Here is a 57378-nt window from a genome sequence, read left to right as displayed (position 1 = left end):
ACCCTCGTTGACGCCGACCGCCTCGCTGACCTGATGGCCTTCGGCGATCAGGCTGATCCGCAAAAAACGGCGGATGGCCGCCTCGTCGTCGATGACCAGTATGTGAGCCATTCAACCTCCAGCTCGCTGATGAAAAAGGGCGGCGACCATCAGGCCGCCGGAGCATTGAGGGCCAACGGCAGGGAGATGCGCATGCAGGTACCGTTGCCGTTGGGGCCGGAAAAGGCCCAGATGCGGCCCCCATGGACCTCTATCATAGCGCGGGAAATGGCGAGGCCAAGCCCGGTACCGCGGCTGCCGCAATCACCGACCGGCTGGGTGTAGAAGAGGTTGAAGATCTTGTCGCGGTCCGACTCGGCGATGCCGACCCCGATATCGATGATGTCGATGATGAGGTCGGGGTCCGCCAGCATCACCTTGAACTCGATGGGGGTGCCGGCCGGCGAGTAGCGGGAGGCGTTGTCGAGGATGTTGACCAGCACCTGCTCGATCAGGGCGCCATGCACATAGAGCCGGGGGATCTGTTGATCGAAGTGCACCAGCAGCTTGTGCTGGCGCCAGGAGGAGTCGAGCCGGCGGCGGGCATTCTCCACCAGATCCGCCAGATCGACCCAGTCCCGTTTCAGCTGGAAGTCGGGTGAGCCGATGCGGGTCATGTCCAGCAGGTTCTGCACATAGCTGTGCAGGCGGCGCGCCTCCTCCTGCACCGAGTGCAACAGCTCGCTGCGGTCTTCGCTGCTGATCCGGTCACCATATTCCAGCAGGGTGCTGCCGGCCCCCATGATGGTGGCGAGCGGCGTCTTCAGATCATGGGAGACAGAAGAGAGCAGGGCGGCGCGCATCCGGTCGGTCTCCGCCTGCAGCTGGCTGTCGGCCAGCCGCTCGTTGAGGTCGATCCGTGCCAGGGCGGCGCGGATATCGGTGAGCAGCGCCTGCAGCTGATGCTCGGCCGAGGAGGCGAGCGGATTGGCCAGCAGTATGCCCAGCACCAGCTCATCGCTGAGGTGATGGTACTGGGCCTCGGCGGCGTTGAGGGTGGCGGTGTGGGCGCCGGCGCTCTGCTTCTGGGCCAGACACCAGTCGATGGCCGCCTTGTCGGTCTGTCCCGGCTTGTGCTCGGTCGAGCCGGCCCAGTACTGGTAGTGCCGATCGAGGGCAAACACCGGCTGGCCCAGTGCCAGCGAGATGGCCTGGCTCCCTTGCCTGAGCACCTCGACCGGACTGCTGGCGGTGGCCAACCCCTGACTCAGGGAGAGCAGGGCATTGCCCAGCTGCTGGGTCTCGCGCAGGCCGACCAGCTGCTGGCGCTGACGGGAGGCGAGCCGCCCGGCCGTGATGCCGACGATGAGCAGCACGAACAGGGTGAGCAGGTCGCTGTGGCTGGCGACGCTGAGGGAGAAGTAGGGGACGGTGAACAGCAGATTGTGGCCGACGAAGCCCAGCACGGCGGCCAGGATGGCGGGCACCAGGCTGGTGGTGAGCGCGGTGGCCAGCACCCCCAGCACGAACAGCATGGGCAGGGAGGCGGGCGGCAGCCAGTGGGAGAGCCCCCAGACGGCGGCCGAGGTGGTCCCCATGATGACCACCGCCAGCAGGCTCTGGCGAATGTCCTTGGGGTGAAGCGGCTGCCAGTTCAGGCCTGGTTTGCGCTTCTCTGTGTCCACCAGGGTGATCTCGAGCCCCTGTGCCTGCCTGAGCAGATGCTGCACCAGCGAGCGGCGCCACGGCGCCTTGTGGGGTTTGCCCAGCAGCAGTTGCGACACCTGCTGCTGCTCGGCCGTCTCCAGCAGGGCGTCGGCCACCGCCGGGCTGGAGAGGGTCAGCACCTTGGCACCCAGTTGGGAGGCGAGCGCCAGCGCCTGCTCCTGTTCGGCGGAACGCTGCCCCTTGCTGTCGACGTGCACCACCAGCCAGGGCAGCTGGCGGCGCTGGGCGAAGCGGTGGCCGTAGCGCACCAGGGCGGCGCCGTGCTCGTCGCCGAGGCAGACCATCAGCTTGCCTCTTAGCGGCAGCGTGGTCTTGCCGGCGGCCTGCCACTGCAGTTGCAGATCCCCCTCCACGTGGCTGGCGGCGGTCTGCATCGCCAGCTCCCGCAGGGCGGTCAGGTTGTTAAGGGAGAAGAAGGACTGCAGGGCGGCCTTGGCCTGGTGGGGCACATAGACCTTCCCCTCCTTGAGGCGGCCGAGCAGCTCCTTGGGGGGGAGGTCGATCAGCACCAGGCTGTCGGCCTCCAGCAGTACCTGGTCGGGCAGGGTCTCCTTGACCCTGACCCCGGTCAGCTGCCACACCAGATCGTTGAGGCTCTCCAGGTGCTGCACGTTGAGGGTGGTGTAGACGTCGATGCCGGCACCGAGCAGCTCCTCCACATCCTGCCAGCGCTTCTCGTGGCGGCTGCCGGGGGCGTTGCTGTGGGCCAGCTCGTCCACCACGGCGATGGCGGGTTTGCGGGTCAGCAGGCCGTCCAGATCCATCTCCTCCAGTCGCTGCTGGCGGTGCAGGTGCAGCTTGCGCGGCTGGATGGCGAGCTTGTCGAGCAGGGCCAGGGTCTCCTGGCGGCCGTGGGTCTCCACCACCCCGATCAGGATGTCGACCCCCTCCTTGGCCTGTTCCCTCACCGCCTGCAGCATGGCGTAGGTCTTGCCCACACCGGGGGCCGCGCCGAGAAACACCTTCAGCTTGCCCCTGTGCTCCTGTTCCAGGCTTGCCAGCAGGGCGTCCGCCCTCACTTCATCACGCATCCCCGCGCTCCCGTTGCATCGGCCGAACCGCGACCGTGACCACATTACTCATGCTTGTCCCCGTTGTCGAAAGGGAGCCTTCCCGAACGGCAAGGAGCGCCCTCAGGCGCCCTTTTGATGATCGAGTTGCAGGTTCAACTGGAGAATGTTGACCACCTGCGGGCCAAGGATACCAGCTTGTGCCGCCGACTTGACCTGCTCCGTCAGCCGAACGGGATCCAGCCCCCGTTGCCCGGCGACCCTATCCACCTGAGCCAGCACCGCATCGAGCGGCAGATGGGGATCGAGGCCGGAGGCGGAGCGGGTCAGCAGGGCGGGGACCCTGGCTTCCGGCTGCTCTTTGGCCGTCGTAGCGGCAAATTCGGCCCGCAGCGGCGAGCTCATTCCCAGGTTGCTGGCGCCGCCACCTATGGTGGCGAAGTCGCTGGCGGAGGGGCGGGAGTGGAAGTAGTCGGCCCGCTCGAATTTCTGGGCCAGCAGGGCGCTGCCGACTACCTGCTGCTTGTCGTTGGTGAGCAGGCTGCCGTTGGCCTGCCAGGGGAAAATAAGTTGGGCCAGCCCGGTGACGGCCAGCGGATAAGCCACTCCCAGCAGCAGGGTCAGGGTCAGCAGGGTTCTGATTGCTATCATGATTTTCTTGCTCCAAATGTGTTGGGTGGATGCGGGTCTGCCCCGCATCCGGTGATGCCGTTACACCAGCCCCAGGCCGGTGATGACCAGGTCGATCAACTTGATACCGATGAAGGGCACGATCAGACCACCTACACCGTAGAGCAGCAGGTTGCGGCGCAGCAGGCTGGCTGCCGTGCCCTGCAGGCTGACCCCGCGCAGGGCCAGCGGCACCAGCGCGACGATGATCAGGGCGTTGAAGATGATGGCCGACAGGATGGCGCTTTCCGGGCTGCCCAGCTGCATCAGGTTCAGCGCCCCCAACTGCGGATAGGCGGCGATGAACAGGGCCGGCAGGATGGCGAAGTACTTGGCCACGTCGTTGGCGATGGAGAAGGTGGTCAGGGCGCCACGGGTCACCAGCAACTGCTTGCCCACCAGCACCACGTCCAGCAGCTTGGTGGGGTTGGAGTCGAGATCCACCAGATTGCCCGCCTCCTTGGCGGCCTGGGTGCCCTCGTTCATGGCCAGCCCCACGTCGGCCTGGGCCAGTGCCGGTGCGTCGTTGGCGCCGTCCCCGCACATGGCCACCAGCCGGCCGTCGGCCTGCTCCTGGCGGATGTAGGCCAGCTTCTTCTCCGGTGTCGCCTCGGCGATGAAGTCGTCTACCCCGGCCTCGGCGGCGATGGCGGCGGCGGTCAGCGGGTTGTCGCCGGTGATCATCACGGTGCGGATCCCCATGTGGCGCAGGATCTGGAAGCGGGCCTTGATGCCCGGCTTGATGATGTCCTTGAGGAACACCACTCCCAGCAGCTTCTCGTGGGTGCAAACCAGCAGCGGGGTGCCGCCCTGGCGAGCTATGCTGTCGACCGACTTGAGGATGGGCTCGGGCACCGCCTTGCGATCGAGGGAGAGGTAGCGCAGCACGGCGTCCACCGCCCCCTTGCGATATTGATGACCGTTGCGATCCAGCCCGCTCAGCCGGGTCTCGGCGCTGAAGGGGATCAGGATGTCGCTCTCCAGCTGGCTCGGTCTGGTGTGGCTCTTGCCAGCCAGGGTCAGGATGGACTTGCCCTCCGGCGTGTTGTCACCGAGCGAGGCCAGCATGGCGGCCTGGGCCAGCAGGGCCGGATCGATACCGGGGGCCGGGATCAGTTCATCCGCCATCCGGTTGCCGAAGGTGATGGTGCCGGTCTTGTCCAGCAGCAGGGTGCGTACGTCGCCGGCGGCCTCCACCGCCCGGCCGGACTTGGCGATCACGTTGAGCTTCACCAGCCGGTCCATGCCGGCGATGCCGATGGCGGAGAGCAGACCGCCGATGGTGGTCGGGATCAGGGTGATGAACAGGGCCAGCAGGTAGAGCCGGGGCACCTGGGTGCCGTTGTAGTCGAGGAACCAGGGCAGGGTGGCCACCACCAGCAGGAAGATCAGGGTCAGCCCCACCAGCAGGGCATCCAGCGCCATCTCGTTGGGGGTCTTCTGGCGCTTGGCCCCTTCCACCAGCGCAATCATGCGATCCAGGGTGCTTTCGCCCGGATTGTTGCTGATGCGCACCCAGATCTCGTCGGAGACGACGGTGGTGTTGCCGGTCACGCCGCTGCGATCGGTGCCCGACTCGCGGATGACGGGGGCAGATTCACCCGTGATGGCGGCCTCGTTGACCGAAGCGATGCCGGCGACCACTTCGCCGTCGGCGGGGATCATCTCGCCGCTGCGCACCAGCACCAGATCGCCCTTGCGCAGGTTGGTGGCTGGCACCCACTCCCCCTTGTCATCCTGCGGATGGGTGACCCGGCGCGCCTTGAGCTGGCTCATGCCCGCCTTCAGGCTGTCGGCCCGCGCCTTGCCGCGCCCCTCGGCCAGGGTCTCGGCGAAGTTGGCAAACCAGAGGGTGAGCCAGAGCCAGGCGGTCAGCTGCCAGGCCAGTGAAGGGGCGACGCCGGAGACAGGCTGTCCCAGCAGGGATTCCACGCTGGCCATCACGGCCGCCAGCCAGAGGGTGAACAGGATGGGGCTGCCGAGCAGCGCCCTGGGGTTGAAGCGATAGAGGGCTTCCACCATGGCCTGCATGATCTGTGATTTCTGTTTCTTGCCCTTCACCTTGAGGGTGTCGGTGCTCATTGAAGCGGACTTGCTCATTGGAAAGCTCCCAGCATCGAATAGTTGACCACGGCGATCAGTGGGGTGTGCAGCATCAGAAGGCACCTCCCAGCAGGCTCAGGTGTTCCGCCACCGGACCCAGCGCCAGCACCGGCAGGAAGGAGAGGCCCCCCATCAGCAGTACGGTGACGATCAGCAGGGTGATGAAGAGCGGGCCGCTGACGGGGAAGTCCCCCTCGCTTCGCTCCTGGCGCGGGGCGCGGGCCAGTTGGCCGGCGATGGCCAGCACCGGAATGATGTAGCCGAAGCGGCCGAGCAGCATGGCCAGCCCGATGGCGATGCACTGCCAGCTGTCGGCGGCGGCCAGGCCGGCGAAGGCGGAGCCGTTGTTGCCGGCGGCCGAGGCGTAGGCATAGATCAGCCGGGACAGGCCGTGGGGGCCGTCGTGACCGATGACGGTGGCGTAGTCCGGCAGCAGCAGGGTAATGCCGCCGATCACCAATACCCCGACCGGCATCACCAGCATGCTGGCGACCACCCATTTCATCTCGGTGATGCCGAGCCGTTTGCCCAGATAGGTCGGGGTACGCCCCACCATCAGGCCGCACAGAAACACGGTCAGCAGCACGAACAGCATCATGCCGTAGATGCCAGAGCCGACCCCGCCGAAGATGACCTCGCCGAGCAGCATGTTGATCATGCCGACCATGCCGCCGAGGGGAGTGAAGCTGTCGTGCATGGCGTTGACCGCACCGTTGGAGGCGCTGGTGGTCGCCACTTCCCAGATGCTGGAGAGCAGGGGGCCGAAGCGGCTCTCCTTGCCTTCCCAGTTGCCGGCCATGCTGCTGGCGTCAGTGGTGAGCTGGGCGAGGGCAGGGTCTGGTTTCAGCTCCTGGGTGATGGAGACGAAGAGCCCGATCACCATCATCAGGGTCATGGCGACGAGGATGGCTCGGCTGTGGGCCAGGTCCTTCACGTAGCGACCCAGGGTGCAGACCATGGCGGCGGCCAGCGTCAGCAGGGCGATCATCTCCAGCCAGTTGGAGAGGGCGGTCGGGTTCTCGAACGGATGGGCCGAGTTGACGCCGAAGAAGCCGCCGCCGTTGGAACCGAGCTGCTTGATGGCGATCTGGGAGGCCGCCGGGCCGAGCGGCAACAGCTGCTCCTGGCCTTCCAGCGCGTGGAACGGCAGGTAGGCCGACAGGCTCTGGGGTACCCCCTGCCAGACCAGCAGCAGCGCCAGGATCAATGCCATCGGCAGCAGCACGTAGAGGCAGAAGCGCACCAGATCCTGCCAGAAGTTGCCGAGGTGGGTCGTCTGCTGGCGGGCGATGCCGCGGAACATGGCGATGGCGACGGCGGCACCGGTGGCGGCCGAGACGAAGTTCTGGGTGGTGAGCCCCACCATCTGGCTGAAGTAGGAGAGGCTGGCCTCGCCGGAGTAGGCCTGCCAGTTGGTGTTGGTCATGAAGCTGACCGCGGTGTTGAAGGCGAGTTGCCAGTTCAGCCCGGGCAGCTGTTGCGGGTTGAGGGGCAGCAGCCCCTGCGCCAGCAGGATCAGGAACAGTAGGCCGAAGCCGGCGCCGTTGAAGGCCAGCAGGCTGAGGGCGTAGGACTTCCAGTCCTGCTCGCGCCCGTCCGTGCCGCAGCAGGCCAGGGTGGCGCGCTCGACGGGAGCCAGCCAGCGACTCTTGCCCTCAAATACCCGATACAGGTAGTTGCCAAGCAGAGGCGCCGGCAGCAGCACCAGCAGCACGAACGCGACGGGATAGATGATCTCTTGCCACATATCCGGTTCCTCACTCATGGGTGCGCGCGAGGGCGCGCAGCAGATAGCCCGCGAGGGCGAGGACCAGCAGCAGATATAGCCAATTCATATCGACTCCATTGGTGTAATTGACGACCAAATGGTAGGAATAACCGGCGTAAAGGCGCCATAAAGCCGGATTTGGCAGGCGTAAAATCGGCGTAAAAAAGCAGGTGTGGGCGCTGTTTGGGGGAGGGGAAAGATCGAAAAACCCGGCCTGAGCCGGGTTTGGTAGCAATTGACTGAGACTGGTCTGATAGTGACAGGCCAGCTTCAAACATGCTTATCGCATCGTCACAAACTCTTCCGCACTGGTCGGATGGATGGCGACGCAGTTGTCGAAGTCCGCCTTGGTGGCGCCCATCTTCATGGCGACGCCGAAGCCTTGCAGGATCTCGTCCATGGCAAAGCCGATGCCGTGCAGGCCGACCACCTTCTGTTCCGGGCCGACACAGACCAGCTTCATCCGGGTAGGCTGGCGATGCTGGGTCAGCGCCGAGTACATGGCGGTGAACTGGCTGCGGTAGACCTTGACCTGATCTTCACCGTACTCGGCGACGGCTTCCGGCTCGGTCAGCCCTATGGTGCCGATGGGCGGGTGGCTGAACACCACTGTCGGCACCAGATCGTAGTTGAGGTGCTCGTTCGGCTTGTTGTTGAACAGCCGCTCGGAGAGGCGGCGGCCCGCCGCGACGGCCACCGGGGTGAGCTGGATCCGGCCGGTGTTGTCACCGACGGCATAAAGGTTGGCGACGGCGGTATTCTGGAACTTGTCGGTCGGGATAAAGCCCTTCTCGTCGAGCGTGATACCGGTGGCGGCCAGGTTGAGGTTGTCGGTGGCCGGGACACGGCCGATGGCCCAGATCAGGCAGTCGACGGTGAGGTGGCGACCATCTTCCAGCTGCAGAGTCAGGCTCTCGTCGGCGTTCTTGACCACGGCTTTCGGAATGGCGTGGGTGTGCAGCTTGGGCCCTTCCTGCGCCATGATCTCCACCAGGGTCTCGTGGATCATGGGATCGAAGTTGCGCAGCGGTGCGTGCTTGCGCACCACCAGGTGAGTCTCGGAGCCGAGCGCCTGCATCACGCCGGCGATCTCCACCGCGATATAACCGGCACCCACCACCGCAACCCGCTTGGGCTGTTCTTGCAACTCGAAGAAACCGTCGGAGTCGATGCCCAGCTCGGCACCCGGAATGGCCGGCACTTCGGGGCGACCGCCGGTGGCGATCAGTATGTGATCGGCGCTGTACTGCTCGCCGTTCACCTCGATGGTGTTGCTGCTGACGAAGCGGGCGAAGCCCTTGATGACGGTGATCTGGTTCTTGCCCAGCACGTTCTGGTAGGACTGATGAATGCGGCCGATATAGGCCTGGCGGGACTCGACCAGCTTGGCCCAGCTGAAGTGGTTGAGAGTGGTGTCGAAGCCGTAGTCGGCGCCATATTTCAGGGCATCGGCGATCTGGCCGGCATACCACATGGCCTTCTTCGGCACGCAGCCGACGTTGACGCAGGTTCCACCCAACTCTTTGGCTTCAATCAGGGCAACTTTCTTACCGTACATGGCAGCCCGGTTGGCCGAGGCGATGCCGCCGCTGCCGCCGCCGATGGCGATATAGTCAAAATGCTGTGCCATTGCGAGGTTCTCCGCTCATTAAGAATGCAATCACAGCATGATGGGGATAAAGCGGCTGGCTCACAAGAGCCAGCACTCAGTTATGTTGGATCGGCAGGCGAATATGGAACTGGGCGCCTTGCTCCGGTTCGCTGATGCAGTTGATGCGACCACGCAGCAGCTGCACCACCAGGTTGTAGATGATGTGGGTGCCGAGCCCGCTGCCGCCCTGACCCCGCTTGGAGGTGACAAAGGGATCGAAGATGCGCGGCAAGATTTCGGGCGGGATGCCGCGGCCGTTGTCGCTGTAGTCGATCAGCAGCTCTTCACCCTGTTGCTCTACCTTGATGGTGATCTTCTTGGGTTTGTCCCAGTTGTCGAAACCGTGGTTGATGGAGTTGAGGATCAGGTTCGAATAGATCTGGGTGAAGCTGCCGGGGAAGGAGAAGATCGACAGCTTGGGATCGCACTGGATATCCACTTCGCACTGGGCCTTCTTCAGCTTGTGACCGAGGGAGACCACCACCTGATGCAGGTTGTCGGCGAGGCTGAAGTTGTAGCGTGCCTCGGACGACTGGTCCACCGCCACCTGCTTGAAGCTGGCGATGAGCTCGGAGGCGCGGCGCAGGTTGCCCTGCAGCAGCTGCATGGATTCATCCAGATTGACGGTGAATTCGGTGAGATAGGAGCGCGACAGCTGCTTGGATTCGATGTGCTGCTTGAAGTCGGCCACCCGCTCCTGTAGGTAGGAGGAGGCGGTGACGCTGATGCCGATGGGGGTGTTGATCTCGTGGGCCACGCCGGCCACCAGGGAACCGAGGGAAGCCATCTTCTCCGACTCCACCAGGGTCTGCTGGGCCTGTTTCAGATCGTCGTAGGCCTTGCCCAGCTGGTCGTTGGCATCGCTCAGGCTGCGGGTACGTTCCACCACCTTGCCCTCCAGCTGTTCGTTGAGCTGAATGATCTCCCGCTCCACCTTCTTGAGGCGGGTGATGTCGTAGCCGAAGCCGATCAGGTATTTGAGGTTGGGCCCCTCGTAGAAGGGGGCGAAGGTCCACTGCAGCACCAGCTCGTGGCCCTGCTGGTCATGCATCATGACCTCTTTGTCTTCGATGGCGCCGTGATCGGCCAGGGTGGCCGCCAGCTGGTCGCGCTGCTCCTTGCTGACGAACAGATCCAGCCAGTTGTGCTGTAGTATCTCCTGCTGGTGGTAGCCGGTCAGCAGGATGGCCGCCGGGTTGATGCTGGCGATGTTGAGGTCCGGCTCCATGCAGCAGATGACCATGTTGGCGGAGTTGATCAGGGTGGCGGAGAAGTCCCGCTCCTGCTGCAGCTGTTCGGCGGCCTGATGGCGCGCCGCAAATTCGTCGAGCAGCCGGGTGCGCATCTGGTTGAGGGTGGCGACCAGGGTGTCGAGCTCGTCGGGTTTCTTGCGGGGCAGTGTGCGCCCCTCCAGAGTCAGCTCGTTGGTGAGCCGGTCCAGATTCAACTTCTGGGCGTAGTGGGCGATGCGGTTGAGGTGACGCACCACCAGGTAATAAATGATAATCAGGATGCAAAACGAGACCACCAGGGTCTTGATGGTCTGGCTGACCATGATGAGCACGGATTTTTCGATGAGGCGCTGGTAGATCTGCTCCAGCGAAGCGGCGACGAACAGCTTGCCCACCACCTCGCCCTGATAGGTGAGGTTGAACTCGCGGGAGATGTCGTAACTTTCCCGTTCCACCCCCTGGGTCAGCAGCGGCACTTCCGAGTTGCCGAGCATCTCCTTCACCATCACGAACTGCATGTTGGGCAGGTTCATGATGCCCTCGATCTGCACCTTCACCTGCTCTTCATCCAGGTTCCACAGGCTGGCGGCGATGGGCTGCAGGAAGGAGGCCTCGATCTGGCCGATGCTGTCCTCGATGACGGCCACGTCCTTGCGGTAATCCCAGGCAAGCTGCAACACCGTAATGATCATCGCCAATACGGTACTGCACACCAGAATGTAGGAGAGCAGGCGGTATGAGAGTCCGTTACGGCCGACGGCCCTAGCGGTCTTGGAGAAGAGTCCTGACATGGCGTCCTTGCGGTCTGGATATATTGCCATTTAGTTTAACTGCTTCATGCACTTATGTCGTGTTTCGTTCGCGTGATAAAAACAAGGCCCCGAAACGGGGCCTTGTTGATTCAAAAAGGTTTTTAATGACTCCCTTTCGCCTTGGGCGGAATGGATTCATCAAATACCGGCAGCGGTTTGTGTTCGGAGGCCAGGTAGGTGTAGATCACCGGCAGTACGAACAGGGTGAACACGGTACCTATGGCCAGACCGGCCACGATCACGATGCCGATGCTGAAGCGCTGGGCAGCCCCGGCCCCCGTGGCATAGAGCAGCGGGATGAGACCGGCGATCATGGCGGCCGTGGTCATCAGGATGGGGCGCAGACGCACCTTGGCTGCGGTCATGACGGCTTCTATCCGGTTGCGGCCGTGCAGCAGCTGCTCCTCCTTCGCCACTTCACAGATCAGGATGCCGTGCTTGGTAATCAGGCCGACCAGGGTGATCAGACCCACCTGGGAGTAGATGTTCATGGTGGCGGCACCCCAGGCCAGGGCGATCAGTGCCCCGCTGATGGCCAGCGGCACTGAGACCATGATCACCAGCGGGTCACGAGCCGATTCGAACTGGATCGCCAGCACCAGGAAGATGATGGCCAGCGCCAGACCGAAGGTGGCGTACAGGGCGCTGCCCTCGGTCACGAACTGGCGGGCCTCGCCCATGAAGTCGTAACGGTAGCCCTGCGGCAGCTTCTCGTCCGCCGTGGTGTTGAGCCAGTTGATGGCGTCACCCATGGTGGTGCCAGGCATCAGCACGGCACCTATGGTAGCCGAGTTGAGCTGGTTGAAGTGGGGCAGGGAGCGCGGTTCACCGATCACCTCGATGCTGATCAGGCTGCCGAGCGGGATGGATTTGCCATCGGCCGCCCGCACGTAGTAGCCCTTGATCGACTCGGGGTTGAGGCGGTATTTGCGCTCGACCTGCGGGATCACCTCGTAGGAGCGGCCATCCAGGTCGATGCGGTTGACGTAACCGTCCGACATCATGGTGCCCAGGGTGATGCCGATGTCCTGCATGGTGATGCCGTAGGCACCCGCCTTGTCCTTGTCGATCTTGATCTTCATGGTGGCGGAGTCGTACTGCAGGTCCAGCTCGGAGTAGACGAAGCGTCCGCTCCCCTGGGCTGCGGTCAGGATCTCGCTGGCCACCTGATAGAGGCTCTCGAAGTTGTTCGGCGTGGTGATGACGAACTGTACCGGCAGGCCGCTCGAGGCGCCTGGCAGTTCCGGGAACTGGAAGGTGGTGATGGACATGCCGGGCACGTCTTTCACCAGCCCGGCCACCCGGTCCAGCACCTCTTTCTGGCTCGCTTCACGCTGGCTCCACGGCACCATGGAGGCGATACCGAACGCCTGGTTGGCGTTGAACACCCCGGAGAAGACCTGGGAGAAGGCCACTTCCGGCTGGGAGTCCAGCACCTTGTTCACCTGCTCCATGGTCCCCTGGATGTAGTCCAGGTTGACGTTGGAGGGGGCGGTCCCCAGCACGGCCATGACGCCCTTGTCCTCGTTCGGCGCGAGCTCGCTCGGGATGAACTTGAACAGCATCGGCAGGCTGGCGAACACGATAACGGCAAACAGCACCACCACGATGCGCTTTTGCATCACGGCGTGCAGCATGGCGTCGTAGCGTACCGTCATGCGCTCGAGCAGGTGGTGTACCGTGCTTTCGAACTTGCCCGGCTCCTCGTTGGCCTTGAGCATCTTGGCGCACATCATGGGCGACAGAGTCAGGGCTATGATGCCGGAGACGAACACGGCGCCCGCCAGGGTCAGCGCGAACTCCTTGAACAGGGAGCCGGTGATGCCCCCCATCAGGGCGATCGGCGCGTACACGGCGGCCAGGGTGACCGTCATGGCGATGACCGGCACGGCGATCTCGCGGGTGCCTATGATGGCGGCACGGAACGGATCTTCCCCCTCCTTGACGTGACGATCCACGTTCTCCAGCACCACGATGGCGTCATCCACCACCAGGCCGATGGCCAGCACCATGGCCAGCAGGGTCATCAGGTTGATGGAGAAGCCGAACATCTGCATCACCATCACCACGCCGATCAGACTGAGCGGGATGGTGATAATCGGGATGATGACCGCGCGGAACGAGCCGAGGAACAGGGTGATCACCACCAGCACGATGGCGGCTGCCTCGGCGATGGTCTTGATCACCTCGTGGATCGATTCGTTGATGGCCACTGTGGAGTCATAGAGGACGTTGGCCTCCATGGTGCTCGGCATGTTGCTCTTCAGGCTCGGCAGCATCGCCAGCACGTCGTGGGCGATGTTGATCGGGTTGGCGGTCGGCGCCGCGTTGATGGCCAGTACCACGGCCTCGCGGCCGTTGGCGGTGGCGCGATAGGTGTCGTGGCTCTTCTCCAGGGTCACCTTGGCGATGTCGGCCAGGCGGATCACCTTGCCGTCACGGGTGGAGACCACCAGGCGTTCGAGCTCCTCGGTGGTGTTGACCTGGGTCTCGGCGTTGCCGTTGTAGAGGGTGAAGTAGCCGGTAGCCTGGCCGGTGGCGGACTGATAGTTGTTGCTGTTGAGCACGTTCATCACGTCCGCGGCGGTCAGGTTGAACGCCGCCATCTTGGCCGGATCCAGCCATACCCGCAGGGCGTACTTGGTACCGCCGTACATGTCGACCTTGGAGACGCCGCCGACGGTGAAGAGCTGGGGCTTGATGACCCGCTCCAGGTAGTCGGTGATCTGGCTGGCGTTGAGCTCTGGGCTGGTGAAGCCGATGTAGAGCACCGCCGTGGTGGAGCCGGTGGACATAGTGACCGAGGGGTCTTCCGACTCCTTGGGCAGCTGGGATCGCACCGAGTTGACCTTGGCCAGAATGTCGGACAGGGCGGCGTTGGGATCGGTGTTGAGCTTCATGTAAGCGGTGATGGTGGAGCTGCCGAGCTGGGTGGACGACGTCATGAAATCGATGTTGTCCGCCTGGGCGATGGCCTGTTCCAGCGGCTGGGTGATGAAGCCCTGGATCAGGTCGGCACTCGCGCCGTAATAGCTGGTGCTGACCGTGACGACCGTGTTGGTCATCTCGGGGTACTCGCGCACCTGCATCTTGAACACGGCCTGCAAACCCAGCAACGCGATCAGGAAGCTGATCGAGATGGCCAGGATGGGCCGCTTGATGAATATGTCGGTAAAGCGCATCTGTCTCTCCGCGTTTTACAGCATGGGAGCCTGGTCAGGAACCTTCAGACCCTGGTCCTGCACGATTTTTACCTTGGCGCCGTTGCTCAGGCGTACCTGGCCGGACATGACCACTTCGTCACCCGCCTTGATGCCGGAGACCACGTGGGCATCGTTGCCCTTGCGCTCGCTCACCTTGACCACCACCTGCTCGACGCGTTTCACGCCGTCCTGCTCCTTGACCAGGTAGACGTTCTCGCCGTACAGGGTGAAGGTGATGGCGGTCTGCGGCAGCACTATCTGGTCTTTCTGGGCCGGCAGCAGGATGCTGGCGCGGGCAAACATGCCGGAGCGCAGCAGGCCGTCGTTGTTGGGGATGTTCGCCTGCACCTGGATCAGGCCGCTCTGGTAGTTGACGGCCGGCTCGATGGCGCTGATGTGACCCTTGAACTGGCGGTTCGGGTAGGCATCCACGTTGATCCGGATCTCCTGATTCAGGCTGATGCGGGAGATGTCGGTCTGCGGCACGGTGAAGCGCAGACGCATCACGCTGGTGTCTTCCAGCCGCACTATGTCGGTACCCGGCTGCAGGTACTGGCCGAGGAAGACGTTGCGCAGACCGACCACGCCGGCAAACGGTGCGCGCACTTCGCGGCGGGCGATGGTCGATTTCAGGCTCTCGATGTCGGCCTCGAGGGAGCGATAGGTCGCCTCGGCATCATCCAGCTGGTCGCGGGAGATGGAACCCTTGGTAAACAGGTTCTGGTAGCGTTCGTACTTGGCCTTGGCCGCCGGCAGCTTGGCCATGGAGGCGCGCAGGTTGGCCTTCTCGACGCTGGCGTCCAGGCTCAGCAGCAGCTGGTCCAGCTTGACGGTGGCGCCGGATTCGAAGGAGATGCTGTCGATGGTACCGGACTGCTCGGTCGACAGGGTCACCCCCTGATTGGGTTCGATGAAGCCGATCGCCTCGATGGTCGGTACCCAGTCGCGGGTCTCCACCTTGTGGGTGGTGACCGGGAACTCGGGCTCCGGCATGTTGGCCATGTAGTTGGCTATCATCTTTTGCTTGAACAGGTTGAAGCCAATCACGCTGCCGAACAGGGCCAGCGCGATGAGCAACATGATGCTCATCCACTTTTTCATGAACTCTCGCTCCTGAGATATGAGTGCAATGTTTAAGGGGTCAAAATGGCTCGCCAGCTGGCCCGGATCACGGTTTCCAGCTGCTCTTGCGTCAGTTCGAATTGGTGCACCTGGCTTTGCAACGCCAGGTTCGCCACACAGTCCAGGCTCAGCACCTGCAGTACCCGAACGGGCAGGTCGATAAACAGGCCCTGTTCTATCCCCCGTTCGTAGAAGCGATCCAGCGGGGCCCAGGCTGCCTGGATGACCGGGTCCTGCTCCAGCTCCGCTCCCAGCGGGGATGTTTCATACTGCAATTTGCATTTGAGCGCGTTCGGTTCGTCGACAAAGATGGCGTGGATGTTGAGCCACAGCCGCCGAAATTGTTCGAACGATACCTCCTCTGTCTGCACGCCTTCCATGACCAGGGGATGACACTGGAGGATGGTGTGCCGATAGAGTTGACGGATCAGGTCATCCTTGTCGCTGAAATAGCGATAGATGGTGCCTGCCGCCACCCTGGCTTTCTTGGCCACCACGGCAATGGAGAGGCCGTGGAAACCCTGTTCGCCGAGTACTTCATGAGCCGCATCGAAAATGCGTTCTTTCTTGTTCATGATTGGATGATCACAACGACTGAATGAACGTTCATTCATTCTAGGGAGGCTTTGAGGCAAGTCAAGTTTTGCCCATCGCTGTCAGCAAAATGGGGTGGGGGGAAAAGTAGCGGGGAGGGGCCGGAACCGGCCTGAATAACACAAAATCGCTTAAAAAAAGCCATAAACGATGGAAAAAAAAGCGGTTGATTCGGCTTGATAAAAAAAAGGGTAGACAAGGTGGGTCCTCATCATTAATATTGCGCCCCGTTCGACAGCGTAGCGCCCGTAGCTCAGCTGGATAGAGCGCTGCCCTCCGGAGGCAGAGGTCACAGGTTCGAATCCTGTCGGGCGCACCATCAAAAGTGCGCCGGTTAAACGGGCGAGTTGAAGAACGAAAACAGCTGTGGTGGCTGTAGCTCAGTTGGTAGAGTCCCGGATTGTGATTCCGGTTGTCGTGGGTTCGAGCCCCATCAGCCACCCCATTTTACAGCTTGTCAGGTACGCGAAGGTGGCGGAATTGGTAGACGCGCTAGCTTCAGGTGTTAGTGCCCCCCGGGTGTGAGGGTTCGAGTCCCTCTCTTCGCACCATACTTGCTGTATAACGAGGATGACCGCATGGTCGTCTTTGTTTTTTGTAGAATCAAAATATTCTCGGTGATTAGCGCAGCCCGGTAGCGCATCTGGTTTGGGACCAGAGGGTCAAAGGTTCGAATCCTTTATCACCGACCACATTCTGAAAAACCTCGCTTCGGCGGGGTTTTTTGCTTTCAGCCTTGCCTATCATCCCGGCTTGCCGCGTCGCTGTAACGTTTGTTTACACTCTATCCGGGCAGTCTTGTCCCCCCTTCAGTTATCCTGCCAGCTGGAGTCCTTGGTGACCGGATGTCACAGACCTCTTTCAGGCTTTTTTATGAATAACAAAATCTCGATTTTCTCCTGCAGACCCGCAGTCATGGCCGCCCTGCTGCTGGGCGGTTGTACCCTCAAGCCGCCGATGGATGAGGTGATGAACTCCATGGTCTCCCAATCGCAGAGCGAGTCTGCCTCCTCCCTCTTGCTGACCTACAACGGCTTCTGTGTCGGTGTTGCCGGGCAGCAGGCCGTCACCCAGGTGTGCGGTGGCAAAGACACCAGGTCGTTTGAGTGGGCGCTGGGGGAGCTGAAGATGCAGGAGACATGCCTGCAGGCCAGAAGCGGCAATGAGCTGATCCTGGCTCCCTGCGATGGTCATGCCCAGTGGGTGTGGCGGGAGGACAAGCTGTTCAACAACAAGGCCTCCCGTTGTCTGGATGTCGCGGGGCGGCGTCATACCCCGAATACGCCCTTGCGTTTGGCCGAGTGCTATGGCGGTGCCAATCAGAGCTTCCTGGTCGGAGGGATTGAGTGATGCGTCCATCTCCTTTGATTGCCGCCTGTCTCTCGCTTTCGCTGGGAGGGTGCCAGAGTCTGGACTCTTCGGATTTTCTGCTGGGGGCCGTGGTGATCGGTGCCATAGGTGCTGCCGCCTACTACGACCACAAGCAGGAGAAGAAGGAAGCCCGCAAGCGAGAAGAGTCGGGGGGGCAGTTGCTGGCAGCCAATGGCAAATGCCTCGACATTGCCGGTGGCGTGCGCAATGGCAACCAGTTGCAGCTTTGGGACTGCAACGGCGGAGAGAACCAGCGCTTTCGTCTGGATGGCAAGGCGGTGAAGGTCGGCGGCAAGTGCCTGGATGTGGCCGGCGGCGATCGCGACACCGGGGCCAGGGTGATCGCCTGGGATTGTCATGGCGGCAGCAATCAGCAGTGGCGCTGGGAGCGGGATCGGCTGGTCAGCCGCAGCAGTCACCTCTGTCTGGACGTATCCAAGGATGGCAGTGCCAATGGTACTCCCCTGATCCTCTGGCAGTGCCATGGGGGCGACAACCAGCGCTTTCGAAGAAAGTAACCCCGGATTGCCAATGCCAGTCAGCATCAACTGACTGGCATTGTTTTTTGGCGTGTCCCGGTGAACGGGGATCAGTAGTTGACGACTTTTTTGGCGTTCCACACCGTCATGGCGAGCAGCATGGAGACCACGGAGGCACCGAGCCAGAAGTACTGGGCACTGCTGAAGTCATAGTGGGTCACACCGTCGATCTCGCTGGTCTTGATGAAGGCTGCGGAGACCAGCTCCTGGATGGAGGCGGCGATGTAGGAGCAGAGGCCGATGAAGCCTTTCACGGCACCGACCGCCGTCTTGGGCATCAGGTCGCAGGCGGTCAGGCCGGCGAGGAACACCACCAGACCACCGATGGCGTAGCCGATCAGGGCCAGCGCGACGGCATCCATCATGCGGCTCTGCGGGCCCCAGAACATCAGGCACATGCCGGCCACGTTGGCCAATCCGTACAGCAGGGTGGGGATGTGGCGGTTGGCGTTGAATACCTTGTCGGAGATGATCCCGGCCAGGATGGCGCCAAGGAAGCCGGCGATGGGGTAGGCCGACATGGCGAAACCGGCGTCGATCAGGCTGTAACCCTTCTGCTCCTGCAGGTAGAGCACGGCCCAGGAGCTCATGGCGTAGCGGGACATGTACATGCAGGCGCAGGCGGCGGCGATGAGCCAGACGACGGGCTGCTTGAGCACGAACAGCTGGGCACGGCGGATTTCGGCCGGATCCACCTTCTTGGCGATCTCGGGGGCTTCACCAAAGGCGACGGCCGGCTCCGGCAGGGCATAGGTCTGCGGGCGATCCTTCAGCACCAGATACATGCACAGGGCGGCGATCAGGGAGGCGATGCCGGCGCCGATGAAGCCGGCCTTCCAGCCGAAGTAGCTGACGATGGTGGCGGTCAGGATCCAGGAGATGCCTTCCCCTATGTTGCGCGAGCCACCCCAGACCGAGTAGACCGAACCCCGCTGCTTGGGGGAGAACCATTGGAAGATGGAGACGCAGGAGGGGGCGGATCCGACGGACTGGAACCAGCCGTTCAGGCCCCACATCAGCACCAGGAAGAAGGTGGCGGTGTTCATGCCCATCAGGATGGTGCAGATGGACGAGAGCCCCAGCGAGACCGACATGAAGCGGCCTATGTTGGCGTAGTCGGAGAGGAAACCGTTGGAGAACTTGCCGACGGCGTAGGTGAACAGGAAGGCGGAGCCGATGACCCCCAGCTCCTCCAGGGTCACCACGCCGGAGTCCAGCATGGGCTTCTTGACCACGTTGAGGCTCATGCGCACGACATAGAACATGGCGTAGCCCAGTACCAGCCCCAGGAAGACCTGCCACTGGTACTTGCGGTAAATCGAGCGGATTTTATCGGGCGAGGCATCCATGACCGGCAGGTCGGCTCGCGTCTTGAAGAAGTTGAACATGGGGTTCTCCGTTTCTATTTTGGCAGCATGGTTTCAGAGGGAGCTCTGATAGCGGCTGCCATCATATGAAGGGAGAAATTCAGCCGGCAAAAAGCCGGATATGGGTCAACTCTGACTCAATCATGGGAAAACCATGAGTCAAAAATGACATATTTGAACTGTCCTATTGATATTCGATGAATAACAATAGCCGCGTGCCGAGGCATAATGAGTCAGAACTGGCTCATCCTCGTGTAAATAAAAATTACGGCATGTGCCGAATATTAGATGTACTGCACATATTCCTGAATTAACGCGCGAGTCGACCGATAGTCATGCACCTCTTTTGCCGCCGGCTGGCCCTGTTAATGGGCAGCGTTTTGTTGCCATTCAGCACCCTGCAGGCCGCTTCACTGACGGTGCTTACCTCGTTTTCGGAGGCGCCGGTCAAAGCGGTGATCGAGGGCTTTGCCGAACAATATCCCGGGATCCGGGTCGAAGTTATTTATCGGCGCACCATTCCCTCCCTGCGCTTATTAACGGAGGCCGATGCACCGCAAGTCGATATTATCATGTCCTCTTCGCCGACTTTTTTTAACACGCTGGACAAAGCCGGTTTGTTGGCGGCTTTGCCAAATGAAACTATGCCGCCCAAATGGCTCGCTCCCCATACTCTGGGGCTGGGCAATAAAGTGGCCGTGGTCGGTTATTCCAGCAGTGGCATCATGTATAACCGCCATTATCTGGACAAATATCAGCTGCCGCAGCCCACCAGTTGGCAGCAACTGGCGTCCCCGCTCTTCATGGGGCACGTGATGATGAGCTCCCCCTCCCAGTCCGGCACCACCCACATGATGGTGGAGAGCGTGCTGCAGCAATATGGCTGGCAGCAGGGCTGGGCCCTGCTGATGCGCCTGGGTGGCAACCTGTCGGCCATCACGGCGCGCAGCTTCGGGGTGAGCGACGGTATCAGCCGCGGTCTGGCGGGGGCCGGCCCGGTGATCGACAGCTACGCCCTCACCAGCCAGGCCCGCTTCGATCATGTCGGCTTCAACATCATGCCGGACTCGGTGATCCTGCCGACCTACCTGGGGGTACCCCGTCGCTCGGACAATCCGCACAGTGGCGCCCTTTTCATCCAGTACCTGCTCTCCGACAAGGGGCAGGGGATCCTCGCCACTCCCGGCATGGCCAAGGCCACCCTGAGCCAGCCCGGGCTGGCCAGGCAGACCCGCTACGTCACCGACAAGGCGCTGCTCTATCGGCGGGCCGGTCTGCTCAAGGCCCTGTTCGAGCAGACCATCACCCAGCAGCTACCCAGGCTGAAGATGACCTGGCAGGGGATCAACGGTCTGAATACCCATGGCGAGCCCTGGCGGGTCGCGCTGCTGGAGCAGGCCGTCGCCAAGGCGAGCACACCGCCGCTGAGCGAGCAGGAGGCGCAGGATCCGGCGTTGCTGGCGCTGTTTGACGGCCTCTATGACCGGGAGCAGGGCAATCCACAGGCGGAGCGGGTGATGCATCAGTGGCGCCAGGCGACCGAGGCTCGCTTGCATGAGGCGCAGCGCCTGGTCGAACAGGCAGCCAGACCATGAGCCGGCTGGGGCGCATGCTGGCCATGCCGCGCAGCCTGGGACGGCGGCTCATCCTCGCCTTCGTGACCATCACTGCCCTGACCGGTGCCATGGGCATGGCCGCCTATGTGATGTGGGATCGGCTGGGCCGGCAGATCCACCTCATCGTGGAAGAGAGCCTGCCCGCCATCGACAGCGCCTACCAGCTGGAGCGGGCCAGCTCCCGTCTGTTGTTGTTGCTGGCCCAACTGCGCGATACCCGGGACCCGGTGCAGTACCAGCGCCTCTCCAACGCTGTGTCCACCACCTTGCGGGATATCCAGCGCGCCTACCTGCTGGGTACCCCGGGGGATCAGACCCCCTCGCAGCGCCAGGCGTTCGAGGAGTTGAGCGCGCTGGTGGCGGATCATGGGCGTTACCTCAAGCAGCAGATCGAGCACGCCGAAACCCTGCAGCAGTTGCAGAAGCGCAGCAACTGGCTGCACCAGGATCTGGTGGACGATGCCGCCCCTCTGCTGCAGGAGGTGGAGTGGCACCTGACCAGCATGGTGGCCAGCCCGGATGACATGAGCGAATTTGGCAACGTCATCAAGGAGTTCTCCGCCCTGCAGGATCTCACCTTCAAGGAGAACGAGCTGCAGTCGCTGGTGGGCGAGGTGATCGCCCAGCGCTATCAGCAGGATCTGGAGAGCGCCTTCCTGTTCATCGGCTACAAGATTGACGAGATAGACGCGCTGACCTCGCGGCTGGCGGAGTACCCCTCGACCGTGAGTTATCGCCAGATCCTGCAGGACATCATCACCCTGGTGAAGCCGGACGGCCCGCTGCACCGGCTGCTGCTGGCGGATGTGCTGACCCACCAGCAGCTGACGGCCCTGCGGCCGCGACTGGACGACGCAGTTTCGCGTTATCACCAACGGGTCAGCCTGATGGTGAGTGACGCCAACCGTTCCCTCAGTGCACTGGGGGAAGACAGCAGCCAGCTGGTGGCGACCGGCAAGCTGGTGATCCTGGTGGTGCTGGCGCTCACCCTGTTGCTCAGCATCTTCGTGCTGGTGGTGTTGATCGGCCGCCGGCTGATCAAACGGCTCGACTTGCTGGGACAGGAGCTGGACAGGGTGGCGTCAGGCCGGCTGGACGTGCCGGTCAGTACCTGCGGCCGGGACGAGATCGGCCGGCTGGGCGACAGCCTGCGCCACTTCAGCCTGCAGTTGCAGCAGATGGAGCGGGCCAATGCCCTCAACCTCATCAACAACACCCAGGCCTGCCTCATCACCTGCCATCCGGATGGCACTATCGAGTCGGTCAACCCGAGCGCGCTCACCCTGTTCCAGCAGACCGGTGTCGAACCGGGTCAGCCGTTGTGGCAGGCCTTTCCACCAGAGGCGGGGGCGGTGCTGGCCGATCAGTTCAGGGCCGGCCAGCCGCTGCACCGGTTCGGCCACTGCGAGTGCACCCTGGCTTGTGGGTTGGGTGAGGCGCCCCGCTTTTTGCACCTCAACCTGCGTCGCTTCGAGCAGGGGCGCGGGTACAGGTTCATCATCACCATCACGGATGTCACCCGCCAGGAGCTGACGGCCAGGGAGCTCAGCCTGCGGGTGGCGGAGCGTACCCGTGAGCTGACCGAGAACAACCGGCTGCTGGCGGAGGAGGTGGTGCAGCGCCAGCAGGCGGAGCGCACCCTGCTGCAGACCCAGGATGAGCTGATCCAGGCGGCCAAGATGGCGGTGGTGGGGCAGGCGATGACCAGCCTGGCCCACGAGCTGAACCAGCCGCTGTCGGCGATGATGACCTACCTCTACACCAGCCGGACGGCGCTCGCCGCCGGTCAGCTGCAGGCGCTGGACCAGGATCTGGGCAAGCTCGACAAGCTGGGGCGGCGTATGAGCCGGATCATCAACGCCCTGCGCCACTTCGCCCGCAAGTCGCCGGCCGAGGAGGTGCGGGTCCGGCTCGAACTGGGGGTGCTGGCTGAGCAGGCCATGCTGCTGCTGGAGACGCGTGCGAAGCGCGATGGCTGCATCCTCTGCAACGAACTGCCGGACGGGCTCTGGCTCGAGACCGACCCCGTGTTGCTGGAACAGGTACTGGTGAACTTGCTGGTGAACGGGCTGGATGCGGTGGCCGGGCTGGCGCGGCGCGAGATCAGGCTGCAGTTGCTGGAACAAAACGAGGTCCGGTTGCGGTTGGCGGTGGTCGACAGCGGTGCCGGCTTCAGCGAGGCCATCCTGCCCAGGTTGTTCACCCCCTTCACCACCTCCAAGGAGGTTGGACTGGGGTTGGGGCTGACCATCTGTCGCTCCCTGCTGGCCCGCTGTGGCGGCGAAATCATGCTGGGATCGGCGCTGACCGGCGGCGCCATGGTGATCATGGAATTTGCGTTGGCCGACCCTGCAGGGTCGGTTGCCCATCAGAACGAGGAGAACGCCATCGATGTTGTTGCCCGCTAACCGTCCTGCCAACGTGCTGCTGGTGGACGATGACGAGGACGTGCTGGAATCCTATTGCCACCTGCTACGCCTCTCCGGCTACCACCCCAGGGCGACGACTTCGCCCCACGAGGCGCTGGCGCTGCTGGCCGATCAGTGGCCAGGGGTGCTGGTCTCTGACATCTACATGCCGGCCATGAATGGCATGGACCTGCTGGCCAGCGTGCAGGCGCTGGACGCCGAGATCCCGGTCATCATGATCACCGGTCACGGGGACATTCCGCTGGCGGTGCGGGCGGTCAAGCAGGGGGCGTTCGACTTTCTGGAGAAACCGCTCAATCCGCAAGATCTGTTGGGCCTGCTGGAGCGGGCCTGCCGACAGCGCAGCGCCGTGCTGGCGCGCCGTAGCGAGATCCAGGCGACGGTGGATGACGAGCTGATCGGCACCAGTCCACAGATAGTGACGCTTCGCAGCCAGCTCAACCAGCTGGCACAGACCGACAAGGACCTGCTGCTGGAAGGGCCTGCCGGCTCGGGGCGTCACACCCTGGCCCGGCTGCTGCACAGGATCAGCGCCCGTCGGGAGCAAGTCTTCCAGCTGCACGACTGCGTCTCGGCCCCCAGCCTGGCGGAAGTGCAGGCCAGCCTGGCACAGGCGGGGCAGGGTACCCTGGTGCTGCAATCCCCGGCCCGCCTGAGTGCCGACTGTCAGCGCTGGCTCGGCAACCACCTGCTGGATCAGGAGCGCAAGGGGAGCAAGTCGCTGCGTACCATAGGGTTGTTTGACGAGTCGCCGGAGGTGTTGGTGGAGAGCCAGCAACTGATGCCGGAGCTCTACTATTTCCTCTCCCAGGTGCGGCTCAAGCTGCCCCGGCTGGTGGAGCGCAGCTGTGACATCATCCCCCTGTTCCGGGCTTTTCTGCGACAGGGCTGCAAGCGCATCGGCCGGCCGGTGCCGGCGGTGGACCGCGCCTATCTGGAGACGCTCAAGCGGCATCAGTGGCCCGGCAACCTGCGTGAACTGCGCAACGTGGCCGAGCTCTATGCGGTGGGCATCGTCAAGCTGGCCGGCACGGAGCAGGTCATCCCCCTGGCCAGTGGCAAGGAGCCGCTGGACGATCTGGTGGAGGAGTTCGAGCGGCGGGTGATCGAGGATACCCTGTTCCTCTTTTCCGGCCGGGTGACCGATGCCGCCCAGTACCTCGGCATTCCGCGCAAGAAGCTCTATCTGCGCATGAAGAAGCACCAGCTCGACAAGGAGCGGTTCAAGCCGGCCACCTGAGCCCGGCTGCCGGTCGAGTCGTTCAGACGGTTATCCGCACAGGAGCACACCATGAGATGCCCGCATTGCATGAGTGAAGGGGTAGCACGGATCGAGGATGAACGGGTGAAGCGAGCCTGCGCGTTGGGCCTGGGGGCTGCGGGCGGCTATGCCTGCGCCGCCACGCTCGCCAGGATGGGGGCCGCAACGAGCTCGGCGCTGGGCGGTGTCGGCACTGTTGTCGGTGCCCTGGCGGGAGCGTTGGGTGGTGCCGTGCTGGGTGGATTGATAGGGGGAGGGTTGGGCTGGTGGCTGGGGCGCACCCTGGATCGACGCCTGTCCCGCCAGTATTGCTGCGGGGTCTGCGGCCATCGCTTCAGCCGCTGAAGGGGGTAGTACGCCATGAGCAGCAGAGCTGCTCATGGCGCCTTGTCTCAGGCGACGTTGACGCCCTGCAGGGCGAACAACTGCTCCAGATAGACGGCAACGCCATCCTCGTCGGAGCTCAGGGTCTGCTCGTGGTCGGCCAGCGCCAGCTTGAGCCGGTCGTGGGCATTGCCCATCACCACGCCGCGGCCGACCATGCTCAGCATCTCGAAGTCGTTCATGCCGTCGCCAAAGGCCACCGCCTGGGACATCTCCAGCCCGTGCTGCTCCAGCACGGCGCGCACGGCATTGCCCTTGTGCACCCCGGCGTGCATCACCTCGAGGCAGTCCGGCAGGGAGAAGGTGACGTTGAGCCGATCATCATAACGCTGGTTCAGCTCTGCCTCGATCTGCAGCAGCTTCTCGTGCTCGCCGATGTAAAACACCTTGTTGACCTTGTCCAGCGGATGGCTGGCGAGATCGGTCAGGCGATAGCTGAAGCCGGATTCATGATGGAACTGCAGCAGCCAGGGCATCTCTTCTTCCACCAGCCACTCGTCGCCATAGTAGAGGTTGATGTGGATGGAAGGGTCGCGCTCCAGCGCGATCAGCTCAGCCGCCACGCTGTCCGGCAGGGCCTGGTTGAAGATCAGCTGATCCTGCTTGTCATGCACCACGGCGCCATTGGAGGTGATGAGATAGATGTCGAGCCCGAGCGTGTCGCGGATGCTGCGCACATCCACATGGTGACGGCCGGTGGCCACCACGAACTTGATCCCCTGATCCACCAGACGGTGCAGGGTATCGCGGGTGCGGGGGGAGATCTGGTGCTGCCCGTTGAGCAGGGTGCCATCGAGATCGGATACAACGACCTTATACATCATCACCTCGGGGTTACGAATGAAAGCGGGAGCAGTGTACAGCAACCGCTCCCGCTACCCCATTTATTTAGGGATACAAAAAATAACCAGCCGCTAGTAGCGTGCGAAGAAGGCCAGAGTCGCGTTGAGCGCGGCCTGGCGCTGGGGATCGGCCTCCATGAACAGCTCGTGCCAGGCCCCTTCTATGCGCAGCGGCTTGCCTCCCTCGCAGCGAGCGAGCGCACAGAAGGCATCCTGCGCGGCGTTGTCCACTACGCCGTCGTCGCCGGCCTGCAGCAGCAGCAGCGGCGTCTTGATGGCGTTAGCCTCGGCCACGGCGGCGTCCGCCCCCGTCAGCCCCTGATAGATCCAGTGGGCGGTGGCGCCCCCCAGCTTGATCTGCGGGCGCTGCTCATAGAGCTCGCGGAAGGCCTGATAGCGGGCTGCGCTGTGGCTCAGACCGTTGTCGGCAAAGTCGTGGCTCTCGTACGGGCCCTGACCCGGGCCGTAGGGAGGCTCGCCCAGCCAGCCGCCGACCGTGCCTATGGTGGCCGCCAGCCCCTTGGCCAGCCACTTGGGCAGGCCGCCCAGATTGATGCCCATCATGGGGGAGGAGAGCACGGCCGCCTCGATGTCACCGGGCCAGCGCTCCAGATAGCGGGCCGAGATGGCGCCGCCCATGGAGTGGGCCAGCAGGAACAGCTTGGCGGGCTGGTCCTGGGCGATCACCTCGTCATGAAACTGCTTGAGATCGAGCACGTAATCGTCGAACTGGTCGACATATCCCTTCTCCGGGTCGGCTAGCAGCCGATCGGACAAGCCCTGGCCGCGGTGGTCGATGAGGTAGAGGCTGTAGCCCTGACGCCACAGATCCCAGGCCAGCTCCTGATACTTGAGGTAGCTTTCGACCCGGCCGTTGACGATGAGGATGGCGCGATCGACCTTGGCCTGGCGCAGGGCGGCATAGCGGATGGTGACGCCATCCTTGCCCTTGAAGGCGCTCTCTACGGCGTGCTGGCGCCAGAAGTCGGGGAGCGTCTGTTGATGGAGGGTGGCGACGTCGGCTTCCGGCGTCAGCTGGTAGGGATTGTTCACGGCGAGGGCTCCGGCGGAAAACAGGGTCAGGGCCAGCAGGGCGGGCGACATCAGCTTCATGATGCCGACTCTTGCTGCCAGTGCTGGTAAAGCCCCTCGATGTCGCCCGAGCAGAGCAGCGGCATGGCCGCCTGCAGGCGCGGCAGCGGCCAGTCCCACCACCGCATCTCCTGCAGCAGGGCAATCTGCTCATCGCCGAAGCGGCGACGGATCGGCTTGGCCGGGTTGCCGCCGACTATGGTGTAGGGCTCCACATCCCGGGTGACCACGGCGCGGGTGGCGATGACGGCACCATCGCCTATGGTGATGCCGGGCATGATCATGGCTTCCGAGCCGATCCAGACGTCATTGCCGACCCGGGTATCCCCCTTGCGCTGGAAGCCGCTCTGCACCCCCTCGCCAAAGGTGCCCGGATCGAACGGGAAGGTGGATACCCACTCCATGCGATGGCCCTGATTGCCGGCCAGCAGGAAGGTGGCACCCGAGCCGATGGAGCAGAACTTGCCGATGAGCAGGCGATCCACCTCGCCCCAGATGCCGCTCTCCCAGGTCTCCCGGGTCGAGCCGTCACCCAGCAGATAGCGTACGCAGTGATCCTCGAACGTCTTGCCATGGTAGTAGCCGGAGTAGTAGCTGTAGTCGCCCGCTTCGATATTGGGGTTGCTGAGATGATCCCGTATTACCTGGGACTCCAGCCAGCTGCCAAAGGGACTATTCATTATTATTGCTCCTGTAATTGCTCATCTTGCTGTGCTGCCCAGCCTTTGCGGGTCAGCTGCATCTGCTGCCACCACTGCTCGTCAGCCAGGATCTCACCGGCCGGGCCGAGCTGGGGATAGGGCATCTCCTTCTCCTTGCAGAGCTGGGCATAGATGGGATAGCCCCCCTCGAACAGAATGCTGTTCTGCTCTTCCAGACTTAAGGGGCAGCCGCGTTGATAACAGCCGGCCAGCTCGCGTTGGCGCTGGGCCTCGTAGAGGATGGCGGCGGCGGCCACCGAGACGTTGAGGGACTGCACCATGCCCACCATGGGGATGACGATATGGTGATCGGCCAGGGCCAGCGCCTCTTCGCCGATACCGTGCTTCTCCTGACCCACCAGGATGGCGGTGGGTTTGGTGTAGTCGATGGCGCGAAAATCCACCGAGCTGTCGGAGAGGTGGGTCGCCAGGATCTGCATGCCGGAGGCCTTGAGCTCGGCCACCGCGCTGCCGATGTCCGGGTGCAGCTTCACGTCCACCCAGTTCTGGCTGCCGCGGGCGGTACCCTTGCGCTTGTGGATCCAGCTCTTGGGCCAGACCGCGTGTACCCGGTGGATGCCGATGGCATCGGCGGTGCGCACGATGGCGGCCAGGTTGTGCGGCTTGTGGACCTCTTCCATGCAGACGGTCAGATCGAGCTGGCGCTGGGCCAGCATGTCGGAAATTCGTTTGAAGCGTTCAGGTGTCATGTCAGTTTCTATCGGGTGAGGCTGGTGCGCGCATCGCTTGCATGCACAGGGTCAAATCGGGCCGGCGCCGGGCCAGCATGTCTCTTGAAAAGCAGCAGGCGGCTTGCGCCGCCTGTGTTCAGTTTTTCTGCCGGCTCACCTTGAGCACGTTCGGCATCACCCGGATCTTGCGCATGATGTTGGCGAGGTGGATCCGGCTCTTGGTGGTGATAAGCAGAGTGACCAGATAGACCCGGCCATCCTTCTCTTCGGTGCTGATGGCGTGAATGTTGGCACCGGTGGCGGCAATCACGTTGGCCAGCTCCGCCAGGGCGCCCTGGTGGTTGACGATCTCGATGCTGATGCCGGTACGGAACTCCTGTTCCTGCTCCTTGTCCACTTCCCACTGCACCGGCAGGTACTTGTCCGGTTCCTTGCTGTAGCCCTTGATGTTGCGACAGGCTTCCTGGTGGATCACCAGCCCCTTGCCCGGGCTGATGTGGGCGATGATGGCGTCCCCCGGGATGGGGCGGCAGCAGTTGGCGAAGGTGACCAGCATGCCGTCGGCACCCTTGATCGGCATCTTCTTGCTGCTGGACTTGGGCTGCTCTTCCGGCGGCAGTTCATCCCCGAGCATGCGGCGCGCCACCATCACGCTCATGGCGTTGCCAAGGCCCACGTCGGCCAGCAGGCCCTGCAGATTCTCGTGCTTGGTGTCGGCCAGCACCTGCTTGATGCGCGGCTCGGGGATGTCTTCAATGTTCTTGGCGCCGAGTGCATGGTTGAGCAGGCGGCGACCCAGCACCACCGACTCCTCCGTGCGCAGGTTCTTGAGGAACTGGCGGATCTTGGAGCGGGCCTTGGTGGTCACCACGAAGTTGAGCCAGGCCGCGTTCGGGCGGGCCCCCGGCGCCGTGATGATCTCCACCGTCTGGCCGGAGTGCAGCGGGCTGCTCAGCGGATAGGGGTGGCGGTCGACCCGCGAACCGACGCAGGCGTGGCCGATGTCGGTGTGTACCGTGTAGGCGAAGTCCACCGGGGTGGCCCCGGCGGGCAGCTCCATGATGCGCCCTTCCGGCGTAAACACGTATATCTCGTCGGGGAAGAGGTCGGTCTTGACCCCCTCGATGAATTCAAAGGAGCTGCCGGCGCTCTGCTGCAGCTCGAGCAGGCTCTGCATCCAGCGTTGGGCGCGGATCTGGGCCGTGGTGCCCGAGCTGTCGCCATCCTGCTTGTAGGCCCAGTGGGCGGCCACGCCCTTGTCGGCCATCTGGTCCATGAATTCGGTGCGGATCTGCACTTCCACCGGCACCCCGTGCGGCCCCACCAGCGAGGTGTGCAGCGACTGATAGCCGTTGGTCTTGGGGATGGCGATGTAATCCTTGAAGCGGCCGGGGCGGGGCTTGTAGAGGCTGTGCATCTGGCCCAGCACCCGGTAACAGGTATCTATGTCCTTCACCCTCACGCGAAAGGCGTAGATATCCATTACCTCATGAAATTGCAGCTCTTTTTTCTCCATCTTGTTGTAGATGGAGAACAGGTTCTTCTCGCGGCCGCTGACCTGGGATTCGATGCCTGCCTCGCGCAGCCGGCCTTCAATCTCGCTCTGGATGGAGTCGATGATCTCGCGGCGGTTGCCGCGGGCGCGCCGTACCGATTCGCGCAACACCCGCGAGCGCATGGGGTAGAGCGCCTCGAAGCCCAGCTCTTCCAGCTCGTTCTTCATGGTGTGAATACCGAGGCGGTTGGCGATGGGGGCGAAGATTTCGAGGGTTTCCCGGGCGATGCGGCGGCGCTTGTCCGGCCGTAGCGAGCCCAGGGTGCGCATGTTGTGGGTGCGGTCGGCCAGCTTGATCAGGATGACCCGGATATCCTGGGTCATGGCCATCACCATCTTGCGGAAGTTCTCGGCCTGGGCCTCCTTGCGATCGCGAAACTTCAGCTTGTCGAGCTTGGAGACGCCTGATACCAGCTCGGCGACGGCATCGCCAAACAGTTCGGCCAGGTCGGCCTTGGTGACAGGAGTGTCTTCGATGACGTCGTGCAGCACGGCGGCCATCAGGGTTTCATGATCGAGGCGCATGTCGCCGAGAATGCGGGCAACGGCAACCGGGTGGGTGATGTAGGGCTCGCCGCTGGAACGCATCTGTCCCTGGTGAGCATCACGGGCCACCACATAGGCTTGCCTGAGCTTCTCCACCTGCTCGGGTGGCAGGTAGGAACTGGCTATTTCTTTAAGGTTTTCAAATAAATACAAGACAGTCCCCGCAGCGGTGAAACGGCAATCCGTGGATATAGAGGGTATAGTCCTGAGTTTGCGAGGTTTTCGAGCGGTTGTAAATGGGGGAGAACAGTCGGCACCCGGGCGGGCGCCGACTATAGGAAACAGCTGACTTAGCCGCGACCTTCGGCGATGGCGGCAACGGCAGCCAGCTCGGCGGCTTCCTGCTCTTGCTGCTCGTAACGGTCCTGGGTGTCCATCACCTGGTTGTTCACCAGACCCAGTTCGATCTCACGCAGGGCGATCACGGTCGGCTTGTCGTTCTCTTCGTCAACCAGGGGATCTTTGCCTTGAACCGCGATTTGACGGGCGCGGCGTGCGGCGACCAGCACCAGGTCAAAACGGTTACCTACCTGTTTTACAGCATCTTCTACAGTAACGCGTGCCATGCAGGACTCCAGTGTTTGGGCTTTCTCGGTTTAAAAAAGCGGTGTTTAAAAATGACGCAAAAGTTTACTTGTTTTTGGCCTATTCTGCCAGTAGCTGTTGCAGCAAGTTTTGTTGGGCCTGCTGCTGCTGGCGCAATTCCAGCCGTTGGCACTCGATGATGGCCCTGAGCTGGAACAGCGCCTGCTCAAAGTCTTCGTTGATGATGACATAGTCATACTCGTCGTAGTGCACCATTTCGGCAATGGCTTTATCCATCCGGCCCTTGATCACCTCTGCACTGTCCTGGCCGCGGCCGATCAGGCGACGTTCCAGCTCTTCGCGGCTGGGGGGCAGGATGAAGATGGACTTGGTCGGCATCTGCTCGCGGATCTGGCGGGCTCCCTGCCAGTCGATGTCGAGGAAGACGTCGATGCCCTGCGCCAGGCAGGCTTCGATGGCGGCACGGGAGGTGCCGTAGTAGTTGCCGAACACCTCGGCCCACTCCAGAAAGTCGCCGCGCTCGATCAGCGCCTTGAACTCTTCCACCTTGACGAAGTGGTAGTGCACCCCGTGCTCTTCACCAGGACGGGTGGCGCGGGTGGTGTGGGAGACCGACAGCTGCATCTTGCCTGCGCTGTTGTGCTTGGTCAGCAAGGCATTGAGCAGGCTGGATTTACCCGCTCCGCTCGGGGAGGAGATGATATAGAGAGTGCCTTGTTGCGCCATGTCTGTACCTTTAATCTAAACCCGTGTTTTGGTTGTAGCAGAGGCCGCCGTCTTGTGCCCGAAAGGGAGACAGCCAAATCCGAAACGCGGAAAATTCTTGAAGAAGAGGGATGTAAAGGCGGCAAATTTTAACAGAAGGCGGCGGATAAAAAAACGGCCGGAATCATATTCCAGCCGATCAAAGTATTCGTAGCTTGCTGCGGGAGCGTAACCCACATCAGCCCTCATTCTGCCTGCCGTTGCCGGGGCGGGCCAGTAGATTATCCCTGCCGCTGGCTTCGGGATTTCCGAGTTGCGCGCATCATCAGCGCGGCAGTTGGCGCTCGGCGCAGAGCCGGTCGAAGGCGGCGATGACCCGTTCGCTGGTGATTTTGCCCATGGCGTCCGGATCCTTGAGGCGGGTGCGCCAGCCAAGCTCGGCCAGCGGCTTGCCGGTCTCCTGCTCAATCAGCTCCTGATAGACGCTGACCGCGTAGTCGCGGCACAGATAGGGGCCGGTACGATCCGGGTTGTGATGGGCATAGAGGCCGAGCACCGGCGTACCCACCAGGGTGGCCATGTGAGCCGGACCGGTATCGGGGGCCAGCACCAGGCTGGCCTCCTTGATCAGTGCCAGCAGCTGTTTGAGGCTGGTCTGCCCCACCAGATCCACCGGCTTGCTGCGGCTCAGCCGCGCAATGTCGGCAGCCAGTTCCCGCTCCAGCTTGGCCGGCCCGCCACACAGATAGACCTGAAACCCCTTGCTGGCGGCGTGATCCGCCAGCGCGGCATAGCCGGCGGCAGTCCAGTTCTTGAAGGCCTTGCTGGCGGCGGCGCAGATGAGCAGGGTCGGCTTGCCGCCAATCTTCTCCTTCGCCCAGGCCTGGTGCTCGGTGCTGATGGGCAGTTGCCAGTCCGGGGTCAGATCCTGGATGCCGAGCTCTTTGGCGAAGGCGAGGAAACCGTCCAGCACGTGAGGCGAGGCGGGGGATGGCACCTTGTGGTTGGTGAACAACCACTGGCCGTCGCTGGCCCGTTCCCGATCAAACCCGAGCTTGACCTTGGCCTTGATGCCGAGGGTGGCGATGCTGGCCCGCATGGCCGCCTGCAGGTGCAACAGGGCATCGAATTGGCGCCCCTTGAGTGCCTGCCAGAGATCGCGGTAGCCGCGCCAGCCCTTGCTCTTGTCGAAGGGGATGACCTCGACCCCGGGCAGATCGGCAAACAGGGTCGCCTCAATCTTGCCGGTGATCCAGGTGATGCGGGTCTGGGGCCAGGCCCGCTGGATGACGCGCACCAGCGCCAGCGCGTGGCAGCAGTCGCCGATGGCGGAGAGCCGCAGGATGCAGATGGAGGAGGGCGGCGTTTGGAACAGCGGCATGATGTGGCGCAACGATGGCAAAATGGATGGATGGCATTATGCAAACTCCCCTGTGGATTGTAAAATTGCGCACGACTGGCAGCCGGCCCCATCGGGCCCCTGTTGCCCTGGCCTTGAGCGCCAACCCGTAGCGATGACCGACCGGAATGACCAAGATGCAAATTCAGACCGAACACAACCAGATCTGCTGGTATGCCGAAGGGGCGTTTCGCGACCCTTCTCCCGAGCTGTTTGATCCGGCCTGGTGGCAGAACAACCGGCAGGTGGTGGGGACCTCCATCGGCCGCGGCGTGACCTGGTTCGTGAAGGACGAGTCGCGCCACCTGGTGCTGCGTCACTACTATCGCGGCGGCATGGTGGGCAAGGTGGTGCGGGATCGCTTCTGGTTCGAGGGGGTGGAGTCTAGCCGGGCCATGGCCGAATACAGCCTGCTGGCCAAGTTGAGCGCCCAGGGCTTGCCGGTGCCACGCCCGTTTGCCGCCCGCATGGCCAAACAGGGCCCCTTTTATCGCGCCGACATCCTGATCGAGCGCATTCGCGGTGCCAAGGATCTGGTCGCCCTGCTCAAGCAGGGGCCGATCGCCGGCGAGGTGTGGCACAAGGTGGGCCAGACGGTGCGCCGGTTGCACGATGCCGGGGTCTATCACGCCGATCTCAACAGCCACAACCTGTTGCTCGACAAGGAGGGCAAGGTGTGGGTGATCGACTTCGACAAGGGGGCCATCCGCTCGCCCGGCAACTGGCAGCAGGCCAACCTGGAACGCTTGCTGCGCTCCTTCAACAAGGAGTCCCAGCTGCATACCAGTTTTCACTTCGTGCCGGAGAACTGGCAGGCCCTGATGAACGGCTATCAAGGAAAAGCGAGCTGACCCTGTTGCTCGGCGCGAGAGCCAATGTTACTTATTGAGAAGGTCTTCAGATTCGGTGTCGAGGCGCTCGATGGACATGCTCAAGGCTCCCCTCAGGGAGGCAATTACCCGGTTTGATCTGGCGCTGATGGCGGATGCCATCGCCTTGCTGGAGGCAGGGCTCTGGAGCTGGAGTCCGCAGCAGGGCGTGCAGCGGGATCTCTCCTGTCTGCGGCTGCTGGGATTGAACGAAGCAGGTCTGGACGACCTCGGCTGGCTGGAGCGGGTGCACCCCGACGACCTGGGGAGCCTGCAGGAGGCTCAGCTGGCCTGCCAGAGTGGGCGGGTGGCCCAGATCCGGCTCGAATACCGCATCCTGCATCACGATGGCCACTATGTCCGGCTGGAAGAGCGGGCCAGGCGCGATGTCCACGGCCAGGTGCTGGGGGTGGTGCGTCTGCTCGAACCGCAGGCGGTACAGGTGGAGGAGCGGCACGGTACCGATCCCCTCACCGGGCTGGAGAGCCGCAGCCGCTTCGAACAGCTGCTCGATGAGCGGCTGGCCAGCGCGAGCGGCAGCTTCAGCCTGCTGCAATTCACCGTCGATCACAGAGCCAAGATCCAGCAGCTGTTTGGCGAGGCAGCCTGCGACGCCATGCTGGCCAAGCTGGCCCGCATCGTGCGCCATGAACTGCGGCGGGAAGACCCCTTCGCCCGCTGGGACGAAGACGGCTTCATCCTGATGCTATCCCAGATCGACCGGCTGAGCGGCCTCGAGATTGCCGAGCGACTGCGGATGGAGATCGCCGATGCCAGCCTACTGCCGCAACGGCCGGTGACCGTCAGCATCGGGCTGGTGCAGAGTCAGGCCGGCGAACAGATCGATCACCTGCTGGCCCGGCTGGCCACCTGTCACGGTCAGGCCAGACGGGAGCACAACACAGTCGTTGGCTGATTTTTAGTCAGCGCTCACTTACCCCATGACGCTGGCATACCCAGAGGGAGGCCAGCATCAGCAGGCCGCCCAGGCTGAGCCTGAGCAGGTCGGTATCCTTGCCCCACAGCACTAGGTTGACCAGAAGACCTGCCGGGATCAGGGCGTTGTTCATGATCGCCAGCACGCCGCTGCTGACCTGGGTCGCCCCCTTGTTCCACAGGAAGTAACCAAGGCCAGAGGCACCGATCCCCAGCCACAGCAATATGCCCCACTGCAGGGCGCTGGTGGGGTATTGCGGTGTGCCGAGCAGCCACCAGGCGGGCAGGGCCACGGCCAGGGCGCCCAGATAGAAGCAGCCGAACACCGCCAGTTGTGGTGGTTGCTGTTCCTCCCGTGCCAGCAGTACCTTGTAGCCCACCTGACCCAGGGCGAAGCAGACGTTGGCGCCCTGCACCACCAGGAAGCCCAGCACGTAGCTTTCGGTCAGCCCGTCGAAGCGGATGACGGCCGCCCCCAGCACCGCCAGCAGTGCTCCCCACAGATAGACCGGCTTGAAGCGCCGCTCCAGCAGATCGTGGATCAAGGTGACGTAGATGGGGGTGAAGATGGTGAACACCAGCACTTCCGGCACCGTCAGCAGCAGGAAGGAGTGGTAATAGAACAGATACATGATGCCGAGCTGGGTGGCGCCGAGGGCCATCAGCTTGGCCACCAGGTCGGGCCGCAGCCAGCGGCGGCGCAGGAAGGGCAGGAACACCAGGCTGGCGAGCACGATGCGGGTCAGCACCGAGAAGTAGGCATCCACCTGGCCGGCGAGATAGACCCCGATCAGGCTGAAGGAGAATGACCAGAGCAGGGTAACCCCTATCAAGTAGTTCATGTGGTTGATTTGTCGTCAGTTGTCAATTTTGAAGGGGGCTATGATGGCCGAGAAGGAAGCCTTGATCCAGCGTTTATGGCGCCAGTTGCCACAGATCGGAGCATTTGCCTTTAGCGCAAGCAACGGGGCAGGCTCCGCCACCGACTGGAGTGGCAGCGGCGAGGGGGAGGTGGTGGTGACCGATCACCAGGGCGGCTGGCTGTTTGTCGAGACGGGTCGCTATACCACGCCCCATGGCCGGGTGCTGACCATGCACAATCGTTTCTGGTGGCAGCGCGGCGAGCAGGGGATCCGGCTCTCCCATCTGCGCTATGAACAGCCGGTGGTGCTGTTCGAGCTGCTGCCTCAGACGGATGGTCGCTGGCTCACCGCCGAACCCCATCTGTGCGGCCAGGATCACTACAGCGCCGAGCTGACGCCGACCGGGGACGGTTTTCTGCTCGGCTGGCAGATCACAGGTCCGCGCAAGAACGAGCGACTGAGTTATCGCTATCTGGCGTGATGGGACGGCAAGGCCGCCAGGCGGGCATAAAAAAACCGGCGCAGAGCGCCGGTAGAGGGGACAAATCGGAGGTTTTTTTAAAACGGTCCCAAAAACAGGAGAGATACACTCTCGTCACACATTCAGAAACAGAGGTCAGGCGCTCAACGCATAGCTCAGCATGGCTTGCAGCTTGCTGTCGAAGAACCAGGGCAGCAGCACCATCAACAGCCCGAGCAGACCCACCAGCCGCTGGCGATACTGCCAGCCGGCGATCACCACCAGGCCGCCGCAGAGCGTGGTCAGGATGCCTGACATAGGGCAGCCTCCCGCTGGACGCGGCGCTGCTGGGCCCACTGGTTGAGGGCGACCGAGCCCAGGATCAGGGCCAGTGCCACACCTGTGGTGGACTGGATCTGCTCGCCGAGGAACAGGGCACCCAGCATGACGCCGAACAGCGGCACCAGGTAGTTGCTGAAGGAGGCGAAGGTCGGGCCCGCCTTCTGGATCAGCGCCATGTAGAGGAAGTAGACCAGACCGGTACAGAACACCCCGAGCACCGCGACGGCGCCGATGGCCTGCTGGCTCGGCAGGGTGAGCGCGCTCAGATCGGTGACGAACGGTGCGGCCAGCAGCAGCTGGATGGCCGAGGAGATCAGGATGTTGCGTGCCACGACCACAGGGTGGTCCTTGGCGAAGCGCTTGATCATCAGCAGGCCGATGGCGAAGCAGCTGGCACCGAACAGGATGGCCATGGCGCCGAGCAGGCCGGCATTCATGCCGCTGGCCAGTTTCGGCCAGAACAGCACCAGTACGCCGACGAAGCCGATGATCACGGAGACGAGACCGCCCTTGGTGATTTTTTCACCAGAAACCAACAAGGGTGCCATCAGGATGGTGACAAACGGGATACAACCCATTACCACGGCGGCGATGGCGCTATCCACATACTGTTGACCCCAGGCCACCATGATGAAGGGCAGGGTGGCATCGAGCAGGGCGATCAACATGTAGGTACGCCACGGGGTGTGCTCGCTCTTGAGACGCATGAACAGGCAGAGCAGACCCAGGGTCAGGCTGCCACACAAGGCGCGACCGGCTGCCACCATGATGGGGGGCAATTCGGTGACGGCCTGATGCATGAAAATGAACTGGGAGCCCCACAACAGGCCAATCGCCAGCAACAACAGATAGCTACGCATTTTAATCTCCGATGTAATTCGCCTGCGCATTCTATGTAATCTGCTACTATGCCAAAAATGAATTGTCGTCATTCAACCATGGCCAATATCGATGGAACTGCCCCTTTCCCGCCTCGACCTCAACCTGCTCACCGTGTTCGACATGCTGATGCAGGAGCGCAACGTCACCCGTGCCGCCGAGCGGCTGCACCTCTCCCAGTCCACCGTCAGTCATGCGCTGGGGCGGCTGCGAACGGCGCTGGACGACCCCCTGTTCGTGATGAGCCGGCGCGAGATGATGCCGACCGAGCGCGCCAAGGCGCTGGCTGGCCCGGTGCGCCAGGCGCTGGCCATGCTGGAGCAGGGCTTGCGGCAGGCGAAGGGGTTCGACCCCGCCAGTGCGAGGCGGATCTTTCGCATCGCCACCCCGGGCTCGGTGGAACACGGCCTGGTGCCGGCGCTGGTGGAGCGGTTGCACCGGCATGCCCCTCACTGCCGGCTGGAGGTGTGCGAGCTGGCCAATAGCGACTACGAGCGGGAGCTGGAGAAGGGGGAGCTGGATCTGGTGATCGGCTTCGCCGATGCCAATCACCTCTCGCCCCGGCTGTGGCGCGAACCCTGGTTCAACAACCCGCTGGTCTGTCTGTCGCCCCTTGGCAGCGAGCTGCCGGACGTGCTGGGGCCGGACGATCTGGTCAGCCGGCCTCATATCCACACTTCCAGCTGGGGTCACAGCCAGGCCATGGTGGATCTCTGGCTGGCCCGCTTCGGGGTGGAGCGGGAATTGGGTGTCCGCCTGCCGAGCTTTATGGCGGTGCCGCCGCTGATGGCCACCGGCCGCTATTTGGTGGTGGTGCCCGAGATGATCGGGCGCCACTTCTGCCGCTACTATCCGCTGCGGCTGCACCAGCTGGACCCCGCCATCCCCATCGTCTATCTGATGGCGGGCCACCCGCTCACCGCCCATGACGAGGCGATCGGCTGGTTCAAGGGGCTGTTGCACCGGCTGGCGTTCGAGCGCTACGGCGCGGATGCGCTCGGCAGCCCGGCGCAGCGCGGGGCGGATCAGTTCAATCCGGCGAAGTAGTCGAGCCCCATCGCTCCCTTCACCTCGGCCAGCACCTCGTCGGTCAGGGCGCGCGCCTGCTCGGTGCCCTGCTGCAACAGGCGCAGCAGCTGGCGCTTGTCGGCGATGGCCGCCTCGCGCCGTTCCCGCATCGGGGCGAGCAGGGTCTGCAGGCAGTCGTTGAGCACCTGCTTGCAGCGCATGTCCCCCAGCCCGCCGCGCTGATAATGGGCCTTCATCTCGGCCACCAGTGCCTTGTCGGGGTGGAAGGCATCCAGATAGGCGAACACCGTATTGCCCTCCACCTGACCCGGATCGCTCACCTTGAGGTGGTTGGGGTCGGTATACATGGCGAACACCGCCTGCTTGATCTCGTCGCTCGACATGCCGAGCTCTATGGTGTTGCCGAGGGACTTGGACATCTTGGCCTTGCCGTCGATGCCGGGCAGGCGGCCGGTGTCGCTCAGAATGGGCTGGCACTCGGTCAGCACCTCCTTGCCAACCAGAGAGTTGAAGCGGCGCACTATCTCGTTGGTCTGCTCCAACATGGGCAGCTGATCCTCGCCCACCGGCACATGGGTGGCGCGAAAGGCGGTGATGTCGGCGGCCTGGCTGACCGGATAGATCAGGAAGCCGGCCGGCAGGCTGCGCTCGAACCCTTTCTGCTGGATCTCCGCCTTGACGGTGGGGTTGCGCTCCAGCCGGGCGACGCTGACCAGGTTGAGGTAATAGGTCGTCAACTCGGCGAGGGCGGGCAGGGCGCTTTGCAGGCAGAAGGTGGTTTTGGCCGGATCGAGGCCGGCGGCCAGGTAGTCGGCCATCACCTCCAGCACGTGATCGGTCACCTTGGCCGGGTTGTGGCCGTTGTCGGTCAGCGCCTGCAGATCGGCGATCATCACGAACTGGCGGTAATGGTGCTGGGCGGCCACGCGCTGGCGCAGCGAGCCGACGTAGTGGCCGATGTGCAGTTTGCCGGTGGGACGGTCGCCGGTCAGGATAACGGGGTTGTGCATGTCACTCTCTCCAGTTGGGTGAGCCGGGAGGCGACAAAGGGATGAAAACAATGACCGCCTCTCGGCGGTCACGGTGTTTTCTTTTGGAAATTTTACATAGAAAAGCAGTGCCGCCTGTTTAAGAGCAGCACCACCAGTAGTTGTGATTGAACGAGGTCATATTCATGGCAAATCAAACTACGCCTGTTCGGTTACTTCTGCAAGGGGACGACCAGCAGATCGCAGGGCACTGTATTCATCAGCTGGCGCGCACTCGAAGTGAGCAGGCTCCAGAAGCTCTGGCGGTGGCCGCACACCAGCAGGTCGATCTGATAATCCCTGACCGCCTGGTTGACCCGCTCGCTCAAATCGCCGCAGATCACCAGCTTCTTCTCGATGGGGTAGTCCACCGACGCCAAGAAGGCTTCCAGCTTCTCTTTCGCCTCGGCGATCACCTGGTCCTGCACGTTGTCGATGTCGATATCGATCATCTCGGTGTAGAGATCCTTGAGGTCCACATCGACATGGATCACCGACAGCTTGGCGCCGTTGGAGCGGGCCCGGTCGACCGCCTTCTCGATCACCTTGCGGTTGTCTTCCGACAGGTCGATCGCGGCCAGTATGTGTTTGTAATAGGTTCCATTCATGGGAGTTCTCCTCACTGATCCTGAGTCCACTATACCAATGTCTGCTGAAACTAAAATGGTGTCCCCGGCACAGTTTTGGGATTTAAAAGAGTTTCCTATGGAGCTCGCTGTCGATGATGGGCAATAAACTGGCGATAAATCGAACAGGAGTTTGAAGCAGGTCACACCCGCCGGCTTGCCCGTAGCCGGTGACAGGCATAGGATGTGCCCGTGTTTCGCAATGAACACAAAACAACAAAAAGCATCTGAATACCGCTTTGGGGAGCCTCGCGCTCCCTTTTGTTTTTCTGCCCTCTTCCCGCCGATATTCCACCCGACATCAAGGTAATCCCGCCCCGCTTGGTTATGCTGTAGCCAGTTCCCTTGGCAAACCGTGGCGCGCCGCTGCGTTCCACGGCCGTTCCTGCTGTCGTGTCCCTTTCCCGGAGACTCCTTGATGATCATTCATCCACAAATCCAGGGCTGTGTCGCCCGCAACTGTCACCCCATCGGCTGCCGCGCCGCCGTGCTGCAGCAGATCGCGCGGATCCGGGCGGCGGGCCCGTTCAACGGGCCGAAACGGGTGCTGGTGCTGGGCGCTTCGTCCGGCTTCGGGCTGGCGTCGCGCATCGCCCTGGCCTTCGGGGCCGGCGCCGACACCATTGGCGTGTCGTTCGAGCGCGGCCCCTCCGACAAGGGGCTGGGCAGCGCCGGCTGGTACAACAACATCTGGTTTCGCACGGAGGCGGAACAGGCTGGCCGCGTGGCCATCAACCTGATCGGCGACGCTTTCTCAGACCAGATGCGTCAGCAGGCCATCGACGTCATCCGCCAGCAGCTCGGGCAGGTGGATCTGGTGATCTACTCGCTGGCGAGCGGCATCCGGGTACTGCCGGACGGTACTCAGGTGCGCTCCGTGCTCAAGACCACCGGCCAGCCATTCAGCGGCTGGGGGCTGGATCTGGAACACGACACCCTGGTGCAGCAGTCGCTGGATCCGGCCACCCCGGAGGAGATCCGCGACACCGTCAGCGTGATGGGGGGCGAGGATTGGCAGCTCTGGCTGCAGGCGCTGCAGCAGGCGGATTGCCTGGCGCCCGGCGCCCAGACGGTGGCCTACTCCTATATCGGCCCCGAATCGACCTATCCCCTCTATCGGGACGGCACCATCGGTTACGCCAAGGAGCACCTGCACGCCACCGCCGAGACCATCAACCTGCAGCTGGCGGAGATCGGCGGCCACGCCTGGGTGTCGGTCTGCAAGGCGCTGGTGACCAAGGCGAGCGCCTATATTCCGGTGTTGCCTGTCTATCTGGGCCTGCTGATGGGGGTGATGAAGGAGCGCGGGGTGCACGAGGGCTGCATCGAGCAGATGCAGCGGCTGTTCGCCGGCAAGATGTACGGCCCGCAAGGGGTGGTGGCTGACGGCAACCGGCTGATCCGGATGGATGACCACGAGCTCGACCCGGCCGTACAGGCCGCCGTCTCGGCGCTCTGGTCCAAGGTGACGCCGGACAACTTCCACGCACTGGGGGATTTTGCCGGGCTGCGGCAGGACTTTATGCAGCTCAACGGCTTCGAGCTGGCGGGGGTGGACTATGGCGAGCCCGTGGATGTCGCCTCCCTCACCGAACTGCTGCCCTGAGTCAGGGGAGGCTGTGGCTCAGGCCACGCTGCTGGCCAGTGCCTCCGGTTCTTCGGGGCTGCCAGGCTCCGTGGCCAGTATGGTCTGATTACGGCCCTGGCGCTTGGCCTGATACATGGCCATGTCGGCCCGGTGGATGAGCTGGCCCAGCCCGTCATCGGCGGCCGAGCGGCCGGCCACCCCGATGCTGATGGTCATGCGCGGCTGTTCGATCTGGCCGATGCGCTGGCGCAGTTGCTCTGCCAGATACCAGCAATCCGCCGCCGGCAGCGGCACCGCTACCAGAAACTCCTCGCCACCCCAGCGCCCGACCAGCTGCAGGTCGGGCGCCCAGGATCTCAGCTCCCGCGCCAACCGCTGAATGGCCCTGTCTCCCGCCTGATGGCCGTGACGGTCGTTGATCTGCTTGAAGTGATCGATGTCGATGATGATCAGGGTGAGCGGCCCCTCCTGCTGCCAGCGGCTGGCCAGCCGCTCCAGCAGGGCACGGCGATTGGGCAACTCGGTCAGCTGATCGAAGGTGGCCAGCTTGTAGAGGTGGCGTGAGCTGCGGTGCAGTCGATGGGTGGTGAGCCCGAGCAGCAGCAGGGCCCCGGCCAGCAGGCCGACCAGCATCAGCTGGTAGTGGCGGGCACTCTGCTGATGCAGCAGCTGCTGGCGCTTGTTCTCGTTCTCCTGCTGCAGCACCCGGTTGCTGGCCTCGCTGCGGGCCAGATCCATCTCGGCCTGGAAGGCGGCGGCATGCTGGCTCAGGGTCTGGTTGAAGTGCTGCTTGTAGTCGCTCACGTATTCGCTGAGTGCCTGGTAGGCCTCCGGGTAGCGCCCCTGATCCGCCAGCAGGCTGGCCTGCAGCGCCTTGCTGGCGGCTCCCGTGCTCCCCTGGCTGGTCAGCACCTGCAGCGCCAGCTGTTTCTCGCCGCTACCCTGCAGCGCCCGGGCCCGGGTCTCCTGCAGGCGCGTGCCGGCTTCCGGGTAGCCCAGCTGCCGATACAACGCCTGTGCCTCGTCCAGGGTGCGCAGGGCGCCGGCCCAGTCGTGCTGGGCGTTGAGCGCCATGGCCTGATAGCCGAGGATGATGGCTCGGTAATCCGGCGCCAGATCCGGGTTGCTGAGCAGGTTGTCCAGCAGCCGCCTGGCCTGGGTGGGTCGATCGGTATCGATGTAGAGCCGCGCCATGTTGGCGCGAATGATGATCTGGCTGTTGGGCTCGCCCAGCTGCACCATGCGTTGCAGCGCCTCCAGATAGTAGCCTTCGGCTTCCCGCGCCAGGTTCAGATCGGCATAGAGGTTGCCGAGGGTCATCAGCAGGCGGGCACACTGCAAGCTGGCGATGGGGGAGTCCGGTACCGATTGTTTGAGGCGAAAGGCGGTCTTGAGTTCGGCGATGGCCGGGCTCAGTTGCTGGGTGCGGTAGAGGGCGAGCCCGTTCAGGGCGTGCCACTCCGAGGTCTGTTGCGGATGGCCAGCGACGGCGGGTCTGAGCTGCTCCAGCAGGGTGAGCGCCTGATCCGGCGCCTCGGTGTCCAGGGTGAGGGCGATCTGCTGCAAGCGAAAGTCGAGCAGGCGCAGGGTCTCCTGCTGGGCGCTGGCCAGCCCGCGGGCCCGGGCGTTGTCGAGCAGGGCTTGTGGATAGCGCCCCAGCGCGGCCTGGGCCAGGGACCTGGCGTAGAACAGTTCCATGTCCTGCTGGGGACTGGCGTCGAGGCGCTGCAGATAGCCGACGGGATCGCGCGCCGCCTGCAATTCAGCCTCTTTCAGCAAGGAGGGAGCTGCCTGCAACTGGGTCATCCAGAGCAGTGCCAGTGCCATTATGAATCTCATTGAATCCTTTCCCCGACCACTGGCGCCATCATAATGGCTGAATCCGCTTACACCATGTTTCTTTGCTTCTCTATAACCGTATGGGGGATAGGATGAGGCGAAAAGCTGTCACAACTGGGATCTTCGGCTGCGCTATCTGGTTGCGTCGGGCAGCAACTGTGGCGACAATCGTGACCAAATCACAGTGGAGAATCATCATGTTGGCCAAAGCCATGATCGAGAAGTTGAACGAGCAGATTAATCTTGAATTCTATTCCTCCAACCTCTACCTGCAGATGAGCGCCTGGTGCGAGGACAAGGGCTTCGAGGGGGCGGCCACCTTCCTGCGCCAGCACGCCGTCGAGGAGCGTCAGCATATGGAGCGCCTGTTCACCTACGTGAGCGAGACCGGTGCCATGCCACTGCTGGGTGCCATCGATGCCCCTCCCCACGAGTTCAAGTCGCTGGGCGACATCTTCCGCACCACCCTCGAGCACGAATACCACATCACCAAGTGCATCAACGGCCTGGCTCACGTGGCGTTCACCACCCAGGACTACTCCACCTTCAACTTCCTGCAGTGGTACGTGGCCGAGCAGCACGAAGAGGAGAAGCTGTTCAAGAGCATCGTCGACCGTCTGTCGCTGGTGGGTGAAGACGGCAAGGGCCTCTACTTCATCGACAAGGAGCTGGCTGAGCTGGCCAAGGGCGCCCCTGCCAGCATCATGGATGGCAACGCCTGATAGTCGTGGACACTTAGTGTTCAGCCAGTACAATGACGGCCCCTCTTAACTGGGGCCGTTTTCTGTTGCAAATCTCCTGCAACCGCTGGGCTGGTGTCTGCCGGGTACAATGACGGTCTCTCGTTTGAACAGGGGCCGTTTTTCTTTGGATGAGTGAGTGATGATGAAGCAGTTTGATGTGGTGGTGATCGGCGCCGGGGCGGCCGGTTTGATGTGTGCGGCCCAGGCCGGTTATCGGGGCCGCTCCGTGCTGGTGCTCGACAATGCCAAGAAGCCGGGCCGCAAGATCCTCATCAGTGGCGGCGGCCGCTGCAACTTCACCAACCATCAGGCCGGCCCCCACGCCTTTCTCTCGGCCAACCCCCACTTCTGCAAGTCGGCGCTGGCGCGCTACACCCAGCAGGATTTCATCGAGCTGGTGGACCGGCACGGCCTGAACTATCACGAGAAGACCCTGGGCCAGCTCTTTTGTGACGAGAGCGCCAAGGAGATCGTCGACATCCTGCTGACCGAGTGCGACTGGGCCGGCGTGGCCCTGCAGTTCCAGACCGAGATCCTCACCGTCAGCAAGAACGACGAGGTTTTCGTGCTGACCACCAGTCAGGGTGAGATAACCTGCCACTCGCTGGTGGTGGCCACCGGCGGCCTCTCCATGCCGAAGCTCGGTGCCACCCCCTACGGCTTCAAGCTGGCGGAGCAGTTCGGCCTCAAGGTGCTGCCGACCCGTGCCGGGCTGGTGCCCTTCACCCTGCATCAGGCAGATAAAGAGGCCTTCGCCGATCTGGCCGGGGTCAGCCTGCCGGTGGCGGTGACCGCCGAGGATGGCACCTGTTTCAAGGAGGCCATGTTGTTCACCCATCGCGGCCTCTCCGGCCCGGCCATCCTGCAGATCTCCTCCTTCTGGCTGGCGGGGGAGAAGATCCACATCAACCTGCTGCCGGAGCTCGACATCGCCGCCACCCTCAGGGAGTGGGCCCAGGCCCATCCGGCGCAGGAGCTGAAAACCGTGCTGGGGCGCGAGCTGCCCAAGCGCTTCGTCGACAAGCTGGTGGAGTTGGGCCAGCTGGTCAGCAAGCCGATGCGCCAGTACAACGAGCGGGAGCTGGAGGCGGTGGCCACCCTGCTGGGGGATTGGCAGATCCTGCCCAACGGCACCGAGGGCTATCGCACCGCCGAGGTGACCCTGGGGGGGGTTGATACCAACGAACTCTCCTCCAAGACCATGGAGGCGCGCAAGGTGGCCGGCCTCTACTTCATCGGCGAGGTGGTGGACGTGACCGGCTGGCTCGGTGGCTACAACTTCCAGTGGGCCTGGTCCTCCGGTTGGGTAGCCGGCCAGTACTGCTGATAGAGGCTGCTTCTGTATCGTCGATGAGCGCGATAGCGGCCTTTGCGATGGCAACTTCCAGTGGGGCTGTAGCCCCGGCGGCTGGGTAGCCGGGCAGTACTGCTGACCACCCCTTGCTCTCATCCACGTCAAACGCGGCCTCTCAGGCCGCGTTTTTTATGGGTTGCATTCCTCGCGGGGTGGCCCGCTATCCCTTTCTAAGGGTTGGCAAGAACACGGTCAGCAGGCCGATGAGCGGCAGGTAGGCGCAGACCCGGTACACGGTTTCGATGCTGGTGGCATCCGCCAACTGGCCGAGCAGAGTCGCCCCTATGCCCCCCATGCCGAAGGCGATACCGAAGAAGAGGCCTGAGATGGTGCCGATCTTGCCGGGAACCAGCTCCTGAGCGTAGACCAGGATGGCGGAGAAGGCCGAGGCCAGGATCAGGCCGATGATGACCGAGAGCACCGAGGTCCAGAACAGGTCGACATGGGGCAGCAGCAGGGTGAAGGGGGCGACGCCGAGGATGGAGATCCAGATCACCCGCTTGCGACCGATGCGATCGCCGATTGGCCCGCCGAGCACGGTACCCGCCGCGACGGCAAACAGGAAGGCGAACAGATAGAGCTGGGCGCTGTCCAGCGACAGGCTGAACTTGTCCATCAGGTAGAAGGTGTAATAGCTGCTGAGGCTGGCCATGTAGAAGAATTTGGAGAACATCAGCAGGCCGAGGATGGCCAGCGACCAACCGATCTGACGGCGACTCAGACCGTGACCAAGGTGCGCCTTCATCCGTTTGTGGAAGTTGGCGGCGTGGTGGCTGGACCAGCGCCCGACCAGGCTGAGCACGATGACGCCGACCAGGGCGAACAGCGAGAACCAGGCCGCGCTGCTCTGGCCCCGTGGCACTATGATCAGCGCGGCGAGCAGCGGGCCTATGGCCGACCCCAGGTTGCCGCCGATCTGGAACAGCGACTGGGCCAGCCCGGGCTGACTGCCGGCCGCCATACGGGCGACTCGGGACGATTCCGGGTGGAACACCGACGAGCCGATGCCGATCAGCATGGCCGACAGCAGCACGGCACCGAAACTGGCCGCCTGCGACAACGACAGCAACCCGATCATCGTAAAGCCCATGCCGAACGGCAATGAATAGGGCATGGGCCGACGGTCGGTGTAGAGGCCGATCAGCGGCTGCAACAGCGAACCCGTGAACTGGTAGGTGAGGGTGATGAGGCCGATCTGGGCGAACGACAGGTTGAGGCCGAGCTTGAGCAGCGGATAGATGGCCAGCAGCACCGACTGCATCATGTCGTTCAAAAGATGCGAGAAGCTGATGGCGGCGATCACCGGATAGCTGGTGCGATTCAAGGCATCGTGCGCGGCAGCGGCGGCGAGTGGTTGATCGGTACTGAGGCTCTTTTCCATGAGGGCGGGTTCTGTGAATCTGGATATGGCTTAACATGCCTGATCCCGACGCGTCTGGACACCACAAAGTGATGAGTGCGGGGATGTGCAGTCCAGATATGACGGATCATTGCTCGGTGCTTGTGCTTGTGCTTGTGCTCGGCGGGCGGAGGATTAGTATAGAAACCTCGTCGTCGCATTATGTGGGTCGCCACCCGCCATGGAGGGATCATGTTTGAGAGCCTGGGAGTCATCAACGTCTGGACCTGCCTGAGCGGGCTCTTTTCCAAGTCCAGAGGGGCGCGCCATGTTTGAGAGCCTGGGTGTCATCAATGTCTGGACCTATCTGGTCGGGCTCTTCTTCATCATCATAGCGCCGGGGCCCAACTCGATTTATGTGCTGCGCACCGGGGCGAGCCGCGGCGTCGGCCCGGGCTACCAGGCGGCCCTCGGGGTCTTCGTCGGCGACGCCATCCTGATCTTCTGCGCCTATCTGGGCATCGCCTCCCTCATTCGCACCACCCCCTTGCTGTTCACCCTGGTGCGCTATCTCGGCGCCCTCTATCTGCTCTACCTAGGGGTGAAGATCCTGCACGCCAACTTTATCGCCAGGCGGGAAGGGCAGGCGTCCGTGGTCGAGCACGGCGAGCGCTACTTCTCCAAGGCGCTTACTTTAAGTCTCACCAACCCCAAGGCGATCCTGTTCTACGTCTCCTTCTTCGTGCAGTTCGTCGACTTCAACTATGCCCACACCTGGCTCTCCTACCTAGTGCTGGCGAGCATGCTGGAGGCCATGAGCTTCGTCTATCTGACCCTGCTGATCTTCGGCGGCACCCTGATGGCGCGCTTCTTTGCGCGCAAGGTACGCCTCGCCAGACTCGGCAACGGCCTCATCGGCCTCTTCTTCATGGGCTTCGCCGCCCGGCTGGCTACGTTGTCATCCTGACCCCGACAAGGGGTCACACCCGTCCGGGGGAGTCGTGGCCTTCCCTATCCGGTCGGCTGGGGTAAACTACTGCGCTTTATCATGAGGGGATCAGTCCCTCATGCTTGCCTTCCACGTGTCATGGCGAGAGATAATTCAGTTGTGTTCCCTGGTTGCAATCGGTCGGATGGTCTCATGCTCGAAAATCAGATGATGTTGTTGGCGGTGTTCGAACGGGCGGCGCTGATGTTGATGACCCTGTTCTTTCTGACCCGTACCCGGCCGTTCCAGCGGTTGTTCCAGAAGCGGGACCACACCCCGGCCGAACTGGTGCTGGTGGCCGCCATCTTTTGCCTGTTCGCGGTGTTCAGCACCTATACCGGCATTCCGGTGGAGGGGGCCCTCATCAACGTGCGGATCATCGCCATCATCTCCGGCGGTATCCTGTTCGGCCCTTGGGTCGGCATTCCGGCCGGGGTCATCTCCGGCCTGCACCGCTACCTCATCGACCTGGATGGCCACACCTCTATACCGTGTCTCATCGCCAGCATCATCGCCGGCCTGCTCGCCACCTGGCTGCACCTGCGCTGCCGCAAGTCGCGGCTCTGGCTGTACGGCATCCTGGCGGGGATGGCCTGCGAGGGGCTGACCATGCTGCTCATCTGGCAGCTGACCGAGCCCCATGCGGTGGGGGTCGAGATCGTCAGCCACATCGCCTATCCGATGATCGCCGGGGCGCTCTGCATCGGTCTCATCATCAAGCTGGTACAGGATCTGGATGACGAGAAGGAGCTGATTGCCGCCAAGCAGGCCAAGCTGGCGCTCGACATCGCCAACAAGACGCTGCCGTTTTTCCAGAACATCGATCGTCACTCCCTGAGCCAGGTCTGCGCCATCATTCGCAGCGAGATCAGCGCCGATGCGGTGGCCATCACCGACACCCGCGACGTGCTGGCCTATGTGGGGGTGGGCAAGGATTACTACGAGCTGGACGAGCACCACGCCATCAGTGCCATGACCCAGCGGGCGGTGCTGCTGGACCAGATCATCATCAACAACGATCTGCGCCAGTACCACCTGGCCGATTTCCACTCGGTCATCATTATTCCGCTGCGGGAGAACGGCGCCGTCAGCGGCACCCTCAAGATCTACTACCGCCGTACCCACAGCATCACCAGTTCCCTCAAGGAGATGGCGGTGGGCCTCTCCCAGCTCATCTCCACCCAGATGGAGGTGTCGCGCATCGAGCAACTGAAAGAGATGACCCGCAAGGCGGAGTTCACCGCGCTGCAGAGCAAGATCAACCCGCACTTCCTGTTCAACGCCCTCAACGCCATCTCGTCGCTGATCCGCATCCGCCCCCAGCAGGCGCGCCAGCTGATCGCGAACCTTGCGGACTACCTGCGCTACAACCTCAACAAGGGGGACACCCTCATCGACATTCAGGAGGAGCTGCAGCAGGTGCGCGACTACGTGGCCATCGAGCAGGCCCGCTTCGGCGACAAGCTGGAGGTGGTGTTCGAGGTGGATGACGTGCACATTCAGGTGCCGAGCCTGCTGTTGCAGCCGCTGGTGGAAAACGCCATCCTGCACGGCATCCAGCCCCGCAGTGCGCCGGGCAGGGTCACCATCGAGGTGAAACAGCTGGCGGGCGGCATTCGGGTGGCGGTGCGGGATACGGGTTACGGCATCAGCCAGGCCGTGATCGACGGGGTCGCCGCCGGGCGGGTGGAGAGCCGCAGCATCGGCCTGATGAACGTGCATCAGCGGGTAAAGCTGCTCTATGGCGACGGCCTGCACCTCAAGCGGCTGGAGCCGGGTACCGAAGTGAGTTTCTATCTGCCGGATCAGGAGTCGATGCCATGCTGAAAGCCATCATAGTGGAAGACGAATACCTCGCCCGCGAGGAGCTCATCTATCTGGTGAATCAGCACAGCCAGATCGAGATAGTGGCGAGCTTCGAGGACGGGCTGGAGGCGTTCAAATACCTGCAGGATCACGAGGTGGACGTGGTGTTTCTGGATATCCAGATCCCCTCCATCGACGGCCTGCTGTTGGCCAAGAATCTGCACAAGTCGAGCCATCCGCCCCACATCGTCTTCGTTACCGCCTACAAGGAGTTTGCGGTGGAGGCGTTCGAGCTGGAGGCGTTCGACTACATCCTCAAACCCTACAACGAGCCGCGCCTCATCAGCCTGCTGCAAAAGCTGGAGCTGGCGGGCAAGTCGCAGACGGGGCAGGGGAGCGAGCCGGGCACGCCACACAATCGCACCGTCAACCTGGTGAAGGGGGAGCGCATCATCGTCACCCCCTGCGAGCAGATCTACTACGCGGAAGCTGACGAGAAGCTTACTCATGTCTACACCCGCGATGACCGTTACGTGATGACCATGACCCTCAGCGAGTTTGTCAGCCGGTTGCCGGCGGAGGGGTTCTTCCGCTGCCACCGCTCCTACTGCGTCAACATCAACAAGATCCGCGAGATAGTGCCCTGGTTCAACAGCACCTATCTCATCCGGCTCCATGACCTGCCGTTCGAGGTGCCGGTCAGCCGCAGCAACATCAGGGCGTTCCGTCAGCTGATGCGGCTCTGATTGTCATTCATTCCCGCCGATCTGCATTTCATGCCTTAATCGGTCGGCGGGAGTGGCGTCTTGCCTATAGTGGCCCTAGTTTCCTTAAGGCCATTGACCGAGACGCATCATGACCATCGATCTGAATCGCACCCGCTACCTCACCCTGTTGGGGACCATCATCACCCAGTTCGCGCTGGGATCCGTTTACACCTGGAGCCTGTTCAACGCCCAGCTCTCCGACAAGCTGGACGAGCCGGTCAGCCAGGTCGCCTTCGCCTTCGGCCTGCTCAGCCTCTCGCTGGCGGTGGCCTCCTCCCTGGCGGGCAAGCTGCAGGAGCGGTTCGGGGTGCGCAACGTCACCCTGGGTGCCGGCGTGCTGCTCGGCATCGGCTTCTTCCTCACCGCCCACGCCAGCAACCTGGCGATGCTCTACCTCTGCGCCGGCATCCTGGTCGGTTTTGCCGACGGTACCGGCTACCTGATGACCCTCTCCAACTGCGTGAAGTGGTTCCCGGAGCGCAAGGGACTGATCTCCGCCTGCTCCATCGGTGCCTATGGCCTCGGCAGCCTGGGCTTCAAGTACATCAACCTGCTGCTGCTCTCCAGCAACGGGCTGGAGACCACCTTCCAGCTGTGGGGGCTGATCGCCATGTCCATGGTGCTGGTGGGCGGCATGCTGATGAAGGATGCGCCCAAGCAGGCCGCTGCCGTGCAGCAGAGCGAGAGCCGCGACTTCACCCTGGCCGAGGCGATGCGCAAGCCCCAGTACTGGATGTTGGCGCTGATGTTCCTCACCGCCTGCATGAGCGGTCTCTACGTCATCGGCGTGGCCAAGGACATCGGCGAGAACATGGTGGGCCTGCCGGCCGTGGTCGCCGCCAACGCCGTCGCCATCATCGCCATGGCCAACCTGGGCGGCCGGCTGGTGCTGGGTATCCTCTCCGACAAGATGTCCCGCATTCGGGTCATCACCATCGCCCAGCTGATTACCCTGGCGGGCATGGCGCTGCTGCTGTTCGTGCCGCTCAACGCCAACCTCTTCTTCGTGGCGGTGGCCTGCGTGGCGTTCAGTTTCGGCGGCACCATCACCGTCTACCCCTCGCTGGTGAGCGACTTCTTCGGTCTCAACAACCTGACCAAGAACTACGGCGTCATCTATCTGGGCTTTGGTCTGGGCAGCATCATTGGCTCCATCGTGGCCTCCCTGTTTGGCGGCTTCATGGCGACCTTCAACCTGATCCTGGTGTTGCTGGTGGTGGCCCTGGTGCTCTCCCTCACCATCCGCCTGCCGGCGCCGGTATCGGTCGAACGGGCCTGATCACCTTCTTACCGCAGCAAGCAATGAAAAGACCCGGGCCAGGCCCGGGTCTTTTTTTGTGCGCGGCTCAGGGCTCAGCGTGGCGGCAGCCCCAACAGCTGGCGCACCCGCTGGCAGGTCTCTTCCACCGTTGGCCAGTCGGCGGCGGTGATGGTGACATGGCCCATCTTGCGGCCGGGGCGGGGTTCTCCCTTGCCGTAGAGGTGCAGATGCACGCCGGGCAGTGCCAGCAGGGCGGCCCAGTCTGGCGTGCCGGCCTGCCAGAGATCCCCCAGCAGGTTGAGCAGCATGGCCGGGCGCACGGCGATCCGGGCGGGCAGCGGCAGATCGCACAGGGCGCGCACCTGCAGCTCGAACTGGCTGCACTCGGCGTTGTCGAGGCTGGGGTGGCCCGAGTTGTGGGGGCGGGGCGCCAGCTCGTTGACCAGCAGTTTGCCTGCCACCAGGAAGAACTCCACCGTCAGCACGCCGACGTAGTCGAGGGCGGCGATCAGCTGTTCGGCGATGCGTCTGGCGTCGGCCTCCAGCGCCGGTACGTTGGCCGGGGAGCGGGTTTGGTCCAGAATGCCGCCGCTGTGCCAGTTCTGCACCAGCGGCAGGGCACCGATGGCACCGCTCGGGCTGCGGGCCAGGGTCAGGGAAAATTCCCCTTCCAGCGGCAGGCGCTTCTCCAGCACGCAGGGGACGCCGCTGGCGGCTAGCGCTGGCGGCAGTTGGTCGGCGGCCTGAATGGTCCACTGGCCTTTGCCGTCGTACCCCTCGCGGGCGGTCTTGAGGATGGCGGGGAAGAGGTGATCCGGCAGCTCGGGCAGCGGCTCACCCGGCTGCAGGGTCTGGTTGGGGGCGACCGGGATGCCGGCTCTGCTCAGGAAGGCCTTCTCTTCTCGGCGATCCTGACAGATGCGCACGGCACCGGCGGCCGGTCGTACCGGCTTGTACTGCTCCAGCAGGGCCAGGGCGGTGGCCGGCACGTTCTCGAACTCGCAGGTGACGGCGGCGCAGCGGCTGGCCAGATCGTGCAGCGCCGTCGGGTCGTCATAGGCGGCGACGATATGGTGATCGGCAGCGGCGCCGGCGATGCTGGTGGGATCGGGATCCAGCACCACCACCTTGTAGCCGAGACGGTGGGCGGCCATCACGAAGTAGCGGCCGAGCTGGCCGCCCCCCAGCATACCGAGGGTGGCGGGTGGCAGTATCATGCCGGGTCCTCCAGGGTGAGGGCCAGCACCCGGTCGCGTTCGTTGGCGCGAAAACCGTCGAGCTGCTGCTGGTAGCGAGGGGCATCGCCGTCCTGGGCGACGGAGAGCAGGGAGACCGCAAACAGGCCGGCGTTGGCGGCGCCCGCCTCGCCGATGGCGAAGGTGGCGACCGGCACCCCCTTGGGCATCTGCACGATGGAGAGCAGGGAGTCCATCCCCTTGAGCTGGCGGGTCGGGATGGGCACACCCAGCACCGGAATGGTGGTCTTGGCGGCCACCATGCCCGGCAGGTGGGCGGCGCCGCCGGCGCCGGCGATGATGGCGCGCAGGCCACGCTCACGGGCGCTGGCGGCATATTCAAACAGCAGATCCGGGGTGCGGTGGGCCGAGACCACGCGCGCCTCGTAAGGGACGCCATGCTCCTTGAGGATGCGGGCGGCGGCCTGCATCACGGGCCAGTCGGAGTCGGATCCCATTACCAGGCCGATCAGGGGAGGGGTGTTCATGGCTATGACTCCTTGCAGTCAAACGTTTGTCTCTGGGTGGCAAAAAGAGCCGGCAAGCCGGCTCAGAATTTTTCGGGTCGCACGATTTCGACCGGTTGCAAAAAGGCGACCATGGCATAGTCGGGGTAGTAGCGACTCTGCAGGTGGGCGAGCAGGCGCTCCGCCTGTTCGCGGCTGCAGATCGCTTCCAGCCGGATGTTGCCGCTCTCGCTCCAGCTGGCGTTGCGCTCACCGTGGTCGCCGCGGCCTCTGGCATCCGTGATGGTGTAGCCGCGCAGCCCCTCGCGGGTGAGGGTGCGCAGCAGGGTGGGTTCCAGGTTCGCTTCCGTGATGACGGTGAGCAGGGTGCGGATCTCGGTCTGCATGTGGCTACTCCGTGAAGTGGCGGGCCCAGCTGTGGTAGAGCGGGATCCCCAGCATGATGTTGAACGGGAAGGTGACCCCCAGTACGGCGCTGAGCGACAGGCCCGGATTGGCCTGAGGCACGGCGATGCGCATGGTGGCCGGCACGGCGATATAGGAGGCGCTGGCCGCCAGGGTGGCCAGCAGGGTCAGGCCACCCAGGGAGAGCCCCATCAGCTGGCCGATCACCAGGCCGAGGCCAGCCGAGGCGAGCGGCATCAGCAGGGCGAAGCCGAGGAGGAACAGGCCGTGACGGCGCAGGTCCTGGCACTGGCGGGCGACGATGAGGCCCATCTCCAGCAGGAACAGCGCCAGCGCCCCCTTGAACAGGTCGACGAACAGGGGCTTGAGCGGGGCAATCCCGTCGGGACCGGCGAGATAACCGATGGCCATGCCGCCCAGCAGCAGGGTGACCCCCTTGCCGAGGAAGGTTTCATGGGCCAGTCGGCGCCAGCGGGTCTGCCGGCTCACTCCCTGGGCCAGTACGATGCCAACCAGGATGGCGGGGATCTCCATCACCGCCAGGAAGATGGAGAGCTGGGATTCGAAGTTGATGCCGCGCTCGGTGAGCCAGTTCACCCCGACCGCAAAGGTCGCCACGCTGACCGAGCCGTAGTGGGCGGCGGTGGCGGCGGCATCGACCCGGTTCATCTTGAGGCGCAGCACGGCGAACCCGGCCAGGGTCTGCAGCATGCCGAGCAGGATCACTAGCGCCAGTTGCGGTAATAAGGGTTGCAGGGATTGCTGCGCCAGACCGACGCCGCCCTTGAGGCCGATGGCCAGCAGCAGAAAGAGGGAGAGAGTATCGTAGAGCGCGGGCGGCAGCTTGAGCTCGGAGCGCACCAGACCGGCCAGCAGGCCAAACAGGAAAAAGAGTACAACAACATCCAGCATGGGAGTTCGCAGGAGGCAATTCACAGGGTGGTTGCATGCTAGAGTGCAAGATGTTTCGATAAAATCAGATTTTGATTGATGATTGTTCGGTAGAAACTGATAAGGGGCCCGATGCTCAACTATAAACAGCTCTATTACTTCTGGCACGTGGCGCGCAGCGGTAGTGTGACGCGGGCCGCCGAACAGTTGCACCTCACGCCGCAGACCGTCAGTGGTCAGGTGGCCGAGCTTGAGCTCTCCCTCGGGGTGGCGCTGTTCAACCGGGTGGGGCGGCGGCTTGCCCTGACCGCCGCCGGTCGCCAGGCGCTCGAACAGGCCGGCGCCATCTTCTCGCTCGGCGCCGATCTCGAGCATACCCTGCGCCATGCCAGCCAGGAGCTGACCATGCAGGTGGGGATCGCCGACTCCGTGCCCCGCACCCTGGCGTTCGAGCTGCTGGCGCCCGCCATGGCGCTGGCCACCCCGCTGCGCCTGGTGTGCCATGAAGAGCGGGCTGAACAGCTGTTCAGCGAGCTGGCCAGCCACAAGCTGGACATGGTGCTGATCGATCGCCCGCTTCCCCCCGACAGCGGGGTGCGCGGCTACAACCACGAGCTGGGACGCAGCCCGCTGGCGCTGTTTGCCAGCCCCGAGCTGGCTGCCCGGGCACGTCAGGGTTTTCCTGCTTCCCTCGAAGGCTTGCCCCTGCTGATCCCCGGAGAGAAGTCGGCAACCCATGACAGCCTGCTGGCTTGGTATCGTCAGCAGGGCATCCATCCCCATCTGGTCGGCCAGTTCGATGATTCGACTCTGATGAAGTCGTTTGGCAAGGCGGGGATGGGGATCTTCCCGGCGCCGCTGGCCATGGCCGAGGAGATAGCGCGGCTTTATGGTGTCGAACGGGTTGCAACCCTGACCGAAGTGACGCTCTCCTACTATCTGGTGTCGGCCGGTCGCCACCTCTCCCATCCCGGTGTGCAGGCGGTGATGGCAGGGGCGAAGCAGAGATTGGCGGCATTGGGTGGCAAGAAATAGAAATCTGGATGGCTATACATCCGCCTCTGCTCTGCCTATAATCCCTGCGCTTTGGCGCATCATGCTTAATAGGGAATCCGGTGAAAATCCGGAGCTGGCGCGCAGCGGTAAGGGGGAACGAAGCGACATCAGGGCACTGCCATCGGGTGGGAAGCCGTCGCCGTAGGCCATCAGCCCCCCAGCCCGAAGACCTGCCAAAGTTCGTATTTCGGGCCGAGAGAAACCGGCCACGAAGTAGATGCTTACGCGAACTTAAGGATCTCTCATGTCCAAGAAATTATTGGCGGCTGCCCTGTTGCCAACGGCGGCCTTTGCCCAGCCACTGACCATCCCCGTCAACCCCACCATGGTGGTGACCGCCACCCGTGTCGCCCAACCTGCCTCCAGTGTGCTGGCTCCCGTCAACGTGGTGACCCGTGACGAGATCGACCGTCTGCAAGCCCAGACCGTGACCGATGTGGTCAAGACCCTGCCCGGCGTGGAAGTGGTGAGCAATGGCGGCCGTGGCCAGCTGAGCTCGCTGCGGGTGCGTGGCGGCACTTCTTCCCAGACCCTGGTGCTGGTGGACGGGGTGCGTAGCGCCTCTCTGACCGCCGGGATGACGGAGCTCAACAACCTGCCGCTCAACCAGGTGGAGCGTATCGAATATATCCGCGGTGCGCGTGCCACTATCTATGGTTCGGATGCCATCGGCGGGGTGATCAACATCATCACCCGTCCCGATCCCGCGACCAACAAGCACAAATTCAATGTCGGTGCCGGCTCTCACAAACAGCGCCAGGCCGCCTTCAGCAGCGCCAGCCAGATCGGTGAAGCTGGCCAGCTCAAGGTTGCCGGGGGCTTCGATGACGAGACCGGCTACAACGTCCACCCCATCGCAGGGGTGAACGATGGCGACAAGCACGGTCACCGGGGCTATAACGCCATGCTGGACTATCAGCATGCGCTGACCGGCAACTGGGATCTGTTCGGCACGACCCGCTGGTTCCGCAACATTGCCCAGTACGACCGATCGTCCGCCGCTTCTGCCTGGGGCCCGGCCTACCATCAGCGCAACGAAACCTGGACCGAGAATCAGAGCTACCAGCTGGGGTCCCGTTATCACGACGAGCGTTACCTGAGCGAACTGCGCGGTGCCTTCTCCAAACAGGATGCCTACGACTACCCGGACAGCAGCGGCCGCGATCAGGCCACTGACCGGCTCTATACCCGTCAGTACACCCTGAACTGGGTCAACAACGTCAAGCTGGACGAGAACTGGACCCTGGGTGGCGGCGCCGACTGGCAGCGTGACATGCTGGATGCCAGTTCCCGTTCCTCCGGCACCGCCTTCCCGAGCGATGCCGACGAGCGCGACAACACCGGGCTCTATGCTCTGGCCCAGTTTGACAACCAGACGTGGCAGGCCGAGCTGAGCGGTCGCAGTGACGACAACAAGCAGTTTGGTCGTCACAACACCTGGCAGACCGGGGCTGGTTGGCGCTTCGTGGAGGATTATCGCCTCAGTGCCCGTTACGGCACTGGCTTCCGCGCCCCCTCTTTTAATGACCTCTACTACCCGAGCTCAGGCAACCCTGACTTGAAGCCGGAAGAGTCGAAGAGCCGCGAGCTGATGCTCGATGGTCAGACTGCCGGCGTCGAGTGGCGTGTGACCGGTTATCGCAACGACTTCGAGCAGATGATCCAGTGGGCACCCACTAATCCGAGTGATT

The 57378-nt window shown here is 63.2% G+C and carries 50 protein-coding genes, 4 tRNA genes and 1 riboswitch (2 of these 55 only partly in view); of the genes, 23 read left to right on the top strand and 31 right to left on the bottom strand.

Annotated features, from left to right (window positions below):
- The 11 genes from CK627_RS03845 to CK627_RS03795 form a co-directional block, all read right to left on the bottom strand.
- Window positions 1–111, bottom strand: the beginning of a protein-coding gene (locus CK627_RS03845) for a response regulator (protein WP_095591723.1). It extends 573 nt beyond the left edge of the window; 111 of the gene's 684 nt are visible here — the first part of the coding sequence; its start codon is at window positions 109–111; its stop codon lies off the left edge, out of view.
- A 38-nt stretch (window positions 112–149) separates the two neighbouring features.
- The gene (locus CK627_RS03840; protein WP_017780325.1) at window positions 150–2738 is read right to left on the bottom strand and encodes a DUF4118 domain-containing protein; all 2589 of its coding nucleotides are present in this window, start codon (window positions 2736–2738) and stop codon (window positions 150–152) included.
- Window positions 2739–2840: 102 nt separating this feature from the next.
- Window positions 2841–3368, bottom strand: a complete 528-nt coding sequence (locus tag CK627_RS03835) for a potassium-transporting ATPase subunit C (protein ID WP_095591722.1) — start codon at window positions 3366–3368, stop codon at window positions 2841–2843.
- Window positions 3369–3428: 60 nt separating this feature from the next.
- Entirely contained in the window at window positions 3429–5486 is a 2058-nt protein-coding gene (gene kdpB, locus CK627_RS03830) for a potassium-transporting ATPase subunit KdpB (RefSeq protein ID WP_095591721.1), read from the bottom strand.
- 55 nt (window positions 5487–5541) lie between these two features.
- Window positions 5542–7236, bottom strand: coding sequence for a potassium-transporting ATPase subunit KdpA (gene kdpA, locus CK627_RS03825; protein WP_095591720.1), 1695 nt, complete (start codon window positions 7234–7236; stop codon window positions 5542–5544).
- A 10-nt stretch (window positions 7237–7246) separates the two neighbouring features.
- Complete coding sequence (locus tag CK627_RS23000) at window positions 7247–7531, bottom strand: hypothetical protein (RefSeq protein WP_244364785.1); 285 nt, start codon at window positions 7529–7531, stop codon at window positions 7247–7249.
- Between the two features lie 6 nt (window positions 7532–7537).
- Window positions 7538–8887 carry a glutathione-disulfide reductase gene (gorA, locus tag CK627_RS03815; protein ID WP_095591719.1) on the bottom strand — a complete coding sequence of 450 codons (1350 nt, stop codon included), beginning with the start codon at window positions 8885–8887 and terminating at the stop codon, window positions 7538–7540.
- 76 nt (window positions 8888–8963) lie between these two features.
- The gene (locus CK627_RS03810) at window positions 8964–10931 is read right to left on the bottom strand and encodes an ATP-binding protein (RefSeq protein ID WP_174704170.1); all 1968 of its coding nucleotides are present in this window, start codon (window positions 10929–10931) and stop codon (window positions 8964–8966) included.
- Between the two features lie 122 nt (window positions 10932–11053).
- Window positions 11054–14134, bottom strand: a complete 3081-nt coding sequence (locus CK627_RS03805; RefSeq protein WP_010635626.1) for a multidrug efflux RND transporter permease subunit — start codon at window positions 14132–14134, stop codon at window positions 11054–11056.
- A gap of 15 nt (window positions 14135–14149) precedes the next feature.
- Window positions 14150–15256 (bottom strand): efflux RND transporter periplasmic adaptor subunit, encoded by a 1107-nt coding sequence (locus tag CK627_RS03800; RefSeq protein ID WP_005307097.1) that lies wholly within the window; start codon window positions 15254–15256, stop codon window positions 14150–14152.
- 32 nt (window positions 15257–15288) lie between these two features.
- Entirely contained in the window at window positions 15289–15852 is a 564-nt protein-coding gene (locus CK627_RS03795) for a TetR/AcrR family transcriptional regulator (RefSeq protein WP_005307095.1), read from the bottom strand.
- A gap of 261 nt (window positions 15853–16113) precedes the next feature.
- On the opposite strand from CK627_RS03795, the gene CK627_RS03790 reads away from it, so the two are divergent.
- The 6 genes from CK627_RS03790 (at window position 16114) to CK627_RS03765 (ending at window position 17760) form a co-directional block, all read left to right on the top strand.
- Window positions 16114–16190, top strand: a tRNA-Arg gene (locus tag CK627_RS03790).
- A gap of 50 nt (window positions 16191–16240) precedes the next feature.
- Window positions 16241–16316, top strand: a tRNA-His gene (locus tag CK627_RS03785).
- A gap of 20 nt (window positions 16317–16336) precedes the next feature.
- A tRNA-Leu gene (locus CK627_RS03780) sits at window positions 16337–16422 on the top strand.
- Window positions 16423–16486: 64 nt separating this feature from the next.
- Window positions 16487–16563, top strand: a tRNA-Pro gene (locus CK627_RS03775).
- Between the two features lie 223 nt (window positions 16564–16786).
- On the top strand, window positions 16787–17221 hold the full coding sequence (locus tag CK627_RS03770) for a ricin-type beta-trefoil lectin domain protein (RefSeq protein WP_010635629.1): 435 nt from the start codon (window positions 16787–16789) through the stop codon (window positions 17219–17221).
- A gap of 14 nt (window positions 17222–17235) precedes the next feature.
- Window positions 17236–17760, top strand: a complete 525-nt coding sequence (locus CK627_RS03765) for an RICIN domain-containing protein (protein WP_017766490.1) — start codon at window positions 17236–17238, stop codon at window positions 17758–17760.
- A 71-nt stretch (window positions 17761–17831) separates the two neighbouring features.
- Here the strand turns inward: CK627_RS03765 and CK627_RS03760 are convergent, their stop codons facing one another.
- Window positions 17832–19169, bottom strand: coding sequence for an MFS transporter (locus CK627_RS03760; RefSeq protein WP_095591717.1), 1338 nt, complete (start codon window positions 19167–19169; stop codon window positions 17832–17834).
- A 314-nt stretch (window positions 19170–19483) separates the two neighbouring features.
- Between CK627_RS03760 and CK627_RS03755 the strand changes: the two genes are divergently transcribed.
- From CK627_RS03755 to CK627_RS03740, 4 genes are read left to right on the top strand one after another with little or no spacing between them, the layout of a single operon-like run.
- Window positions 19484–20743 (top strand): ABC transporter substrate-binding protein, encoded by a 1260-nt coding sequence (locus tag CK627_RS03755; RefSeq protein WP_167385262.1) that lies wholly within the window; start codon window positions 19484–19486, stop codon window positions 20741–20743.
- Entirely contained in the window at window positions 20740–23172 is a 2433-nt protein-coding gene (locus tag CK627_RS03750; protein ID WP_095591715.1) for an ATP-binding protein, read from the top strand. Before CK627_RS03755 ends, CK627_RS03750 begins: the two co-directional genes overlap by 4 nt.
- Complete coding sequence (locus tag CK627_RS03745; protein ID WP_095591714.1) at window positions 23156–24433, top strand: sigma-54-dependent transcriptional regulator; 1278 nt, start codon at window positions 23156–23158, stop codon at window positions 24431–24433. Before CK627_RS03750 ends, CK627_RS03745 begins: the two co-directional genes overlap by 17 nt.
- Window positions 24434–24484: 51 nt before the next feature.
- Window positions 24485–24799, top strand: a complete 315-nt coding sequence (locus CK627_RS03740; protein WP_076362525.1) for a hypothetical protein — start codon at window positions 24485–24487, stop codon at window positions 24797–24799.
- 47 nt (window positions 24800–24846) lie between these two features.
- Here CK627_RS03740 and CK627_RS03735 read toward each other — a convergent pair whose 3' ends face one another.
- The 8 genes from CK627_RS03735 to CK627_RS03695 form a co-directional block, all read right to left on the bottom strand.
- Window positions 24847–25659, bottom strand: coding sequence for a Cof-type HAD-IIB family hydrolase (locus CK627_RS03735; protein ID WP_095591713.1), 813 nt, complete (start codon window positions 25657–25659; stop codon window positions 24847–24849).
- Between the two features lie 93 nt (window positions 25660–25752).
- Window positions 25753–26793: an alpha/beta fold hydrolase gene (locus CK627_RS03730; RefSeq protein ID WP_095591712.1), complete on the bottom strand. Its 1041-nt coding sequence runs from the start codon at window positions 26791–26793 to the stop codon at window positions 25753–25755.
- Window positions 26790–27452, bottom strand: coding sequence for a CatB-related O-acetyltransferase (locus CK627_RS03725; protein ID WP_017780339.1), 663 nt, complete (start codon window positions 27450–27452; stop codon window positions 26790–26792). The genes CK627_RS03730 and CK627_RS03725 overlap by 4 nt, the downstream gene beginning before the upstream one ends.
- 2 nt (window positions 27453–27454) lie before the next feature.
- Entirely contained in the window at window positions 27455–28183 is a 729-nt protein-coding gene (gene trmH, locus CK627_RS03720) for a tRNA (guanosine(18)-2'-O)-methyltransferase TrmH (RefSeq protein ID WP_017780340.1), read from the bottom strand.
- Between the two features lie 118 nt (window positions 28184–28301).
- Window positions 28302–30419, bottom strand: coding sequence for a bifunctional GTP diphosphokinase/guanosine-3',5'-bis pyrophosphate 3'-pyrophosphohydrolase (spoT, locus tag CK627_RS03715; protein WP_005307064.1), 2118 nt, complete (start codon window positions 30417–30419; stop codon window positions 28302–28304).
- 137 nt (window positions 30420–30556) lie between these two features.
- The gene (gene rpoZ / locus CK627_RS03710) at window positions 30557–30832 is read right to left on the bottom strand and encodes a DNA-directed RNA polymerase subunit omega (protein WP_005307060.1); all 276 of its coding nucleotides are present in this window, start codon (window positions 30830–30832) and stop codon (window positions 30557–30559) included.
- A 79-nt stretch (window positions 30833–30911) separates the two neighbouring features.
- Window positions 30912–31538: a guanylate kinase gene (gene gmk, locus CK627_RS03705; RefSeq protein ID WP_010635638.1), complete on the bottom strand. Its 627-nt coding sequence runs from the start codon at window positions 31536–31538 to the stop codon at window positions 30912–30914.
- Window positions 31539–31842: 304 nt separating this feature from the next.
- Window positions 31843–32898, bottom strand: coding sequence for a glycosyltransferase family 9 protein (locus CK627_RS03695; protein WP_095593450.1), 1056 nt, complete (start codon window positions 32896–32898; stop codon window positions 31843–31845).
- A gap of 155 nt (window positions 32899–33053) precedes the next feature.
- On the opposite strand from CK627_RS03695, the gene CK627_RS03690 reads away from it, so the two are divergent.
- On the top strand, window positions 33054–33767 hold the full coding sequence (locus CK627_RS03690) for a 3-deoxy-D-manno-octulosonic acid kinase (protein ID WP_026139294.1): 714 nt from the start codon (window positions 33054–33056) through the stop codon (window positions 33765–33767).
- 70 nt (window positions 33768–33837) lie between these two features.
- The gene (locus tag CK627_RS03685) at window positions 33838–34701 is read left to right on the top strand and encodes a GGDEF domain-containing protein (RefSeq protein ID WP_167385261.1); all 864 of its coding nucleotides are present in this window, start codon (window positions 33838–33840) and stop codon (window positions 34699–34701) included.
- Window positions 34702–34708: 7 nt separating this feature from the next.
- Here the strand turns inward: CK627_RS03685 and CK627_RS03680 are convergent, their stop codons facing one another.
- Window positions 34709–35563 carry a DMT family transporter gene (locus tag CK627_RS03680; RefSeq protein ID WP_025202468.1) on the bottom strand — a complete coding sequence of 285 codons (855 nt, stop codon included), beginning with the start codon at window positions 35561–35563 and terminating at the stop codon, window positions 34709–34711.
- A gap of 43 nt (window positions 35564–35606) precedes the next feature.
- Between CK627_RS03680 and CK627_RS03675 the strand changes: the two genes are divergently transcribed.
- Window positions 35607–36065 carry a DUF6314 family protein gene (locus CK627_RS03675; protein ID WP_054543767.1) on the top strand — a complete coding sequence of 153 codons (459 nt, stop codon included), beginning with the start codon at window positions 35607–35609 and terminating at the stop codon, window positions 36063–36065.
- 135 nt (window positions 36066–36200) lie between these two features.
- Here CK627_RS03675 and CK627_RS03670 read toward each other — a convergent pair whose 3' ends face one another.
- Both CK627_RS03670 and CK627_RS03665 read right to left on the bottom strand, forming a co-directional pair.
- Window positions 36201–36362, bottom strand: coding sequence for a hypothetical protein (locus tag CK627_RS03670; RefSeq protein WP_005307030.1), 162 nt, complete (start codon window positions 36360–36362; stop codon window positions 36201–36203).
- Window positions 36347–37246: a DMT family transporter gene (locus CK627_RS03665; protein ID WP_010635645.1), complete on the bottom strand. Its 900-nt coding sequence runs from the start codon at window positions 37244–37246 to the stop codon at window positions 36347–36349. Before CK627_RS03665 ends, CK627_RS03670 begins: the two co-directional genes overlap by 16 nt.
- Before the next feature lie 91 nt (window positions 37247–37337).
- Between CK627_RS03665 and CK627_RS03660 the strand changes: the two genes are divergently transcribed.
- On the top strand, window positions 37338–38312 hold the full coding sequence (locus CK627_RS03660; RefSeq protein WP_095591711.1) for a LysR family transcriptional regulator: 975 nt from the start codon (window positions 37338–37340) through the stop codon (window positions 38310–38312).
- On the opposite strand, the gene trpS is transcribed toward CK627_RS03660, so the two are convergent.
- Window positions 38291–39304: a tryptophan--tRNA ligase gene (gene trpS / locus CK627_RS03655; protein WP_010635647.1), complete on the bottom strand. Its 1014-nt coding sequence runs from the start codon at window positions 39302–39304 to the stop codon at window positions 38291–38293. The genes CK627_RS03660 and trpS overlap by 22 nt on opposite strands.
- A gap of 191 nt (window positions 39305–39495) precedes the next feature.
- Entirely contained in the window at window positions 39496–39930 is a 435-nt protein-coding gene (locus CK627_RS03650) for a universal stress protein (RefSeq protein ID WP_010635648.1), read from the bottom strand.
- A gap of 436 nt (window positions 39931–40366) precedes the next feature.
- Between CK627_RS03650 and fabV the strand changes: the two genes are divergently transcribed.
- Complete coding sequence (fabV, locus tag CK627_RS03645; protein WP_095591710.1) at window positions 40367–41554, top strand: enoyl-ACP reductase FabV; 1188 nt, start codon at window positions 40367–40369, stop codon at window positions 41552–41554.
- An 18-nt stretch (window positions 41555–41572) separates the two neighbouring features.
- On the opposite strand, the gene CK627_RS03640 is transcribed toward fabV, so the two are convergent.
- Window positions 41573–43363, bottom strand: a complete 1791-nt coding sequence (locus CK627_RS03640) for a GGDEF domain-containing protein (protein ID WP_095591709.1) — start codon at window positions 43361–43363, stop codon at window positions 41573–41575.
- A gap of 209 nt (window positions 43364–43572) precedes the next feature.
- Here CK627_RS03640 and ftnA point away from each other — a divergent pair, with 209 nt between their 5' ends.
- Together ftnA and CK627_RS03630 are read left to right on the top strand one after the other, a co-directional pair.
- Complete coding sequence (gene ftnA / locus CK627_RS03635) at window positions 43573–44097, top strand: non-heme ferritin (protein ID WP_005307011.1); 525 nt, start codon at window positions 43573–43575, stop codon at window positions 44095–44097.
- A gap of 163 nt (window positions 44098–44260) precedes the next feature.
- On the top strand, window positions 44261–45445 hold the full coding sequence (locus CK627_RS03630) for a BaiN/RdsA family NAD(P)/FAD-dependent oxidoreductase (RefSeq protein WP_025202473.1): 1185 nt from the start codon (window positions 44261–44263) through the stop codon (window positions 45443–45445).
- Between the two features lie 187 nt (window positions 45446–45632).
- Here the strand turns inward: CK627_RS03630 and CK627_RS03625 are convergent, their stop codons facing one another.
- On the bottom strand, window positions 45633–46853 hold the full coding sequence (locus tag CK627_RS03625; RefSeq protein ID WP_095591708.1) for an MFS transporter: 1221 nt from the start codon (window positions 46851–46853) through the stop codon (window positions 45633–45635).
- A gap of 286 nt (window positions 46854–47139) precedes the next feature.
- Between CK627_RS03625 and leuE the strand changes: the two genes are divergently transcribed.
- From leuE to CK627_RS03605, 4 genes are all read left to right on the top strand, one after another.
- Window positions 47140–47778, top strand: coding sequence for a leucine efflux protein LeuE (leuE, locus tag CK627_RS03620; RefSeq protein ID WP_005307001.1), 639 nt, complete (start codon window positions 47140–47142; stop codon window positions 47776–47778).
- A 174-nt stretch (window positions 47779–47952) separates the two neighbouring features.
- Complete coding sequence (locus tag CK627_RS03615; protein WP_167385260.1) at window positions 47953–49626, top strand: sensor histidine kinase; 1674 nt, start codon at window positions 47953–47955, stop codon at window positions 49624–49626.
- A complete protein-coding gene (locus CK627_RS03610) occupies window positions 49620–50351 on the top strand; it encodes a LytR/AlgR family response regulator transcription factor (RefSeq protein ID WP_095591707.1) in 732 nt (243 codons plus the stop codon). The genes CK627_RS03615 and CK627_RS03610 overlap by 7 nt, the downstream gene beginning before the upstream one ends.
- Window positions 50352–50460: 109 nt before the next feature.
- Window positions 50461–51651, top strand: a complete 1191-nt coding sequence (locus tag CK627_RS03605) for an L-lactate MFS transporter (RefSeq protein WP_005306992.1) — start codon at window positions 50461–50463, stop codon at window positions 51649–51651.
- A gap of 74 nt (window positions 51652–51725) precedes the next feature.
- On the opposite strand, the gene CK627_RS03600 is transcribed toward CK627_RS03605, so the two are convergent.
- From CK627_RS03600 to CK627_RS03585, 4 genes are all read right to left on the bottom strand, one after another.
- A complete protein-coding gene (locus CK627_RS03600; RefSeq protein ID WP_095591706.1) occupies window positions 51726–52850 on the bottom strand; it encodes a 5-(carboxyamino)imidazole ribonucleotide synthase in 1125 nt (374 codons plus the stop codon).
- The gene (gene purE / locus CK627_RS03595) at window positions 52847–53356 is read right to left on the bottom strand and encodes a 5-(carboxyamino)imidazole ribonucleotide mutase (RefSeq protein ID WP_011704108.1); all 510 of its coding nucleotides are present in this window, start codon (window positions 53354–53356) and stop codon (window positions 52847–52849) included. The genes CK627_RS03600 and purE overlap by 4 nt, the downstream gene beginning before the upstream one ends.
- Window positions 53357–53418: 62 nt before the next feature.
- Window positions 53419–53721 (bottom strand): P-II family nitrogen regulator, encoded by a 303-nt coding sequence (locus CK627_RS03590; RefSeq protein ID WP_005306985.1) that lies wholly within the window; start codon window positions 53719–53721, stop codon window positions 53419–53421.
- 4 nt (window positions 53722–53725) lie between these two features.
- On the bottom strand, window positions 53726–54652 hold the full coding sequence (locus CK627_RS03585) for a sodium-dependent bicarbonate transport family permease (protein ID WP_026139291.1): 927 nt from the start codon (window positions 54650–54652) through the stop codon (window positions 53726–53728).
- A 111-nt stretch (window positions 54653–54763) separates the two neighbouring features.
- On the opposite strand from CK627_RS03585, the gene CK627_RS03580 reads away from it, so the two are divergent.
- Together CK627_RS03580 and CK627_RS03575 are read left to right on the top strand one after the other, a co-directional pair.
- On the top strand, window positions 54764–55666 hold the full coding sequence (locus tag CK627_RS03580) for a LysR family transcriptional regulator (RefSeq protein WP_095591704.1): 903 nt from the start codon (window positions 54764–54766) through the stop codon (window positions 55664–55666).
- 35 nt (window positions 55667–55701) lie between these two features.
- Window positions 55702–55879: riboswitch (cobalamin riboswitch) on the top strand.
- A 52-nt stretch (window positions 55880–55931) separates the two neighbouring features.
- Window positions 55932–57378 carry the 5' portion of a TonB-dependent receptor domain-containing protein gene (locus CK627_RS03575; protein ID WP_043171157.1) on the top strand. 431 nt of this gene lie beyond the right edge of the window, so only the first 1447 of its 1878 coding nucleotides appear in the window; its start codon is at window positions 55932–55934; the stop codon falls past the right edge of the window.

It is taken from the genome of Aeromonas dhakensis, from assembly GCF_002285935.1.
Lineage (GTDB): Bacteria > Pseudomonadota > Gammaproteobacteria > Enterobacterales > Aeromonadaceae > Aeromonas > Aeromonas dhakensis.
The sequence above is the reverse complement of the archived record's forward strand: the minus strand, read 5'-3'. Positions and strand labels throughout refer to the sequence as shown.

Coding starts and splice junctions, on each gene's coding strand:
- CK627_RS03750 (WP_095591715.1), top strand. CDS start 20,740: ATGAGCCGGCTGGGGCGCATGCTGGCCATGCCGCGCAGCCTGGGACGG.
- kdpB (WP_095591721.1), bottom strand. CDS start 5,486: ATGAGCAAGTCCGCTTCAATGAGCACCGACACCCTCAAGGTGAAGGGC.
- CK627_RS03695 (WP_095593450.1), bottom strand. CDS start 32,898: ATGCCGCTGTTCCAAACGCCGCCCTCCTCCATCTGCATCCTGCGGCTC.
- CK627_RS03610 (WP_095591707.1), top strand. CDS start 49,620: ATGCTGAAAGCCATCATAGTGGAAGACGAATACCTCGCCCGCGAGGAG.
- ftnA (WP_005307011.1), top strand. CDS start 43,573: ATGTTGGCCAAAGCCATGATCGAGAAGTTGAACGAGCAGATTAATCTT.
- CK627_RS03615 (WP_167385260.1), top strand. CDS start 47,953: ATGCTCGAAAATCAGATGATGTTGTTGGCGGTGTTCGAACGGGCGGCG.
- gmk (WP_010635638.1), bottom strand. CDS start 31,538: ATGGCGCAACAAGGCACTCTCTATATCATCTCCTCCCCGAGCGGAGCG.
- CK627_RS03840 (WP_017780325.1), bottom strand. CDS start 2,738: ATGCGTGATGAAGTGAGGGCGGACGCCCTGCTGGCAAGCCTGGAACAG.
- CK627_RS03605 (WP_005306992.1), top strand. CDS start 50,461: ATGACCATCGATCTGAATCGCACCCGCTACCTCACCCTGTTGGGGACC.
- CK627_RS03770 (WP_010635629.1), top strand. CDS start 16,787: ATGGCCGCCCTGCTGCTGGGCGGTTGTACCCTCAAGCCGCCGATGGAT.
- CK627_RS03805 (WP_010635626.1), bottom strand. CDS start 14,134: ATGCGCTTTACCGACATATTCATCAAGCGGCCCATCCTGGCCATCTCG.
- CK627_RS03740 (WP_076362525.1), top strand. CDS start 24,485: ATGAGATGCCCGCATTGCATGAGTGAAGGGGTAGCACGGATCGAGGAT.
- CK627_RS03650 (WP_010635648.1), bottom strand. CDS start 39,930: ATGAATGGAACCTATTACAAACACATACTGGCCGCGATCGACCTGTCG.
- trmH (WP_017780340.1), bottom strand. CDS start 28,183: ATGACACCTGAACGCTTCAAACGAATTTCCGACATGCTGGCCCAGCGC.
- CK627_RS03590 (WP_005306985.1), bottom strand. CDS start 53,721: ATGCAGACCGAGATCCGCACCCTGCTCACCGTCATCACGGAAGCGAAC.
- gorA (WP_095591719.1), bottom strand. CDS start 8,887: ATGGCACAGCATTTTGACTATATCGCCATCGGCGGCGGCAGCGGCGGC.
- CK627_RS03735 (WP_095591713.1), bottom strand. CDS start 25,659: ATGTATAAGGTCGTTGTATCCGATCTCGATGGCACCCTGCTCAACGGG.
- CK627_RS03680 (WP_025202468.1), bottom strand. CDS start 35,563: ATGAACTACTTGATAGGGGTTACCCTGCTCTGGTCATTCTCCTTCAGC.
- CK627_RS03745 (WP_095591714.1), top strand. CDS start 23,156: ATGTTGTTGCCCGCTAACCGTCCTGCCAACGTGCTGCTGGTGGACGAT.
- rpoZ (WP_005307060.1), bottom strand. CDS start 30,832: ATGGCACGCGTTACTGTAGAAGATGCTGTAAAACAGGTAGGTAACCGT.
- trpS (WP_010635647.1), bottom strand. CDS start 39,304: ATGCACAACCCCGTTATCCTGACCGGCGACCGTCCCACCGGCAAACTG.
- CK627_RS03810 (WP_174704170.1), bottom strand. CDS start 10,931: ATGTCAGGACTCTTCTCCAAGACCGCTAGGGCCGTCGGCCGTAACGGA.
- kdpA (WP_095591720.1), bottom strand. CDS start 7,236: ATGTGGCAAGAGATCATCTATCCCGTCGCGTTCGTGCTGCTGGTGCTG.
- CK627_RS03660 (WP_095591711.1), top strand. CDS start 37,338: ATGGAACTGCCCCTTTCCCGCCTCGACCTCAACCTGCTCACCGTGTTC.
- CK627_RS03630 (WP_025202473.1), top strand. CDS start 44,261: ATGAAGCAGTTTGATGTGGTGGTGATCGGCGCCGGGGCGGCCGGTTTG.
- CK627_RS03760 (WP_095591717.1), bottom strand. CDS start 19,169: ATGTTCAACTTCTTCAAGACGCGAGCCGACCTGCCGGTCATGGATGCC.
- CK627_RS03625 (WP_095591708.1), bottom strand. CDS start 46,853: ATGGAAAAGAGCCTCAGTACCGATCAACCACTCGCCGCCGCTGCCGCG.
- CK627_RS03755 (WP_167385262.1), top strand. CDS start 19,484: ATGCACCTCTTTTGCCGCCGGCTGGCCCTGTTAATGGGCAGCGTTTTG.
- CK627_RS03795 (WP_005307095.1), bottom strand. CDS start 15,852: ATGAACAAGAAAGAACGCATTTTCGATGCGGCTCATGAAGTACTCGGC.
- CK627_RS03685 (WP_167385261.1), top strand. CDS start 33,838: ATGGACATGCTCAAGGCTCCCCTCAGGGAGGCAATTACCCGGTTTGAT.
- CK627_RS03585 (WP_026139291.1), bottom strand. CDS start 54,652: ATGCTGGATGTTGTTGTACTCTTTTTCCTGTTTGGCCTGCTGGCCGGT.
- CK627_RS03580 (WP_095591704.1), top strand. CDS start 54,764: ATGCTCAACTATAAACAGCTCTATTACTTCTGGCACGTGGCGCGCAGC.
- CK627_RS03800 (WP_005307097.1), bottom strand. CDS start 15,256: ATGAAAAAGTGGATGAGCATCATGTTGCTCATCGCGCTGGCCCTGTTC.
- CK627_RS03835 (WP_095591722.1), bottom strand. CDS start 3,368: ATGATAGCAATCAGAACCCTGCTGACCCTGACCCTGCTGCTGGGAGTG.
- CK627_RS03665 (WP_010635645.1), bottom strand. CDS start 37,246: ATGCGTAGCTATCTGTTGTTGCTGGCGATTGGCCTGTTGTGGGGCTCC.
- CK627_RS03670 (WP_005307030.1), bottom strand. CDS start 36,362: ATGTCAGGCATCCTGACCACGCTCTGCGGCGGCCTGGTGGTGATCGCC.
- purE (WP_011704108.1), bottom strand. CDS start 53,356: ATGAACACCCCTCCCCTGATCGGCCTGGTAATGGGATCCGACTCCGAC.
- CK627_RS03600 (WP_095591706.1), bottom strand. CDS start 52,850: ATGATACTGCCACCCGCCACCCTCGGTATGCTGGGGGGCGGCCAGCTC.
- CK627_RS03730 (WP_095591712.1), bottom strand. CDS start 26,793: ATGAAGCTGATGTCGCCCGCCCTGCTGGCCCTGACCCTGTTTTCCGCC.
- CK627_RS03725 (WP_017780339.1), bottom strand. CDS start 27,452: ATGAATAGTCCCTTTGGCAGCTGGCTGGAGTCCCAGGTAATACGGGAT.
- leuE (WP_005307001.1), top strand. CDS start 47,140: ATGTTTGAGAGCCTGGGTGTCATCAATGTCTGGACCTATCTGGTCGGG.
- CK627_RS03640 (WP_095591709.1), bottom strand. CDS start 43,363: ATGGCACTGGCACTGCTCTGGATGACCCAGTTGCAGGCAGCTCCCTCC.
- fabV (WP_095591710.1), top strand. CDS start 40,367: ATGATCATTCATCCACAAATCCAGGGCTGTGTCGCCCGCAACTGTCAC.
- CK627_RS03690 (WP_026139294.1), top strand. CDS start 33,054: ATGCAAATTCAGACCGAACACAACCAGATCTGCTGGTATGCCGAAGGG.
- CK627_RS03675 (WP_054543767.1), top strand. CDS start 35,607: ATGGCCGAGAAGGAAGCCTTGATCCAGCGTTTATGGCGCCAGTTGCCA.